General features: G+C 39.0%; 72 protein-coding genes and 2 other annotated features (1 of these 74 only partly in view). Of the genes, 70 read left to right on the top strand and 2 right to left on the bottom strand.

The features are described 5' to 3' along the window. The 68 genes from DN389_RS26855 to DN389_RS26520 form a co-directional block, all read left to right on the top strand. A protein-coding gene (locus tag DN389_RS26855) for a protein-arginine kinase McsB (RefSeq protein ID WP_000050829.1) crosses the window boundary here: on the top strand, positions 1-246 show its 3' portion. It extends 819 nt beyond the left edge of the window; only the last 246 of its 1,065 coding nucleotides appear in the window; its start codon lies off the left edge, out of view; the stop codon is at positions 244-246. 22 nt (positions 247-268) lie between these two features. After that, positions 269-2,704, top strand: coding sequence for an ATP-dependent protease ATP-binding subunit ClpC (gene clpC / locus DN389_RS26850; protein WP_000971181.1), 2,436 nt, complete (start codon positions 269-271; stop codon positions 2,702-2,704). 96 nt (positions 2,705-2,800) lie between these two features. Continuing rightward, a complete protein-coding gene (gene radA / locus DN389_RS26845; RefSeq protein WP_001085205.1) occupies positions 2,801-4,177 on the top strand; it encodes a DNA repair protein RadA in 1,377 nt (458 codons plus the stop codon). Positions 4,178-4,180: 3 nt separating this feature from the next. Continuing rightward, positions 4,181-5,254 carry a DNA integrity scanning diadenylate cyclase DisA gene (gene disA / locus DN389_RS26840; protein ID WP_000392165.1) on the top strand — a complete coding sequence of 358 codons (1,074 nt, stop codon included), beginning with the start codon at positions 4,181-4,183 and terminating at the stop codon, positions 5,252-5,254. 161 nt (positions 5,255-5,415) lie between these two features. After that, positions 5,416-6,519 (top strand): PIN/TRAM domain-containing protein, encoded by a 1,104-nt coding sequence (locus DN389_RS26835; protein ID WP_000919686.1) that lies wholly within the window; start codon positions 5,416-5,418, stop codon positions 6,517-6,519. A 16-nt stretch (positions 6,520-6,535) separates the two neighbouring features. Continuing rightward, positions 6,536-7,216, top strand: a complete 681-nt coding sequence (ispD, locus tag DN389_RS26830) for a 2-C-methyl-D-erythritol 4-phosphate cytidylyltransferase (protein WP_149237772.1) — start codon at positions 6,536-6,538, stop codon at positions 7,214-7,216. A gap of 115 nt (positions 7,217-7,331) precedes the next feature. Further along, positions 7,332-7,808, top strand: a complete 477-nt coding sequence (gene ispF / locus DN389_RS26825) for a 2-C-methyl-D-erythritol 2,4-cyclodiphosphate synthase (protein WP_000488386.1) — start codon at positions 7,332-7,334, stop codon at positions 7,806-7,808. Between the two features lie 89 nt (positions 7,809-7,897). Then, positions 7,898-9,355, top strand: a complete 1,458-nt coding sequence (gene gltX, locus DN389_RS26820) for a glutamate--tRNA ligase (protein WP_000415158.1) — start codon at positions 7,898-7,900, stop codon at positions 9,353-9,355. A gap of 47 nt (positions 9,356-9,402) precedes the next feature. Continuing rightward, positions 9,403-9,649: a binding site (T-box leader), on the top strand. A gap of 147 nt (positions 9,650-9,796) precedes the next feature. Then, positions 9,797-10,462: a serine O-acetyltransferase gene (gene cysE / locus DN389_RS26815; protein ID WP_000476500.1), complete on the top strand. Its 666-nt coding sequence runs from the start codon at positions 9,797-9,799 to the stop codon at positions 10,460-10,462. Continuing rightward, positions 10,443-11,840, top strand: a complete 1,398-nt coding sequence (gene cysS, locus DN389_RS26810) for a cysteine--tRNA ligase (RefSeq protein WP_098190939.1) — start codon at positions 10,443-10,445, stop codon at positions 11,838-11,840. The genes cysE and cysS overlap by 20 nt, the downstream gene beginning before the upstream one ends. Positions 11,841-11,842: 2 nt before the next feature. Continuing rightward, positions 11,843-12,250 carry a Mini-ribonuclease 3 gene (locus DN389_RS26805; protein ID WP_000564263.1) on the top strand — a complete coding sequence of 136 codons (408 nt, stop codon included), beginning with the start codon at positions 11,843-11,845 and terminating at the stop codon, positions 12,248-12,250. Then, entirely contained in the window at positions 12,247-12,990 is a 744-nt protein-coding gene (gene rlmB / locus DN389_RS26800) for a 23S rRNA (guanosine(2251)-2'-O)-methyltransferase RlmB (RefSeq protein WP_149237771.1), read from the top strand. The genes DN389_RS26805 and rlmB overlap by 4 nt, the downstream gene beginning before the upstream one ends. A 3-nt stretch (positions 12,991-12,993) precedes the next feature. After that, the gene (locus DN389_RS26795; protein ID WP_000997888.1) at positions 12,994-13,506 is read left to right on the top strand and encodes an NYN domain-containing protein; all 513 of its coding nucleotides are present in this window, start codon (positions 12,994-12,996) and stop codon (positions 13,504-13,506) included. Between the two features lie 67 nt (positions 13,507-13,573). Then, positions 13,574-14,233 carry an RNA polymerase factor sigma-70 gene (locus tag DN389_RS26790; protein ID WP_000387198.1) on the top strand — a complete coding sequence of 220 codons (660 nt, stop codon included), beginning with the start codon at positions 13,574-13,576 and terminating at the stop codon, positions 14,231-14,233. Between the two features lie 128 nt (positions 14,234-14,361). Further along, a complete protein-coding gene (gene rpmG / locus DN389_RS26785; protein WP_002070160.1) occupies positions 14,362-14,508 on the top strand; it encodes a 50S ribosomal protein L33 in 147 nt (48 codons plus the stop codon). Positions 14,509-14,540: 32 nt separating this feature from the next. After that, positions 14,541-14,720 carry a preprotein translocase subunit SecE gene (gene secE / locus DN389_RS26780; RefSeq protein WP_001241321.1) on the top strand — a complete coding sequence of 60 codons (180 nt, stop codon included), beginning with the start codon at positions 14,541-14,543 and terminating at the stop codon, positions 14,718-14,720. A gap of 131 nt (positions 14,721-14,851) precedes the next feature. Next, a complete protein-coding gene (nusG, locus tag DN389_RS26775) occupies positions 14,852-15,385 on the top strand; it encodes a transcription termination/antitermination protein NusG (RefSeq protein WP_000415794.1) in 534 nt (177 codons plus the stop codon). Positions 15,386-15,552: 167 nt separating this feature from the next. Then, positions 15,553-15,978, top strand: coding sequence for a 50S ribosomal protein L11 (rplK, locus tag DN389_RS26770; protein WP_001085872.1), 426 nt, complete (start codon positions 15,553-15,555; stop codon positions 15,976-15,978). Positions 15,979-16,154: 176 nt separating this feature from the next. Continuing rightward, entirely contained in the window at positions 16,155-16,847 is a 693-nt protein-coding gene (gene rplA / locus DN389_RS26765) for a 50S ribosomal protein L1 (RefSeq protein ID WP_002096939.1), read from the top strand. A 49-nt stretch (positions 16,848-16,896) separates the two neighbouring features. Next, positions 16,897-17,040 (top strand) — a sequence feature (ribosomal protein L10 leader region). A gap of 39 nt (positions 17,041-17,079) precedes the next feature. Beyond that, positions 17,080-17,580: a 50S ribosomal protein L10 gene (rplJ, locus tag DN389_RS26760; protein ID WP_098190937.1), complete on the top strand. Its 501-nt coding sequence runs from the start codon at positions 17,080-17,082 to the stop codon at positions 17,578-17,580. Positions 17,581-17,647: 67 nt separating this feature from the next. Further along, positions 17,648-18,007 (top strand): 50S ribosomal protein L7/L12, encoded by a 360-nt coding sequence (gene rplL / locus DN389_RS26755; RefSeq protein ID WP_000159737.1) that lies wholly within the window; start codon positions 17,648-17,650, stop codon positions 18,005-18,007. A 76-nt stretch (positions 18,008-18,083) separates the two neighbouring features. Beyond that, entirely contained in the window at positions 18,084-18,683 is a 600-nt protein-coding gene (locus tag DN389_RS26750; RefSeq protein ID WP_149237770.1) for a class I SAM-dependent methyltransferase, read from the top strand. A 291-nt stretch (positions 18,684-18,974) separates the two neighbouring features. Further along, a complete protein-coding gene (rpoB, locus tag DN389_RS26745) occupies positions 18,975-22,508 on the top strand; it encodes a DNA-directed RNA polymerase subunit beta (protein ID WP_000147550.1) in 3,534 nt (1,177 codons plus the stop codon). 37 nt (positions 22,509-22,545) lie between these two features. Further along, positions 22,546-26,157 (top strand): DNA-directed RNA polymerase subunit beta', encoded by a 3,612-nt coding sequence (rpoC, locus tag DN389_RS26740; RefSeq protein WP_000567950.1) that lies wholly within the window; start codon positions 22,546-22,548, stop codon positions 26,155-26,157. 113 nt (positions 26,158-26,270) lie between these two features. Then, on the top strand, positions 26,271-26,519 hold the full coding sequence (locus DN389_RS26735) for a 50S ribosomal protein L7ae-like protein (protein WP_000121828.1): 249 nt from the start codon (positions 26,271-26,273) through the stop codon (positions 26,517-26,519). 114 nt (positions 26,520-26,633) lie between these two features. Then, entirely contained in the window at positions 26,634-27,056 is a 423-nt protein-coding gene (rpsL, locus tag DN389_RS26730) for a 30S ribosomal protein S12 (protein ID WP_001142341.1), read from the top strand. A 29-nt stretch (positions 27,057-27,085) separates the two neighbouring features. Beyond that, the gene (gene rpsG / locus DN389_RS26725; RefSeq protein WP_001137489.1) at positions 27,086-27,556 is read left to right on the top strand and encodes a 30S ribosomal protein S7; all 471 of its coding nucleotides are present in this window, start codon (positions 27,086-27,088) and stop codon (positions 27,554-27,556) included. A gap of 208 nt (positions 27,557-27,764) precedes the next feature. Beyond that, positions 27,765-29,843: an elongation factor G gene (fusA, locus tag DN389_RS26720; RefSeq protein WP_000196382.1), complete on the top strand. Its 2,079-nt coding sequence runs from the start codon at positions 27,765-27,767 to the stop codon at positions 29,841-29,843. A 117-nt stretch (positions 29,844-29,960) separates the two neighbouring features. Then, complete coding sequence (gene tuf / locus DN389_RS26715) at positions 29,961-31,148, top strand: elongation factor Tu (protein ID WP_001029617.1); 1,188 nt, start codon at positions 29,961-29,963, stop codon at positions 31,146-31,148. Between the two features lie 399 nt (positions 31,149-31,547). Then, entirely contained in the window at positions 31,548-31,856 is a 309-nt protein-coding gene (gene rpsJ, locus DN389_RS26710) for a 30S ribosomal protein S10 (RefSeq protein WP_001040595.1), read from the top strand. Positions 31,857-31,890: 34 nt separating this feature from the next. After that, entirely contained in the window at positions 31,891-32,523 is a 633-nt protein-coding gene (gene rplC, locus DN389_RS26705) for a 50S ribosomal protein L3 (protein ID WP_000160209.1), read from the top strand. A gap of 25 nt (positions 32,524-32,548) precedes the next feature. Beyond that, positions 32,549-33,172: a 50S ribosomal protein L4 gene (gene rplD, locus DN389_RS26700; protein ID WP_001127258.1), complete on the top strand. Its 624-nt coding sequence runs from the start codon at positions 32,549-32,551 to the stop codon at positions 33,170-33,172. Further along, positions 33,172-33,462, top strand: coding sequence for a 50S ribosomal protein L23 (gene rplW / locus DN389_RS26695; RefSeq protein WP_001205558.1), 291 nt, complete (start codon positions 33,172-33,174; stop codon positions 33,460-33,462). Before rplD ends, rplW begins: the two co-directional genes overlap by 1 nt. Positions 33,463-33,490: 28 nt before the next feature. Continuing rightward, positions 33,491-34,321, top strand: coding sequence for a 50S ribosomal protein L2 (gene rplB, locus DN389_RS26690; RefSeq protein WP_000511583.1), 831 nt, complete (start codon positions 33,491-33,493; stop codon positions 34,319-34,321). A gap of 60 nt (positions 34,322-34,381) precedes the next feature. Further along, a complete protein-coding gene (gene rpsS / locus DN389_RS26685) occupies positions 34,382-34,660 on the top strand; it encodes a 30S ribosomal protein S19 (protein ID WP_000124454.1) in 279 nt (92 codons plus the stop codon). Positions 34,661-34,677: 17 nt separating this feature from the next. Beyond that, entirely contained in the window at positions 34,678-35,019 is a 342-nt protein-coding gene (gene rplV, locus DN389_RS26680) for a 50S ribosomal protein L22 (protein WP_001148024.1), read from the top strand. A gap of 3 nt (positions 35,020-35,022) precedes the next feature. Next, positions 35,023-35,682 carry a 30S ribosomal protein S3 gene (gene rpsC, locus DN389_RS26675; RefSeq protein WP_000529958.1) on the top strand — a complete coding sequence of 220 codons (660 nt, stop codon included), beginning with the start codon at positions 35,023-35,025 and terminating at the stop codon, positions 35,680-35,682. Position 35,683: 1 nt separating this feature from the next. After that, positions 35,684-36,118: a 50S ribosomal protein L16 gene (gene rplP / locus DN389_RS26670; RefSeq protein WP_000928969.1), complete on the top strand. Its 435-nt coding sequence runs from the start codon at positions 35,684-35,686 to the stop codon at positions 36,116-36,118. Further along, positions 36,108-36,308 (top strand): 50S ribosomal protein L29, encoded by a 201-nt coding sequence (gene rpmC, locus DN389_RS26665; protein WP_000855718.1) that lies wholly within the window; start codon positions 36,108-36,110, stop codon positions 36,306-36,308. The genes rplP and rpmC overlap by 11 nt, the downstream gene beginning before the upstream one ends. Before the next feature lie 20 nt (positions 36,309-36,328). Next, on the top strand, positions 36,329-36,592 hold the full coding sequence (gene rpsQ, locus DN389_RS26660) for a 30S ribosomal protein S17 (RefSeq protein WP_000004106.1): 264 nt from the start codon (positions 36,329-36,331) through the stop codon (positions 36,590-36,592). Between the two features lie 43 nt (positions 36,593-36,635). Next, positions 36,636-37,004, top strand: coding sequence for a 50S ribosomal protein L14 (gene rplN / locus DN389_RS26655; RefSeq protein WP_000615912.1), 369 nt, complete (start codon positions 36,636-36,638; stop codon positions 37,002-37,004). Between the two features lie 38 nt (positions 37,005-37,042). Further along, positions 37,043-37,354, top strand: a complete 312-nt coding sequence (gene rplX / locus DN389_RS26650) for a 50S ribosomal protein L24 (protein ID WP_000558201.1) — start codon at positions 37,043-37,045, stop codon at positions 37,352-37,354. A 26-nt stretch (positions 37,355-37,380) separates the two neighbouring features. Continuing rightward, on the top strand, positions 37,381-37,920 hold the full coding sequence (rplE, locus tag DN389_RS26645) for a 50S ribosomal protein L5 (RefSeq protein WP_001080829.1): 540 nt from the start codon (positions 37,381-37,383) through the stop codon (positions 37,918-37,920). A 33-nt stretch (positions 37,921-37,953) separates the two neighbouring features. Beyond that, entirely contained in the window at positions 37,954-38,139 is a 186-nt protein-coding gene (gene rpsN, locus DN389_RS26640; protein ID WP_001085700.1) for a 30S ribosomal protein S14, read from the top strand. Between the two features lie 29 nt (positions 38,140-38,168). After that, positions 38,169-38,567 carry a 30S ribosomal protein S8 gene (gene rpsH, locus DN389_RS26635; RefSeq protein WP_000245511.1) on the top strand — a complete coding sequence of 133 codons (399 nt, stop codon included), beginning with the start codon at positions 38,169-38,171 and terminating at the stop codon, positions 38,565-38,567. 32 nt (positions 38,568-38,599) lie between these two features. Further along, positions 38,600-39,139: a 50S ribosomal protein L6 gene (gene rplF, locus DN389_RS26630; RefSeq protein WP_000086550.1), complete on the top strand. Its 540-nt coding sequence runs from the start codon at positions 38,600-38,602 to the stop codon at positions 39,137-39,139. Between the two features lie 31 nt (positions 39,140-39,170). Next, the gene (gene rplR, locus DN389_RS26625) at positions 39,171-39,533 is read left to right on the top strand and encodes a 50S ribosomal protein L18 (RefSeq protein WP_000628818.1); all 363 of its coding nucleotides are present in this window, start codon (positions 39,171-39,173) and stop codon (positions 39,531-39,533) included. Positions 39,534-39,554: 21 nt separating this feature from the next. Further along, the gene (gene rpsE, locus DN389_RS26620; RefSeq protein WP_000554646.1) at positions 39,555-40,055 is read left to right on the top strand and encodes a 30S ribosomal protein S5; all 501 of its coding nucleotides are present in this window, start codon (positions 39,555-39,557) and stop codon (positions 40,053-40,055) included. A 13-nt stretch (positions 40,056-40,068) separates the two neighbouring features. Continuing rightward, entirely contained in the window at positions 40,069-40,251 is a 183-nt protein-coding gene (gene rpmD, locus DN389_RS26615; protein ID WP_001085232.1) for a 50S ribosomal protein L30, read from the top strand. Positions 40,252-40,284: 33 nt separating this feature from the next. Next, the gene (rplO, locus tag DN389_RS26610) at positions 40,285-40,725 is read left to right on the top strand and encodes a 50S ribosomal protein L15 (protein ID WP_000766083.1); all 441 of its coding nucleotides are present in this window, start codon (positions 40,285-40,287) and stop codon (positions 40,723-40,725) included. Next, positions 40,725-42,026 (top strand): preprotein translocase subunit SecY, encoded by a 1,302-nt coding sequence (gene secY / locus DN389_RS26605; RefSeq protein WP_000490119.1) that lies wholly within the window; start codon positions 40,725-40,727, stop codon positions 42,024-42,026. The genes rplO and secY overlap by 1 nt, the downstream gene beginning before the upstream one ends. A gap of 56 nt (positions 42,027-42,082) precedes the next feature. Further along, positions 42,083-42,733 (top strand): adenylate kinase, encoded by a 651-nt coding sequence (locus tag DN389_RS26600; RefSeq protein WP_001048998.1) that lies wholly within the window; start codon positions 42,083-42,085, stop codon positions 42,731-42,733. Further along, positions 42,733-43,479: a type I methionyl aminopeptidase gene (map, locus tag DN389_RS26595; protein WP_000582534.1), complete on the top strand. Its 747-nt coding sequence runs from the start codon at positions 42,733-42,735 to the stop codon at positions 43,477-43,479. Before DN389_RS26600 ends, map begins: the two co-directional genes overlap by 1 nt. A gap of 68 nt (positions 43,480-43,547) precedes the next feature. Then, positions 43,548-43,766 (top strand): translation initiation factor IF-1, encoded by a 219-nt coding sequence (infA, locus tag DN389_RS26590; RefSeq protein ID WP_001029884.1) that lies wholly within the window; start codon positions 43,548-43,550, stop codon positions 43,764-43,766. A gap of 35 nt (positions 43,767-43,801) precedes the next feature. Continuing rightward, on the top strand, positions 43,802-43,915 hold the full coding sequence (gene rpmJ, locus DN389_RS26585) for a 50S ribosomal protein L36 (protein ID WP_000868344.1): 114 nt from the start codon (positions 43,802-43,804) through the stop codon (positions 43,913-43,915). Between the two features lie 21 nt (positions 43,916-43,936). Beyond that, the gene (rpsM, locus tag DN389_RS26580) at positions 43,937-44,302 is read left to right on the top strand and encodes a 30S ribosomal protein S13 (RefSeq protein ID WP_000090790.1); all 366 of its coding nucleotides are present in this window, start codon (positions 43,937-43,939) and stop codon (positions 44,300-44,302) included. Positions 44,303-44,326: 24 nt separating this feature from the next. Beyond that, positions 44,327-44,716, top strand: a complete 390-nt coding sequence (gene rpsK, locus DN389_RS26575; RefSeq protein ID WP_000101797.1) for a 30S ribosomal protein S11 — start codon at positions 44,327-44,329, stop codon at positions 44,714-44,716. A 180-nt stretch (positions 44,717-44,896) separates the two neighbouring features. Beyond that, positions 44,897-45,841 carry a DNA-directed RNA polymerase subunit alpha gene (locus tag DN389_RS26570; protein WP_000569644.1) on the top strand — a complete coding sequence of 315 codons (945 nt, stop codon included), beginning with the start codon at positions 44,897-44,899 and terminating at the stop codon, positions 45,839-45,841. Between the two features lie 35 nt (positions 45,842-45,876). Further along, positions 45,877-46,239, top strand: coding sequence for a 50S ribosomal protein L17 (gene rplQ / locus DN389_RS26565; RefSeq protein ID WP_000331490.1), 363 nt, complete (start codon positions 45,877-45,879; stop codon positions 46,237-46,239). Positions 46,240-46,342: 103 nt separating this feature from the next. After that, a complete protein-coding gene (locus tag DN389_RS26560; RefSeq protein WP_137035281.1) occupies positions 46,343-47,185 on the top strand; it encodes an energy-coupling factor ABC transporter ATP-binding protein in 843 nt (280 codons plus the stop codon). Next, positions 47,161-48,042 carry an energy-coupling factor ABC transporter ATP-binding protein gene (locus tag DN389_RS26555; RefSeq protein WP_000406512.1) on the top strand — a complete coding sequence of 294 codons (882 nt, stop codon included), beginning with the start codon at positions 47,161-47,163 and terminating at the stop codon, positions 48,040-48,042. Before DN389_RS26560 ends, DN389_RS26555 begins: the two co-directional genes overlap by 25 nt. Next, entirely contained in the window at positions 48,030-48,824 is a 795-nt protein-coding gene (locus DN389_RS26550) for an energy-coupling factor transporter transmembrane component T family protein (RefSeq protein WP_001186519.1), read from the top strand. Before DN389_RS26555 ends, DN389_RS26550 begins: the two co-directional genes overlap by 13 nt. Positions 48,825-48,838: 14 nt before the next feature. Further along, positions 48,839-49,582 (top strand): tRNA pseudouridine(38-40) synthase TruA, encoded by a 744-nt coding sequence (gene truA / locus DN389_RS26545; protein WP_149237769.1) that lies wholly within the window; start codon positions 48,839-48,841, stop codon positions 49,580-49,582. Positions 49,583-49,734: 152 nt separating this feature from the next. Continuing rightward, on the top strand, positions 49,735-50,172 hold the full coding sequence (gene rplM, locus DN389_RS26540; protein WP_001260795.1) for a 50S ribosomal protein L13: 438 nt from the start codon (positions 49,735-49,737) through the stop codon (positions 50,170-50,172). A 21-nt stretch (positions 50,173-50,193) separates the two neighbouring features. Then, complete coding sequence (gene rpsI / locus DN389_RS26535) at positions 50,194-50,586, top strand: 30S ribosomal protein S9 (RefSeq protein ID WP_000079986.1); 393 nt, start codon at positions 50,194-50,196, stop codon at positions 50,584-50,586. A gap of 162 nt (positions 50,587-50,748) precedes the next feature. Next, positions 50,749-51,177, top strand: coding sequence for a YbaK family protein (locus DN389_RS26530; RefSeq protein ID WP_001101006.1), 429 nt, complete (start codon positions 50,749-50,751; stop codon positions 51,175-51,177). Between the two features lie 66 nt (positions 51,178-51,243). Then, on the top strand, positions 51,244-51,957 hold the full coding sequence (gene cwlD, locus DN389_RS26525) for an N-acetylmuramoyl-L-alanine amidase CwlD (RefSeq protein ID WP_149237768.1): 714 nt from the start codon (positions 51,244-51,246) through the stop codon (positions 51,955-51,957). 143 nt (positions 51,958-52,100) lie between these two features. After that, positions 52,101-53,168 carry an Mrp/NBP35 family ATP-binding protein gene (locus tag DN389_RS26520; protein ID WP_000256609.1) on the top strand — a complete coding sequence of 356 codons (1,068 nt, stop codon included), beginning with the start codon at positions 52,101-52,103 and terminating at the stop codon, positions 53,166-53,168. Positions 53,169-53,224: 56 nt separating this feature from the next. On the opposite strand, the gene gerD is transcribed toward DN389_RS26520, so the two are convergent. Then, a complete protein-coding gene (gene gerD, locus DN389_RS26515) occupies positions 53,225-53,842 on the bottom strand; it encodes a spore germination protein GerD (RefSeq protein WP_046953858.1) in 618 nt (205 codons plus the stop codon). 139 nt (positions 53,843-53,981) lie between these two features. On the opposite strand from gerD, the gene kbaA reads away from it, so the two are divergent. Further along, positions 53,982-54,593 carry a KinB signaling pathway activation protein KbaA gene (gene kbaA, locus DN389_RS26510; RefSeq protein WP_001088512.1) on the top strand — a complete coding sequence of 204 codons (612 nt, stop codon included), beginning with the start codon at positions 53,982-53,984 and terminating at the stop codon, positions 54,591-54,593. Positions 54,594-54,720: 127 nt separating this feature from the next. On the opposite strand, the gene pdaB is transcribed toward kbaA, so the two are convergent. After that, the gene (pdaB, locus tag DN389_RS26505; protein ID WP_000464699.1) at positions 54,721-55,485 is read right to left on the bottom strand and encodes a polysaccharide deacetylase family sporulation protein PdaB; all 765 of its coding nucleotides are present in this window, start codon (positions 55,483-55,485) and stop codon (positions 54,721-54,723) included. A gap of 170 nt (positions 55,486-55,655) precedes the next feature. Here pdaB and DN389_RS26500 point away from each other — a divergent pair, with 170 nt between their 5' ends. Beyond that, entirely contained in the window at positions 55,656-55,874 is a 219-nt protein-coding gene (locus DN389_RS26500) for a hypothetical protein (RefSeq protein WP_088121100.1), read from the top strand. Positions 55,875-56,022: the final 148 nt, after the last annotated feature.

Raw genomic sequence — 56,022 nt, 5'->3', positions numbered from 1 at the left:
TATGGCATACTAGCAAACAGTCGGTTAATTCAATCTGCAGAAGCGGCCACTTGCTTATCAGATGTACGACTTGGTATTGATTTAGGATATATAAAAGGTGTATCGAGAAATATTTTGACTGAGCTAATGGTTCTTACACAACCAGGCATTTTACAACAATATGCAGGCGGACCTTTAGGACCAGAAGAAAGAGATTATCGAAGAGCAACCTTAATCCGTGAGCGATTACGTATTGAAAAAAACTAAGCGCAAGTAGGAGGCGATTTCTATGATGTTTGGAAGATTTACAGAAAGAGCACAGAAAGTATTAGCTTTATCTCAAGAGGAAGCAATTCGTATTGGGCATAATAATATTGGAACAGAACACATTTTACTTGGGCTTGTACGCGAAGGGGAAGGAATTGCAGCAAAAGCGTTAATTGCTCTTGGGTTAAGTCCAGAGAAGGTTCAAAAAGAGGTAGAAGCGTTAATTGGACGCGGAACAGAAGCTTCTCAAACTGTACATTATACACCGCGTGCTAAAAAGGTTATTGAGTTGTCTATGGATGAAGCTCGTAAATTAGGTCATTCTTACGTTGGAACAGAACATATCTTACTTGGTTTAATCCGTGAAGGTGAAGGTGTAGCAGCACGTGTTTTAAATAACTTAGGCGTTAGCCTAAATAAGGCAAGACAACAAGTATTGCAACTTCTTGGAAGTAATGAAGCAAGTTCAGGTCACCAAGGTGGTTCTTCAACGAATGCAAATACACCGACACTGGATAGCTTAGCACGTGATTTAACAGTTGTTGCACGTGAAAATCGTCTAGATCCTGTTATCGGTCGTGGTAAAGAAATTCAACGTGTAATTGAAGTTTTAAGCCGTAGAACAAAAAACAATCCTGTATTAATTGGAGAACCTGGTGTAGGTAAAACGGCAATTGCAGAAGGATTAGCACAACAAATTGTAAATAATGAAGTTCCTGAAACATTAAGAGATAAGCGTGTTATGACACTAGATATGGGTACAGTTGTAGCTGGAACGAAATATCGTGGTGAATTTGAAGATCGTTTAAAGAAAGTTATGGATGAAATCCGTCAAGCTGGAAACATTATTCTATTTATTGATGAACTTCATACATTAATTGGTGCAGGTGGAGCAGAAGGTGCAATTGATGCATCGAACATTTTAAAACCATCTTTAGCACGCGGAGAGTTACAATGTATCGGGGCGACAACCTTAGATGAATATCGTAAATATATTGAAAAAGACGCGGCTTTAGAAAGACGTTTCCAACCAATTCACGTTGATGAGCCAAGTTTAGACGAATCAACTCAAATCTTGAAAGGTTTACGTGATCGTTACGAAGCGCATCACCGTGTATCTATTACAGATGATGCAATTGATGCAGCTGTAAAGCTTTCAGACCGCTATATTACAGATCGTTTCTTACCAGATAAAGCAATTGATTTAATTGATGAAGCTGCTTCAAAGGTTCGCTTACGCTCTTATACAACACCACCAAATCTAAAAGAGCTTGAAGTAAAACTTGAGGAAATTAGAAAAGAAAAAGATGCAGCTGTGCAAAGTCAAGAATTTGAAAAAGCTGCTTCCTTACGTGATATGGAACAACGCTTACGTGAAAAGTTAGAAGATACGAAGCGTCAATGGAAAGAGCAACAAGGAAAAGAAAACTCAGAAGTGACAGTAGAAGATATTGCAAATGTCGTTTCTACGTGGACTCGTATACCGGTTTCTAAACTTGCACAAACAGAGACTGATAAATTATTAAACTTAGAATCCATTCTTCACAACCGTGTTATTGGTCAAGATGAAGCGGTAGTAGCTGTAGCGAAAGCTGTTCGTCGTGCTAGAGCAGGATTGAAAGATCCGAAACGTCCGATTGGTTCATTTATTTTCTTAGGACCAACAGGTGTAGGTAAAACAGAACTAGCAAGAGCATTAGCAGAATCTATGTTCGGTGATGAGGATGCAATGATTCGCATCGATATGTCTGAGTACATGGAGAAGCATTCGACTTCTCGTTTAGTTGGATCTCCTCCAGGATATGTTGGATATGAAGAAGGTGGACAATTAACAGAAAAGGTTCGCCGTAAGCCATATTCAGTTGTCCTATTAGATGAAGTAGAGAAAGCTCATCCTGATGTGTTTAACATTTTACTACAAGTATTAGAAGATGGTCGCTTAACGGATTCTAAAGGGCGTACAGTTGATTTCCGTAATACAATTGTTATTATGACATCTAACGTTGGTGCAGATGCGTTAAAACGTAATAAACATCTTGGATTTAACGTACAAGATGAGAGCCGCGATTATTCAGATATGAAAGGTAAAGTAATGGATGAACTGAAAAAGGCATTTCGTCCAGAATTCTTAAACCGTATTGATGAAATTATCGTGTTCCATATGCTTGAGAAAAAACATATTCAAGAGATTGTAACACTTATGGTGAATCAGTTAGTGAAGCGCTTAAAAGAGCAAGAGATTGAATTGCATTTAACAGAAGGAGCGATTTCAGCCATTGCTGATAAAGGATTTGACCGAGAATATGGTGCTCGTCCGCTTCGTAGAGCAATTCAGAAACATGTAGAAGATAGACTATCGGAAGAACTTTTAAAAGGTGCTATTGAGAAAGGACAAAAAGTTATCTTTGATGTTGAAGGGGAATCATTTGTCATTCATAGCGCTGAAAAGGTAAAATAAGTATAGACAAACTAAGAGGGCTACGAGATAGCCCTCTTTCTTGTACGAGAAGGATAAACTGTTTATAGATGAAAGTGAAGTGAAATATAAAACGATATGGCTAAAAAGAAAACAAAATTCACATGTCAAGAGTGTGGTTATCAGTCACCAAAATATATGGGGAAATGCCCTGGTTGTGGTCAATGGAATACGCTTGTTGAAGAGATGGAACCGGTTGTATCATCAAGACGGCTTAATTATGCCAATGCAATTCAATCGGAAGTAACAAAACCAAGACGCCTAACAGAAGTAGAAACAAAATCTGAGGCACGTATTGAAACGAAATTCCAAGAGTTTAACCGTGTACTTGGTGGTGGGATTGTAGATGGATCCTTAGTACTTATTGGTGGAGACCCTGGGATTGGGAAATCAACATTGTTATTACAAATTTCATCGCAATTAGCAGATTCTTCATATGATGTACTATACATATCAGGTGAGGAGTCAGCAAAGCAGATTAAACTTCGTGCAGATCGTTTGCATGTAAAGGGTAGTAATCTATTTGTTGTAGCAGAAACTGATCTACAGCGAATTGCAGCGCACATTGAAGAGATGAATCCAGCTTTTGTTGTTATTGACTCTATTCAAACGATACATTTACCTGAAGTGACGTCAGCCCCAGGAAGTGTAGCGCAAGTACGTGAATGTACAGCGGAATTAATGAAACTTGCAAAAACGAAAGGAATTCCTATTTTTATCGTCGGACATGTAACAAAAGAAGGGGCAATTGCAGGACCTCGTATGTTAGAACATATGGTCGATGCAGTTCTTTACTTTGAAGGAGATCGTCATCATACATATCGTATCTTGCGAGCTGTGAAGAATCGTTTTGGTTCCACGAATGAAATGGGTATTTTTGAAATGAAAGAGCTTGGTCTTGCGGAAGTCTTAAACCCTTCTGAAATTTTTCTTGAGGAAAGACCCGTTGGAGTCGCAGGATCAACAGTAGTTGCCTCAATGGAAGGAACAAGACCGGTTTTAGTAGAAATACAAGCATTAATCTCCCCTACTAGTTTTGGAAACCCTCGAAGAATGGCGACGGGAATTGATCATAACCGTGTATCGCTTATTATGGCAGTGCTAGAAAAAAGAACAGGTTTATTATTGCAAAACCAAGACGCATATTTAAAAGTAGCAGGTGGTTTGAAGTTAGATGAACCAGCAATTGATTTAGCTGTGGCTTTAAGTATTGCTTCAAGTTTTAGAGATAAATCTACGACACCAACTGATGCAGTAATAGGAGAAGTAGGATTAACTGGAGAAATAAGAAGAGTATCAAGAATTGAACAACGTGTACAAGAAGCAGCTAAATTAGGATTTCAACGTGCTATTATTCCTAGAAAAAATTTGGGGGGATGGACAATTCCGGATGGGATTGAGGTAGTAGGTGTATCTAATTTAGGGGAAGCGCTTCGTTTGACATTAGGAGGCTAGGCTATGGAAGAAAACAAGCAACGTGTCAAAAGCATGATTAATATTTTACAGCTCGTGGCCCCAGGAACACCACTGCGCGAAGGGATAGATAACGTGCTTCGCGCACAAACAGGGGGACTAATTGTTCTTGGGTATAATGAACAAATTAAAAGTATTGTTGATGGGGGATTTCACATTAATTGTGCATTCTCTCCTGCTAGTTTATACGAATTAGCAAAAATGGATGGGGCACTTATTTTAAATGAAACTGGAAGTAAAATTTTAATTGCAAATGCACAGTTAGTTCCAGAGGCATCTATTGATTCTATTGAAACAGGTATGCGCCACCGGACGGCAGAGCGTGTAGCAAAGCAGACAGGTAGTCTTGTTGTGGCTATTTCACAAAGACGTAACGTAATTACACTATATCAAGGGAATTTACGTTATACACTAAAGGATATAGGTGTTATTTTAACAAAGGCAAACCAAGCTATTCAAACGTTAGAAAAATATAAGGCTGTATGGAATGATGGTATTACGAATTTGGGCATTCTAGAATTTGAAGAAGTCGTTACAATGTCCGAGGTGGTTCATGTGTTACATAGTGTTGAAATGGTACTGCGGATTAAAAATGAAATATTGAGCTATATTCATGAGCTAGGAACGGAAGGTAGGTTAATTCGTTTACAACTTACAGAACTACTAGCTGATTTAGAGGCAGAGGCAGCGTTATTAATTAAAGATTATTATCAAGAAAAAACACAAGACCATCATCAAATTTTGAAAAAGTTACAAGATCTTGCGAATACACAACTTCTAGAGGATAGCGATTTAGTTAAATTGCTTGGCTATCCAGGACAAATGAGTTTAGAAGAAAGTGTGACGCCGAGAGGATACCGAATCACAAGCAAAATTTCGCGCGTTCCGCCACTTATCATTGAAAATTTAATTAATCGATTTAAGACTTTGCAAGGTGTTTGTCGAGCAACTATTAATGAATTGGATGATGTGGAAGGAATTGGAGAAGTCAGGGCGAAGAAAATACGAGAAGGCCTAAAAAGAATCCAAGAGCATCTCTATATGAGTAGACACAATTAAGAATATTACATTGATTCCATAATATAACGACACTAGAACATTTTTGGTATATGATATGGTATATTGGTAAATAAAACTATTTATAAAAAAAACACGTCCGCTTTTGCATTCGGCGTTTTGATTAGCGAAACAATGGTTAATAATGAGTAGGAGGTGGTTCGATGTTAAAACGGATTGTACAGCTCTTCTTTCTAGTAATTGGCGGAGCGTTAGGGATTTACTTAATCCCAAAAGTTATTAATGTATTAGACATCGGTGCTGTTCCATTATTGGAAGGATCGTATGTTCGTGCAATTATTGGTGCAATTATTTTATTTTTAACAACATTTTGGCTTGTAGATTATATTGTTCAACTTATTAAGCATATTGAAGAGGCTCTTGTAAAGGCGCCTGTAGCGGATGTTTTATTTGGTACATTAGGGTTAATCTCTGGTCTTATTGTTGCATATTTAATTTTAATACCAATTCGTGAATTTACAATTCCAGTTATTAGCACAGTGTTGCAAGTGTTCTTTACTCTTTTACTTGGATATTTAGGATTCCAAGTAGGGTTTAAAAAGAGGAATGAATTGCTAGGATTATTTACATTACCACAACGTGGGAAGAAGAAAAATAATAATAGTGAGAATGAAGAAACTGAGGTAGAAGAATCTACAACTCATTGGAAAATTCTCGATACGAGTGTAATTATCGATGGGCGTATTGCTGATATTTGCCAAACAAAGTTTTTAGAAGGAACAATTGTGATTCCACAATTCGTGTTAGAAGAACTTCAGCACATTGCCGATTCTTCTGATGCTTTAAAGCGTAATCGTGGTCGCAGAGGATTAGATATTTTAAATCGTATTCAAAAAGAGATGCCGATTCCGGTAGAAATTTATGAAGGCGATTTCGATGATATTCAAGAAGTGGATAGCAAACTTGTAAAGTTGGCGAAAATCACTGGTGGAACGGTAGTAACGAATGATTTCAATTTAAACAAAGTTTCTGAATTACAAGGGGTAACGGTGTTAAATATTAACGATTTAGCTAATGCAATTAAACCTGTTGTACTCCCAGGTGAAGAACTGAGTGTTTATGTTGTCAAAGATGGAAAAGAACAAAATCAAGGTGTTGCATATTTAGATGATGGCACGATGATTGTAGTAGAAGATGGTCGAGAATATGTAGGTTCACAACTCAATGTGCTTGTTACTAGTGTGTTACAAACATCGGCTGGGCGTATGATTTTCGCTAAACGTAAATTATTAGAAAAAGCATTATAAGTAGAGGATTATTAATATGTATACATTAATTATTCCAGCAGCTGGTCAAGGTAAGCGGATGGGTGCTGGTAAAAATAAGTTGTTCTTACTTATTAATGGAGTACCGATTATTGTGCATACGTTACGTGCTTTTGAAAAAGATAAAGCGTGCAAAAGTATTATTATGGCAATTAACGAAGAAGAACGTCCGTATTTTGAAGAATTAATGCAGAAGTATCCAATTGAAAAGCCAGTACAATTTATTCAGGGCGGAGCCGAAAGACAAGATAGTGTATATAACGCCATTCAGCATACTAGAAATGTTGAGTATGTTCTTGTACATGACGGCGCGCGTCCATTTGTAACGAACAAAGTGATTCAAGATGTATTAACTGCAGCGGAAAAATATGGAGCTTCCATTTGTGCGGTACCAGTGAAGGATACAGTTAAGAAAGTAGAGCAGGGTATCGTTGTCGAAACGGTAGAAAGATCTCAGCTTAAAGCTGTACAAACACCACAAGGGTTCGTTGTTTCTCTTTTGTTAGAAGCTCATAGAAGTGCAAAACAGGGTTGTTTCCTTGGTACAGATGATGCAAGCCTCGTAGAACGTATCGGGAAGCAAGTAGGTGTAGTAGAGGGGAGTTACTATAATATTAAAGTGACGACTCCAGAGGATTTATTAATTGCTGAAAGTTTCCTTCATGTTCAAAAGAAATGAAAGTGATGATTATAGCGAAAAAAAGCTCGGCAACAGCCGGGCTTTTCTTTATAAGGATAGCGATATAATATAGAATTATAAAGCTCTGTAGTTTAGCTTAAGGAGGATGTAAAAAATGTTTCGAATTGGACAAGGTTTTGATGTGCATGAGTTTGCGGAAGGTAGACCGTTAATTATTGGTGGAATTACAATTCCTCATGAGAAAGGATTAATTGGTCATTCAGATGCAGACGTATTGTTACATACGATTGCAGATGCATGTTTAGGTGCAATTGCAGCTGGGGATATTGGAAAGCATTTCCCTGATACAGATCCTGCTTTTAAAGATGCTGATTCAGCTGTATTGCTGCAAAAGGTTTGGGAATTTGTACGTGAACAAGGTTACGAGTTAGGGAATCTAGATTGTACAATTATTGCTCAAAAGCCAAAGATGGCACCACATATTGAAAGTATGCGTAAACGTATTAGTGAACTATTAGAAACGTCTATTGACAATATCAATGTAAAAGCAACAACAACAGAAAAATTAGGATTTACAGGTAGAGAAGAAGGAATTGCTTCTCAAGCAGTTGTTTTATTACAGAAAAAATAATGGTTTTTAATTCGTAAGATGGATAATCACATTTTTTTGGTGTACAATTATAGAATGTGTTGACATTAAGAATGGAAGGTGTACCAATTATGGAAAAGCAAGTGAGAGTGCGCTATGCGCCAAGTCCAACAGGACACTTACATATCGGAAATGCGCGTACGGCATTATTTAATTATTTATTTGCTCGTCATCAAGATGGTAAGTTTATTATTCGTATTGAAGATACTGATGTGAAACGTAATGTTGCTGGTGGAGAAGAAAGCCAATTAAAATACTTGAAATGGCTCGGTATGGACTGGGATGAAGGTGTTGATGTTGGTGGTGAATTTGGACCATATCGTCAAACAGAGCGTTTAGATATTTATAAAAAATTATATGAAGATTTATTAGAACGCGGTTTAGCTTACAAATGTTATATGACAGAAGAAGAGCTAGAAGCAGAGCGTGAAGGACAAATCTCTCGTGGTGAAACACCGCGTTATGCTGGAAACCACCGTGATTTAACTGAGGAGCAAATGAAGGGATTTGAGGCTGAAGGCCGCATTCCGAGTATTCGTTTCCGTGTACCGGTTGATCGCGACTACACGTTTAAAGATATCGTAAAAGATGAAGTTGCATTCCATTCAAATGATTTCGGTGATTTCGTTATCGTGAAAAAAGATGGAATTCCAACTTATAACTTTGCGGTAGCAGTAGATGATCACTTAATGGAGATTACACATGTACTTCGTGGTGATGATCATATTTCAAATACGCCAAAACAAATGATGATTTACGAAGCTTTCGGTTGGGATATTCCGCAATTTGGTCATATGACTTTAATTGTAAACGAAAGCCGTAAAAAGTTAAGTAAGCGTGATGAATCTATTATTCAATTTATTGAGCAATATAAAGAGCTTGGATATCTTCCAGAAGCAATCTTTAACTTTATTGCACTATTAGGTTGGTCGCCAGTAGGAGAAGAGGAAATCTTCTCTCAAGATGAGTTTATCAAAATGTTCGATGCAGCTCGTTTATCAAAATCGCCTGCATTATTTGATTCTCAAAAACTAAAATGGATGAACAACCAATATATGAAAAAGCAAGACTTAGATATGGTGGTAGAGTTAAGTTTACCGCATCTAGTGAAAGCTGGACGTATAGGTGAAACTTTAAGTGAACAAGAACAAGCTTGGATTCGTGATGTAATTGCGTTATATCATGAACAAATGAGTTTTGGAGCTGAAATTGTAGAGCTTTCTGAAATGTTCTTCAAAGATCATGTTGATTATGAAGAAGAAGGACAAGAAGTATTAAAAGGTGAACAAGTACCAGAAGTACTTCGTGCATTTGCGGGTCAAGTAGAAGCCCTAGAAGCGATGGAACCAGCAGCAATTAAGGCGGCTATTAAAGCAGTGCAAAAGGAAACAGGTCATAAAGGTAAAAACTTATTTATGCCAATCCGTGTTGCAACTACTGGTCAAACACATGGCCCAGAGCTTCCTAATGCTATTGCACTTCTTGGAAAAGAAAAAGTTTTAAATCGTCTTCAAAAAGTAATTGGTTAACATTTTCTAGATTTAGAAATATAATAAGTATACTTAAAACCTAATAAGGAAAAGCGACGAGAAGGAGAAGTAGAAAATCAGGCTTTTTACAGAGAGAACCACCTTTAGGCTGGAAGTGGTTTATAAGCGGATTTTTGAAATGCCCCTTCGAGTCTTCTGCTGAACAGCGAATTGTTTTGTGAAACGTCTTAGGGCGTAAAGTAAGCAGAAGCGGTGTACACCGTTATCATAGATGAGTTTGAGGCTTTTTTTAGCCTAAACAGAGTGGAACCGCGCTTATAAGGCGTCTCTGTCAATATGACAGAGGCGTCTTTTTTTATACCGTAAAAGTGGATATGAGTATAAGTTTTATCCCTGTGTATAAAGATTTAGGGGGATAAGTAGGGAGTAAAGGGAGTTAGTTCACTCGAAAAAGCAGCCCATAAAGGGGAGGGAACATCGATGTTTAAGAGGCTTCGGGAAGATATTGAAGTCGTTTTTGAACAGGATCCAGCGGCAAGAAGTTATTTCGAAGTCATTTTGACTTACTCTGGATTACATGCAGTTTGGGCCCATCGAATTGCACATGCTTTTTATAAAAAGAATTTCTTCTTTATTGCACGTTGGATCTCACAAGTTAGTCGTTTCTTTACTGGTATTGAGATTCATCCAGGAGCAACAATTGGTCGTCGTTTTTTCATAGACCATGGAATGGGGGTTGTAATTGGAGAAACGTGCGAAATTGGTGATAATGTAACGATCTATCAAGGTGTTACATTAGGTGGTACGGGTAAAGAAAAGGGGAAGAGGCATCCTACAATTCAGGATAATGTACTAATTGCAACAGGTGCTAAAGTACTAGGTTCTATTACAGTTGGAGAGAATTCTAAAATTGGAGCAGGGTCTGTCGTATTAAAAGAAGTGCCTGCACATTCTACAGTTGTAGGTATACCTGGCCGAGTCGTTATTCAAAATGGAGTAAAGATCGGTCAAGAATTAAATCATTCTGACCTTCCAGACCCAATTTTTGATAAGTTAAAGGTCATGGAAGTAGAACTTGATAAATTGAAAAAACAACTTGAAGTAAAGGTAGAAAGGAAGGATAAAAATGACTATTCACATTTATAATACGTTAACGCGTCAAAAGGAAGAGTTTACTCCATTAGAAGAAAATAAGGTAAAGATGTATGTGTGTGGACCTACAGTTTATAACTATATTCACATTGGGAATGCAAGACCACCTATGGTATTTGATACGGTACGCCGTTATTTAGAATATAAAGGGTATGATGTGCAGTATGTATCTAACTTTACTGACGTAGATGATAAATTAATTAAAGCAGCAAATGAATTAGGTGAAGATGTGCCGACAATTGCTGACCGTTTCGTTGAAGCGTATTTTGAAGATGTAACGGCACTAGGTTGCAAACATGCAACAGTTCATCCGCGTGTAACGGAAAATATGGATATCATTATTGAGTTTATTCAAGAACTTGTGAATAAAGGATATGCATATGAATCAGAAGGTGATGTGTACTTTAAAACGAAGGAATTTGAAGGATACGGTAAATTATCGCATCAACCAATCGCCGACTTACGTCACGGTGCGCGCATTGAAGTAGGAGAAAAGAAACAAGACCCTCTTGATTTTGCTTTATGGAAAGCTGCGAAAGAAGGAGAAATCTTCTGGGAAAGCCCTTGGGGGAAAGGTCGTCCAGGCTGGCATATTGAATGCTCAGCAATGGCGCGTAAATACTTAGGAGATACAATCGATATTCATGCTGGTGGTCAAGACTTGGCATTTCCTCATCATGAGAATGAAATTGCGCAGTCTGAGGCATTAACAGGAAAAACATTTGCACGTTATTGGATGCACAATGGATATATTAATATTAATAATGAGAAGATGTCTAAGTCACTGGGGAACTTCATTTTAGTTCACGATATCATTAAACAATATGATCCACAGCTAATTAGATTCTTTATGCTATCGGTACATTACCGTCACCCAATTAATTTCAGTGAAGATTTACTACAAAGCACAAATAATGGACTGGAAAGAATTAAAACGGCTTACGGTAATTTAAAACACCGTATGGAAAGTAGTACTGATTTAACAGATCATAATGAGAAATGGTTAGCGGAACTGGAAAAATTCCAGACTGCATTTGAAGAAGCAATGAATGATGACTTCAACACTGCTAATGCAATCACTGAGTTATATAATGTAGCAAATCATGCAAATCAATATTTACTGGAAGAACATACGTCTACAGTTGTAATTGAAGCATACGTAAAACAACTTGAAACATTATTTGATATTTTAGGGTTAGAATTAGCGAAAGAAGAGTTGCTTGATGAAGAAATTGAGGTACTTATTCAAAAGCGCATTGAAGCTCGTAAAAATCGTGATTTTGCGTTATCGGATCAAATTCGCGATGATTTAAAAGACCGTAATATTATTTTAGAAGATACCGCTCAAGGTACAAGATGGAAAAGAGGATAAGAATGATTGATGCAAAGCAATTAAACAGCTTAGCGTTAGCATATATGGGTGATGCGGTATATGAACAATATATCCGCTATCACCTACTTCAAAAAGGGAAAGTTCGTCCGAATCAATTGCATCGATTAGGGACAAGCTTTGTTTCGGCAAAAGCACAGGCGAAAGTTGTTTATCATTTATTAGAGACAGCATTTTTAACAGAGGAAGAAGAGGCGGTACTAAGAAGAGGGCGTAATGCAAATTCAGGTACTGTCCCGAAAAATACTGATGTACAAACATATCGATATAGTACAGCCTTTGAAGCGCTAATTGGCTATCATCACTTATTAAATAATCGTGAAAGATTAGACGAAATTGTATATAAGGCAATTGCTGTTTTAGAAGAAAAGGAAGGGGGCACATCATCATGAGTAGTGAATATATTATCGGACGTAACCCTGTAATTGAAGCGTTACGCTCAGGAAGAGATATTAATAAAATTTGGATCGCGGAAGGTGCTGCCAAAGGACAGATACAAATTGTACTAGCACTAGCGAAAGAAAATAAGATTATTTTACAACATGCACCAAAGAAGAAGTTAGATCAATTAGTTGAGGGGAACCATCAAGGTGTAATTGCTCAAGTGGCTGCATATCAATATGCTGAGCTAGAAGATCTATTTAAAGTGGCAGAGAAGCGTAACGAAGATCCGTTCTTCTTAATTTTAGATGAAATTGAAGACCCGCATAACCTAGGTTCTATTATGCGTACTGCGGATGCAACAGGAGCTCATGGAATTATTATTCCGAAAAGAAGAGCTGTGGGACTTACTGCATCAGTTGCGAAAGCATCGACTGGAGCAATTGAATATATTCCTGTTGCACGTGTAACGAATTTATCTCGTACAATCGATGAATTAAAAGAACGTGGACTTTGGATTGCTGGTACAGATGCAAAAGGGAAAACGGATTACCGTAATTTAGATGGTAAAATGCCAATTGGATTAGTAATTGGAAGTGAAGGAAAAGGTATGAGTCGTATTATTGGTGAAAAATGTGATTTCTTAATGACTTTACCGATGGTCGGTAAAGTTACATCCTTAAATGCTTCAGTAGCCGCAAGTTTGTTAATGTATGAGGTATATCGTAAGCGTCACGAAATTGGTAAATAAAAAATGAACGATATTTTAATCGTTGACGGTTACAACATTATCGGAGCTTGGGGAGACTTGAAGAAACTACGGGATGTAGATTTGCAATCATCAAGAGATGCACTGATTGATAAGATGGCGGATTACCAAGGATACACAGGTACAAAGGTAATGATAGTTTTTGATGCTTATACAGTCCAAGGTATTGAAAAAAAGATGAAACAATCGCGTGTGGAAGTCATATTCACGAGGAAGAATCAAACTGCAGATGAAAAGATAGAGCAGCTTGCGATTGAGCTTAGAAATATAAATACGCAAATATATGTTGCGACTTCTGATTATACGGAACAATGGGTTATATTTGCGCAAGGTGCTCTTCGGAAATCTGCACGTGAATTGGAGTTGGAAGTACAAGCGATGGAGCAACAAGTAAGAAGGCGTACACAAGACACAAAAGAAAAGCAACCCGCCATGCGAAAGATATTTAGTAAAGATATTACAGAAAAATTAGAAAAATTAAGAAGAGGAGAGCGTTGAAGCATTGACGCTCTTTATCTTTTTACTGTATAATATTGCTAAATAAATAGCGGTCGGAGGGATCAAGGTGGAAGCAGGCTTCGTAAGTGTAGGCGACGTTACATTTCGTGATTTAGAGGATGAGGCAATCGTTGAGTTAGTTCGAAAAGGTAATACTGACGCTCTAGAATATTTGATTCACAAATATAAGAACTTTGTTCGCGCGAAATCAAGATCTTATTTCTTAGTGGGTGCCGATCGAGAAGATATTGTTCAAGAAGGTATGATTGGATTGTTTAAAGCGATTCGTGATTATAAAGAGGACAAGCTGTCTTCATTCAAAGCATTTGCTGAACTGTGTATCACTCGGCAAATTATTACCGCTATTAAAACAGCAACAAGGCAAAAACATATTCCGTTAAATTCATATGTGTCTTTAGATAAGCCGATTTATGATGAGGAATCTGATCGGACATTATTAGATGTTATTTCGGAAGCGAAGGTAACGGATCCTGAAGAAATGATTATAAGTCAGGAAGAATATACAGACATAGAATCTAAAATATCTGAATTATTAAGCGATTTAGAAAGAAAAGTGCTTTCTTTATATCTAGATGGTCGTTCTTATCAAGAGATTTCGGAACAGTTAAATAGACATGTGAAATCTATTGATAACGCTTTACAGAGGGTGAAGCGGAAATTGGAACGATATATGGAAATGAGAGAGAGTACCACTTTAAATTCATAACAAATGCTACAGGTGTAAAAAATCACCTGTTTTCTTTTTGTAGAGAGTGCAAAAGGCATGTCATTGACATTGTCTTTTGTTGTATGATACATTTTTAGGGACATAATGTTACAAGGTTGGTGTAACTAATGAGAAAAAAAGTTGTACTCTCATGTGAAGAGTGTAAAAATCGAAACTACTCTACGATGAAAGATACGAGCTCAGTAGAGCGACTTGAAATAAAGAAGTTTTGTAAAACATGCAATCAGCATACAGTTCACAAGGAAACAAAATAAATAATTGAAATAATACACTGGAGGTCCCGTAGATGCGTTTAACGAACTTTTTCGGCGATGTAGGTCGCGAAATGAAAAAAGTAAGTTGGCCTAAAAAAGATGAATTACTCCGTTCAACAGCGACTGTTATCGCTACAGTTGTCTTCTTTGCGATTTTCTTCGCAGTGGTTGATATGGGCATTTCTTCTTTAATTCGGTTAATTCTTGGTTAATTCTTGAATAAGAAGCACTTATCCATGATATAATGTTATTTATAAGAACTGTGTAAAAGCCCGGTGAACGGGTTTTTTCATTTGCGCAAAAAAATGTACGTCAGGGAGGGAAGGACGCTCGTCCTAAATGAATGGAAAAAAGTTGGTATGTTGTCCATACTTATTCTGGATATGAAAATAAAGTAAAAGCAAACCTAGAGAAACGTGTAGAATCAATGGGTATGCAAGATAAAATTTTCCGTGTTGTTGTCCCGGAAGAAGTAGAAGTAGAAATGAAAAACGGTAAAGAAAAATTAATGAAAAGAAAAGTGTTCCCAGGTTATGTATTAGTAGAGTTAATCATGACTGATGACTCTTGGTATGTTGTACGTAACACGCCAGGTGTAACTGGGTTCGTTGGTTCTTCTGGTTCTGGATCTAAACCATCACCTCTATTAGAAGAAGAAGTGGTTACCATTATGAAGCATATGGGAATGGACAACGAAGTGGTTGATTTCGACTTTGAACTTCATGAGACAGTGCGTGTAAATGAGGGGCCATTCGCAGATTATACAGGTGCTATTGAAGAAATTGATGTGGAGAAGAAAAAGGTTAGCGTGCTTGTGGACATGTTTGGTCGCGAGACTCCAGTTGAGCTTGACTTCCATCAAATTGAAAAATTATAAAATGAAACTTGAAATGAATTGTAAAAAGTGATAATATCTTTTAAGTCAGTACGTCTTCGTTATCGGAGACGTTTTTTGAAAGATTTTATCCTTACAGATAAAATATGACGTGGGAGGGCAAATCACTGTCCAATTGACCACATCACGGACTTAAGGAGGTGTGTCTCGTGGCTAAAAAGGTAATTAAAATGGTAAAGCTTCAAATTCCTGCAGGTAAAGCTAACCCAGCTCCGCCAGTTGGTCCAGCATTAGGACAAGCAGGTGTTAACATCATGGGCTTCTGTAAAGAGTTTAACGCTCGTACAGCTGATCAAGCTGGTCTTATCATCCCTGTTGAAATTACGGTATTTGAGGACCGTTCATTCACTTTCATTACTAAAACTCCTCCTGCTGCTGTTCTTCTTAAGAAAGTAGCTGGTATTGAGTCTGGTTCTGGTGAACCAAACCGTAATAAAGTGGCAACTGTTAAGCGTGATAAAGTACGCGAAATCGCTGAAACTAAAATGCCTGACCTAAACGCTGCTAGTGTAGAAGCTGCAATGCGTATGGTTGAAGGTACTGCACGCAGTATGGGCATCGTTATCGAAGACTAATTCGATTTGTTTTTAAAAAAGGTTGCGGGTCTGGAATTCCAATTCGCAACCTTTATTATCGTAAATGATTATCGTTTTTAAATAAATGGATGGCGCGCATCCTCAGGTTATACCTGAAAATAAGCGTAAACGTGGGAGGTTATTCCGCTAAAACCACATTCGAGGAGGAAATAAAAATGGCTAAAAGAGGTAAAAAGTACGTAGAAGCTGCAAAGCTTGTTGATCGTGCAACTGCTTACTCTGCAACAGAAGCAGTAGAATTAGTAAAGAAAACAAACACAGCTAAATTTGATGCGACTGTAGAAGTTGCATTCCGTTTAGGTGTTGACCCTAAGAAAGCTGACCAACAAATCCGTGGTGCAGTTGTTCTTCCACACGGTACTGGTAAAGTACAACGTGTATTAGTATTCGCTAAAGGTGAAAAGGCTAAAGAAGCTGAAGCTGCTGGAGCTGACTTCGTAGGCGATGCTGATTACATCGGTAAAATCCAACAAGGTTGGTTCGATTTCGATGTAGTAGTAGCAACTCCTGACATGATGGGTGAAGTTGGTAAACTTGGTCGCGTATTAGGACCTAAAGGTTTAATGCCAAACCCTAAAACTGGAACAGTTACTTTCGATGTAACTAAAGCTGTTAACGAAATCAAAGCTGGTAAAGTTGAATACCGCGTTGATAAAGCTGGTAACATCCACGTTCCAATCGGTAAAGTATCTTTCGAAGATGCTAAATTAGTAGAAAACTTCGGAACAATTGCTGACACTTTACAAAAAGTTAAGCCAGCTGCTGCAAAAGGTACTTACATGAAGAACGTAACAGTTGCTTCTACAATGGGACCTGGCGTACGTGTAGACGTTTCTACATTAGCGTAAAATTTGGAAGTTGACTTCATAAAGAAGTTTTTATATAATCATTTATGTTGTGAATTTAATTAGTGTACCGTAGACAGTAGGTGTCAATAGACTTAATTTCCTACCTAGGTGTTAATATACGAAACGGAAATTTTTTCTGTGACTATATGCCTCCATGTCTACAAGTTGGGCATGGAGGTTTTTAGTGCACTTTCGGTACATCTTCTATATAATCTACAGGAGGTGTAATAACATGAGCAAAGTAATCGAAACTAAACAACAAGTTGTAAATGAAATCGCGGACAAACTTCGCGGAAGTAAATCTACAATCGTTGTTGACTACCGTGGTTTAACAGTTTCTGAAGTAACAGAATTACGTAAAAACTTACGTGAAGCTGGCGTTGAGTTCAAAGTTTACAAAAACTCTTTAACTCGTCGTGCTGCAGAGTCTGCTGAAATGGCTGAGTTAAACGAATTCTTAACAGGACCAAACGCAATCGCGTTCAGTAACGAGGATGTAGTTGCTCCTGCGAAAGTATTAAACGACTTCGCTACAAAACATGAAGCTTTAGAAATTAAAGCTGGTGTAATCGAAGGTAAACTTGTAACACTTGATGAGGTTAAAGCTATCGCTACTCTTCCATCACGTGAAGGCTTACTTTCTATGCTTCTTAGCGTTCTTCAAGCTCCAATCCGTAACCTTGCACTTGCTACTAAAGCAGTTGCAGAACAAAAGGAAGAGCAAGGCGCTTAATTTTTTAAAAGATAATTACTTGTTATCTATAAAACAATACAAACCTATTTAAGGGAGGATATTTACAATGACTAAAGAACAAATCATTGAAGCAGTTAAATCTATGACTGTATTAGAACTTAACGACTTAGTAAAAGCTATCGAGGAAGAATTCGGCGTAACTGCTGCTGCTCCTGTAGCTGTAGCTGGTGGCGCTGGTGAAGCTGCTGCTGAGAAAACTGAATTTGACGTAGTACTTGCAAGTGCTGGCGCTCAAAAAATCAAAGTTATCAAAGCTGTACGTGAAATCACTGGTCTTGGCTTAAAAGAAGCTAAAGAATTAGTTGACAACACTCCAAAAGCAATCAAAGAAGGCGTTTCTAAAGAGGAAGCTGAAGAAATGAAAGCTAAACTTGAAGAAGTTGGCGCTGCTGTAGAAGTTAAGTAATTAACTTTTGATGCTTTAAAAAAAGCTCGCTCTCATGCGAGCTTTTTTTTTAACTGTAAAGAAAAGAGGTGGCCATATGGCAGACCATTATTTTTCTAACGACCCTTCTAGTAAAAGTGATCGTAAGCGATGGGAATTTACACTTCGTGGATCTCGATTTACTTTCTTATCTGACCGTGGGGTGTTCTCGAAAAACGAAGTGGACTTTGGTTCTCGTCTTTTAATTGAAGCGTTTCAAGTGCCAGATATTAAAGGTGATATATTAGACGTAGGTTGTGGATATGGACCAATTGGTTTATCGTTGGCGAAAGAGTTTCAAGACCGTAAAGTTCACATGGTGGATGTGAATGAAAGGGCGCTTGAGCTTGCGAAAGAAAACGCCGCTAACAATAGAATTGGAAATGTACACATTTTTCAAAGTAGCGTCTATGAAAATGTAGATGGTATGTATGCTGCTATTCTATCTAATCCTCCAATTCGTGCAGGTAAAGATATCGTGCGTGAGATTTTAGAAAAGGCTGTAGAGTATTTAGTTCCAGGTGGAGAGTTGTGGATTGTTATTCAAAAGAAGCAAGGTGCACCATCTGCGCTGAAGAAACTAGAGGAAGTATTTTCTGAAGTCGAAGTTGTAGAAAAGAAAAAAGGATATTATATCATAAAATCAAAAAAACGTTGACGGTTATTTTTGGCTATGTTAACATTATACAATGCCAATATATGATTTTCTGCGTTGAGAAAGATGTATATTTTTGTTTCTCTTGGAAAAGATAGTAAAATCAGCAGATTATGAAACAGAATGATGGTTTTCTTATAGAAGCCATTTTTCTTTTTTGAGCAGGTAGAAAGACTCAACGTATTTATCTTTAAGAGAAAAAAACTACGCTAATAGCAGTAGTTGTATTTATTTGTGATTTTGCACAAATTTTTTTGTGCATTTATAATACTCATGATTTGAGGGGTGAAGCAGTTGACAGGTCAACTAGTTCAATACGGACGCCACCGCCAACGAAGAAGTTATGCCCGTATTAGTGAAGTATTAGAGTTACCAAATCTTATCGAAATTCAAACCTCTTCTTATCAGTGGTTTCTTGATGAGGGTTTGCGAGAAATGTTCCAGGACATTTCTCCGATCGAAGACTTTACGGGAAATCTATCGCTTGAATTTATCGACTACAGCTTAGGTGAACCTAAATACTCTGTAGACGAATGCAAAGAGCGTGATGTGACGTATGCAGCACCACTTCGTGTAAAAGTGCGTCTAATCAACAAGGAAACTGGTGAAGTAAAAGAACAAGATGTGTTCATGGGAGATTTCCCACTCATGACAGAGACTGGAACATTCGTAATTAACGGTGCAGAACGTGTTATCGTTTCCCAGTTAGTTCGCTCTCCAAGCGTATACTATAGTGGCAAAGTGGATAAAAACGGAAAACGTGGTTTTACTGCTACTGTAATTCCAAACCGCGGAGCTTGGTTAGAGTATGAGACAGATGCTAAGGATGTTGTATATGTGCGTATTGACCGTACGCGTAAACTTCCTGTAACTGTTTTGTTACGCGCATTAGGGTTTGGCTCTGATCAAGAAATCACCGAGCTTTTAGGTGATAACGAATACTTAAGCAACACATTAGAAAAAGACAACACAGATAGCACAGAAAAAGCATTGCTTGAAATTTATGAGCGTCTACGTCCTGGTGAACCACCAACAGTAGAAAATGCTAAGAGCTTACTTGTGTCTCGTTTCTTCGATCCAAAGCGCTACGATTTAGCAAATGTAGGTCGCTATAAGATCAACAAGAAGTTACACATTAAAAACAGATTGTTTAATCAACGTTTAGCTGAAACATTAGTGGATCCAGAAACTGGTGAAATTTTAGCGGCGGAAGGAACAATCTTAGATCGTCGTACACTTGATCGCATTTTACCTTACTTAGAGAAAAACATTGGATTCAAAACAGCGAAACCAATGGGTGGAGTGGTAGAAGGCGATGTTGAGCTGCAATCTATTAAGATTTATGCTCCTGAGTCAGAAGGCGAACGCGTAATTAATGTAATTGGTAATGCAAATATTACTCGTGATGTAAAACACATCACACCAGGTGATATCCTTGCTTCTATCAGTTACTTCTTCAACCTACTATACAAAGTGGGGGATACAGATGATATCGACCATTTAGGAAACCGTCGTCTGCGTTCTGTTGGAGAACTATTACAAAATCAATTCCGTATCGGTCTTTCTCGTATGGAACGTGTTGTTCGTGAGAGAATGTCGATTCAAGATACAAATGCAATTACACCACAAGCGTTAATTAACATTCGCCCGGTTATTGCATCTATTAAAGAGTTCTTCGGAAGTTCTCAGTTATCTCAGTTCATGGATCAAACAAACCCATTAGCAGAGTTAACTCACAAACGAAGACTATCTGCATTAGGACCCGGTGGTTTAACGCGTGAGCGCGCAGGCTTTGAAGTACGTGACGTTCACTACTCTCACTATGGTCGTATGTGTCCGATTGAAACACCAGAGGGACCAAACATCGGTTTAATTAACTCATTATCATCGTTCGCGAAAGTAAATGAGTTTGGTTTCATTGAAACACCATACCGTCGTGTTGATCCAGAATCTGGTCTTGTAACAGGGCAGGTTGATTACTTAACAGCAGATGAAGAAGATAATTATGTTGTAGCCCAAGCGAATATGAAATTATCTGAAGAAGGAGAATTCCTTAGCGAAGATATCGTAGCTCGTTTCCGTGGTGAAAACATTGTCACAAATAAAGAACGCATCGACTACATGGATGTATCTCCAAAACAAGTAGTTTCGGCAGCGACAGCTTGTATTCCGTTCTTAGAAAACGATGACTCTAACCGCGCACTTATGGGAGCGAACATGCAACGTCAGGCGGTTCCGTTAATGAATCCGGAATCTCCGATTGTAGGTACAGGTATGGAGTACGTATCAGCAAAAGACTCAGGTGCTGCAGTAATCTGTAAACATCCTGGTGTTGTTGAACGCGTAGAAGCACGTGAAGTTTGGGTACGTCGCTATGTAGAAGTTGACGGTCAAACAGTAAAAGGCGACTTAGATCGCTACAAAATGCAAAAATTCATTCGTTCTAACCAAGGAACTTGCTACAACCAACGTCCAATCGTAAGTGTTGGAAATGAAGTTGTAAAAGGCGAGATTCTTGCGGATGGTCCTTCTATGGAATTAGGTGAACTAGCACTTGGACGTAACGTGCTTGTTGGCTTCATGACTTGGGACGGTTATAACTACGAGGATGCGATCATTATGAGTGAGCGCCTTGTAAAAGATGATGTGTACACTTCTATTCATATTGAAGAATATGAGTCAGAAGCTCGTGATACGAAGCTTGGACCAGAAGAAATTACACGTGACATTCCAAACGTTGGGGAAGATGCATTACGCAACCTTGACGAGCGCGGTATCATTCGCGTTGGTGCGGAAGTAAAAGATGGAGATTTACTTGTTGGTAAAGTAACACCTAAAGGTGTAACAGAATTAACAGCTGAAGAACGTCTATTACATGCTATCTTTGGAGAAAAAGCACGTGAAGTACGTGATACATCACTACGTGTACCACACGGTGGTGGCGGTATTATCTTAGATGTAAAAGTATTCAACCGTGAAGATGGCGATGAATTGCCACCAGGCGTGAATCAACTTGTACGTGCATATATCGTTCAAAAACGTAAAATCTCTGAAGGTGACAAGATGGCCGGACGTCACGGTAACAAAGGTGTTATCTCTCGTATTTTACCAGAAGAAGATATGCCTTACTTACCAGACGGTACGCCAATCGATATCATGTTAAACCCATTAGGGGTACCATCTCGTATGAATATCGGTCAGGTATTAGAGCTTCATCTTGGTATGGCAGCAAGATACCTTGGTATTCACATTGCAACACCAGTATTCGATGGTGCTCGTGAGGAAGATGTTTGGGGCACGATTGAAGAAGCTGGTATGGCAAATGACGCGAAAACAATCCTGTATGACGGACGTACTGGTGAACCATTCGATAACCGCGTATCTGTTGGTGTCATGTATATGATCAAACTTGCGCACATGGTTGACGATAAACTTCATGCTCGTTCTACTGGACCATACTCACTTGTAACGCAGCAGCCTCTTGGAGGTAAAGCTCAGTTCGGTGGACAGCGTTTCGGTGAGATGGAGGTTTGGGCACTTGAAGCTTACGGTGCTGCTTATACTCTTCAAGAAATCTTAACAGTGAAGTCTGATGATGTTGTTGGACGTGTTAAGACGTATGAAGCAATTGTTAAAGGCGAAAATGTTCCAGAACCAGGCGTTCCTGAATCATTCAAAGTATTGATTAAAGAGCTGCAAAGTTTAGGTATGGACGTTAAAATGATGTCTAGCGACGATAAAGAAATTGAAATGCGTGATACAGAAGATGACGATGATCATCAATCAGCAGATAAATTGAATGTCGAAGTTGAGACAACTAAAGAATAATTGGGATAACCTGTAGACTAAAAGGGAGGTAGGCCCCTTGATAGATGTAAATAACTTTGAATATATGAAGATTGGACTTGCTTCACCTGACAAGATTCGTTCTTGGTCATACGGTGAAGTTAAGAAACCAGAAACAATTAACTATCGTACGTTAAAGCCTGAAAAAGATGGCTTGTTCTGTGAGCGTATTTTCGGACCACAAAAGGACTGGGAATGTCATTGCGGAAAATACAAACGTGTACGTTATAAAGGTGTAGTTTGTGATCGATGTGGCGTTGAAGTAACGCGTGCAAAAGTTCGTCGTGAACGTATGGGTCATATCGAATTAGCTGCTCCTGTATCTCATATTTGGTATTTCAAAGGTATCCCGAGCCGCATGGGACTTGTCTTAGACATGTCCCCTCGCGCGCTTGAAGAAGTAATTTATTTCGCTTCTTATGTTGTAACAGAAAGTGGAGATACACCACTTGATAAGAAGCAATTACTTTCTGAAAAAGAATACCGTGCATATCGTGATCGATATGGTAGCACATTCCAAGCTGCTATGGGTGCGGAAGCGATTAAAAAGCTACTACAAGACATCGATTTAGATAAAGAAGTAGACTTCTTAAAAGAAGAATTAAAAACAGCGCAAGGACAACGCCGTACTCGTGCTATTAAACGTCTAGAAGTATTAGAAGCATTCCGTAACTCTGGAAATCACCCATCTTGGATGATCCTAGATGTTCTTCCAGTTATCCCACCAGAACTACGCCCAATGGTACAGTTGGATGGTGGACGTTTTGCTACTTCTGACTTAAACGACTTATACCGTCGTGTAATTAACCGTAATAATCGTTTAAAACGTCTATTGGACTTAGGTGCACCAAGCATCATCGTTCAAAACGAAAAACGTATGTTACAAGAAGCTGTAGACGCATTAATCGATAATGGTCGCCGTGGCCGTCCAGTTACTGGACCAGGTAACCGTCCATTAAAATCACTATCTCACATGCTTAAAGGTAAACAAGGACGTTTCCGTCAAAACTTATTAGGTAAACGTGTTGACTACTCTGGCCGTTCTGTAATCGTTGTAGGACCGAACTTAAAGATGTACCAATGTGGATTACCGAAAGAAATGGCGCTTGAATTGTTTAAGCCTTTCGTTATGAAAGAGTTAGTTGGAAAAGGTTTAGCACACAACATTAAGAGTGCTAAACGTAAAATTGAGCGTGTACAACCTGAAGTTTGGGACGTTTTAGAATCTGTGATCAAAGAGCATCCAGTACTTCTAAACCGCGCACCAACACTTCACCGTCTTGGTATCCAGGCGTTTGAACCTACATTAGTAGAAGGTCGCGCAATTCGTCTTCACCCACTTGTATGTACTGCATACAACGCGGACTTTGACGGTGACCAAATGGCAGTTCACGTACCGTTATCATCAGAGGCACAAGCAGAAGCTCGTATTCTTATGTTAGCGGCACAAAACATCTTGAATCCAAAAGACGGAAAACCAGTTGTTACTCCATCTCAGGATATGGTATTAGGTAACTACTACTTAACACTTGAGCGTGAAGGCGCAATCGGTGAAGGTATGGTCTTCAAAGATGCAAACGAAGCAATACTTGCATACCAAAATGGATATGTACATCTGCACACACGTGTTGCAGTTGCTGCAAGTTCGGTAAATAATGTAACGTTTACTGAAGAGCAAAAGAGTAAGCTTCTATTAACAACAGTTGGTAAATTAATATTTAACGAAATCTTACCAGAGTCGTTCCCTTATATTAATGAACCAACAAACTCAAACCTTGAAAAAGAAACACCAGCGGAATATTTCGTTGAAAAAGGTGCGAACATTAAAGAAATTATTGCTAGTCGCGAAGAAGTGGCGCCATTTAGCAAGAAGATCCTTGGTAACATCATTGCGGAAGTATTCAAACGTTTCCAAATTACGGAAACATCTCGCATGCTTGACCGCATGAAAAACTTAGGATTTAAGTACTCTACAAAAGCTGGTATTACAGTTGGGGTATCTGACATTCTTGTATTAGGCGAAAAAGATGAAATTCTCCATGAAGCACAAGCAAAAGTGGATAATGTAATTAAACAATTCCGTCGCGGTTTAATTACGGAAGAAGAACGTTACGATCGCGTTATCTCTATTTGGAGTAATGCAAAAGATGTTATCCAAGGAAAACTGATGAAATCCTTGAATAAACGCAACCCAATCTTCATGATGAGTGATTCCGGTGCCCGTGGTAACGCATCGAACTTTACTCAGCTTGCTGGTATGCGTGGTCTGATGGCCAATCCATCTGGTCGTATTATCGAACTTCCAATTAAATCAAGTTTCCGTGAAGGTTTAACAGTACTTGAGTACTTCATCTCTACGCATGGTGCGCGTAAAGGTCTTGCCGATACAGCACTTAAAACTGCCGATTCTGGTTACTTAACACGTCGTCTTGTAGACGTTGCACAAGATGTAATTGTCCGTGAAGATGATTGTGGAACAGATCGTGGTCTATTAATTGGTGCGATTAAAGAGGGTAATGAAGTAATTGAGTCATTATATGATCGTCTTGTTGGACGTTTTGCAAGAAAAACTGTAAAACATCCTGAAACAGGTGAAGTATTAGTTAGTGAAAACCAACTAATTACTGAAGATATCGCTCATATTGTTGAAAATTCGGGTGTTGAAACTGTAAACATTCGTTCAGCGTTCACGTGTAACACTCGCCATGGTGTATGTAAGAAGTGTTACGGTCGTAACTTAGCAACTGGTACAGACGTAGAAGTAGGAGAAGCGGTAGGTATTATCGCAGCTCAATCTATCGGTGAGCCAGGTACACAGTTAACGATGCGTACGTTCCATACAGGTGGGGTTGCCGGAGATGATATCACTCAAGGTTTACCTCGTATCCAAGAGATCTTCGAAGCTCGTAATCCGAAAGGTCAGGCAGTTATCAGTGAAATCGATGGTGTTATCGCAGCGATCAACGATGTTAAAGATCGCCAAGAAGTAGTTGTACAGGGTGAAGTTGAAGCTCGTACGTATGCTATTCCTTACGGTGCGCGTCTGAAAGTAACTCTAGGACAGCCAATTAGCCACGGTAAAGAGTTAACAGAAGGTTCTATTGATCCGAAAGAATTACTAAAAGTAACGGACATTACGGCGGTTCAAGAATACTTACTACGTGAAGTTCAAAAAGTATACCGTATGCAAGGGGTAGAAATTGGTGACAAACACGTAGAAGTAATGGTACGTCAAATGTTACGTAAAGTTCGTGTAAGTGATGCGGGTGAAACAGATGTATTACCAGGAACACTACTAGATATCCATCAGTTTACTGATGCGAATGCGAAGGTGTTACTGAAAGGTAAACAACCAGCAACGGCTAGACCTGTTCTACTTGGTATTACAAAAGCTTCACTTGAAACTGATTCATTCTTATCTGCAGCATCGTTCCAAGAAACGACACGTGTCTTAACTGATGCAGCGATTAAGGGTAAACGCGATGAGCTTCTAGGATTGAAAGAAAATGTTATTATCGGTAAACTTGTTCCTGCTGGAACAGGTATGAATCGTTATCGCAAAGTGGATCTTGTAAAAACAACACAAGGTGACATGAATGTAGAAAACGATGAAGTTTATGTGGAACAGTAAAATTTTCCGTCGTAAATTTTGTATAAAAACAGTTAATCCTAGTTGACATTGTATGAGTCAAAATGTTACTATAATCAAGGTTGCTCCTGAACGATGCTTTGGAGGATATTTATATGTCTTATCAAAAAGTGTCAAATGCTGAAAATGTAGTCGTTGGTCATAAACGCACATTGGAGGCAATCAAAAATGGTATAGTTAAAGAAGTTGTTATTGCGGAAGATGCTGATATGCGGTTAACCCATATGATTATTCGTACCGCCTTGCAACATAACATACCCATAACCAAAGTTGAATCAGTTCGTAAGCTTGGAAAAGTTTCGGGGATTCAAGTGGGAGCTTCAGCAATAGGAATAATAAGTTAAAACTGTTTTTGTGAGGAGAGAGCATTTGCTCTCCCTTGCAAAAACTTTGTTTTCAACTAATAATGAACCACCTGGATATGTGGTCATACAAACATGCGAAGGGAGGATAATCAAATGCCTACTATTAACCAATTAGTGAGAAATGGTCGTACTGATAAAGTATGGAAATCTAAATCACCTGCGTTAAACAAAGGGTTCAACTCTTTAAAGAAAAAATCAACTGATATCTCTGCACCTCAAAAACGTGGTGTATGTACTCGTGTTGGTACAATGACTCCAAAGAAACCTAACTCAGCGTTACGTAAATACGCTCGTGTACGTTTAACAAACGGTATCGAGGTTACAGCTTACATCCCAGGTATCGGTCATAACCTACAAGAGCATAGCGTAGTATTAATTCGCGGTGGTCGAGTAAAGGATTTACCAGGGGTACGTTACCACATCGTTCGTGGTGCGCTTGATACAGCTGGTGTTGACAAACGTATGCAAGGACGTTCTAAATATGGTACTAAGCGACCAAAACCTGCTAAAAAATAATAAACTTATAATGAAAGGAGGAACTCAATATGCCTCGTAAAGGACCTGTTGCGAAACGTGACGTGTTACCAGATCCAATGTACAAGTCTAAGCTAGTAACACGCCTTATCAACAAAATGATGGTTGACGGTAAAAAAGGTAAATCTCAAACAATTCTTTATAACGCTTTCGATATCGTTCGTGAACGTTCAGATAAAGACCCTATGGAAGTATTCGAGCAAGCTCTTAAGAACATCATGCCTGTTCTTGAAGTACGTGCTCGTCGTGTTGGTGGTGCTAACTACCAAGTTCCAGTTGAGGTTCGTCCAGAACGCCGTACAACTTTAGGTCTTCGCTGGTTAGTAAACTATGCTCGTCTTCGTGGTGAAAAAACTATGGAAGAGCGTCTAGCTTACGAAATCTTAGATGCAGCTAACAATGCTGGTGCATCTGTTAAGAAACGTGAAGACACTCATAAAATGGCAGAAGCTAACAAAGCATTTGCTCATTACCGTTGGTAGGATTCAACGTAAAATAAATGTAAGCATAAACCGCTTTATTTGTCGCTTATGGAAGTGTGGAGAGGGAGAATGCCTCTCCCTTTCGTTGGGCGCTCGTTTTACATAATGAGGGTACTGGACATACTGACATGTGTAACAATATAAAGTGGCTTTTTTGCTACTTAAAATAAAAAAATCCAATCCATATATGGAAGGAGCAAGACACCAAATGACAAGAGAGTTCTCTTTAGAAAACACTCGTAATATTGGTATCATGGCTCACATCGATGCTGGTAAAACAACAGCAACTGAGCGTATTCTGTATTATACAGGACGTATTCATAAAATCGGTGAAACTCATGAAGGTGCATCTCAGATGGACTGGATGGAGCAAGAGCAAGAGCGTGGTATCACAATTACTTCTGCTGCAACTACAGCTCAATGGAAAGGTCACCGTGTAAACATCATTGACACTCCAGGACACGTAGACTTCACAGTAGAAGTAGAACGTTCTTTACGCGTACTTGATGGTGCAGTAGCAGTACTTGATGCACAATCTGGTGTAGAACCACAAACAGAAACTGTTTGGCGTCAGGCTACTACTTACGGTGTACCTCGTATCGTATTCGTTAACAAAATGGATAAGATTGGTGCGGATTTCTTATACTCTGTAGGAACAATCCACGATCGTTTACAAGCAAACGCACACCCAATTCAGTTACCAATCGGTGCTGAAGATGAGTTCAATGGTATCATTGACCTTGTTGAAGAATGTGCTTACATGTACGGTAACGATTTAGGAACAGACATCGAGCGTGTTGAAATTCCTGAAGAGCACAAAGAATTAGCTGCAGAATACCGTGGAAAACTTATTGAAGCGGTAGCTGAGCTTGATGAAGAAATGATGATGAAGTACCTAGAAGGTGAAGAAATCACTGTAGAAGAGCTTAAAGCTGGTATCCGTAAGGCTACAACTTCTGTAGAATTCTTCCCAGTAATCTGTGGTTCTGCATTCAAAAATAAAGGTGTTCAAATTCTGTTAGACGCAGTTATCGATTACCTACCATCTCCATTAGACGTACCAGCTATTAAAGGTACTCTTCCGGATACAGAGGAAGAAATCGAACGTAAGTCTAGCGATGAAGAACCATTCGCAGCTTTAGCATTCAAAATCATGACTGACCCTTATGTTGGTAAGTTAACGTTCTTCCGTGTGTATTCTGGTGTGTTAAACTCTGGATCATACGTGAAAAACTCAACTAAAGGTAAGCGTGAGCGTGTGGGTCGTATCCTACAAATGCACGCTAACAGCCGTGAAGAGATTTCAACAGTTTACGCTGGTGATATCGCTGCTGCTGTAGGTTTAAAAGATACTACTACTGGTGATACTCTTTGTGATGAGAAGAGTCTTGTTATCCTTGAGTCTATGGAATTCCCAGAGCCAGTTATCTCTGTAGCTATCGAACCAAAATCTAAAGCTGACCAAGATAAAATGGGTACAGCATTATCTAAGCTTTCTGAAGAAGATCCAACATTCCGTGCTCACACTGACCAAGAAACTGGCCAAACAATCATCGCTGGTATGGGTGAACTTCACCTTGATATCATCGTTGACCGTATGCGCCGTGAATTCAAAGTGGAAGCAAACGTTGGTGCTCCTCAGGTAGCATACCGTGAGACTTTCCGCGCTGCTGCGAAAGTTGAAGGTAAGTTCGCTCGTCAATCTGGTGGTCGTGGACAATTCGGTCACGTTTGGATTGAGTTTGAACCTAATGAAGAAGGTAAAGGTTTTGAATTCCAAAACAAAATCGTCGGCGGTGTAGTTCCACGTGAATACATCCCAGCTGTTGGAGCGGGTCTTGAAGACTCACTTAAAAATGGTGTACTAGCTGGTTATCCACTAGTTGACATTAAAGCTGCGTTAGTTGACGGATCTTACCATGATGTCGATTCATCTGAGATGGCGTTCAAAATCGCTGCATCTATGGCACTTAAAGCTGCGGTTTCTAAATGTAGCCCAGTAATTCTTGAGCCAATGATGAAAGTTGAAGTTGTAATTCCTGAAGAGTACATGGGTGACATTATGGGCGACGTAACATCTCGTCGTGGACGTGTAGAAGGTATGGAAGCTCGCGGTAACGCACAAGTTGTTCGCGCTATGGTTCCACTTTCTGAAATGTTCGGTTATGCAACGGCATTACGTTCTAACACTCAAGGACGCGGAACATTCTCAATGACATTTGATCATTATGAAGAAGTACCGAAGTCTGTTTCTGAAGAAATTATTAAAAAAAATAAAGGCGAATAATTGATTTTTATCGATTGTTCAAGTATAACTACTTATGTAAGCTTAGAAAGTGGGACGTAAGTTTCACTTTCTAGTCTAAATATAAAATAACCTATATAAACTAAGGAGGAATTTAGAATGGCTAAAGCTAAATTCGAACGTTCTAAACCCCATGTTAACATCGGTACAATCGGCCACGTTGACCATGGTAAAACTACATTAACTGCTGCGATCACTACAGTTCTTGCAAAAGCTGGTGGTGCTGAAGCACGCGGATACGATCAAATCGACGCTGCTCCAGAAGAAAGAGAGCGCGGAATCACAATCTCAACTGCACACGTTGAGTACGAAACTGAAACTCGTCACTATGCACACGTTGACTGCCCAGGTCACGCTGACTATGTTAAAAACATGATCACTGGTGCTGCTCAAATGGACGGCGGTATCTTAGTAGTATCTGCTGCTGATGGCCCAATGCCTCAAACACGTGAGCACATCCTTCTTTCTCGTCAAGTAGGTGTTCCTTACATCGTTGTATTCTTAAACAAATGCGACATGGTAGACGACGAAGAATTATTAGAATTAGTAGAAATGGAAGTTCGCGACCTATTATCTGAATACGGATTCCCAGGCGACGACATTCCTGTAATCAAAGGTTCTGCTCTTAAAGCTCTTCAAGGAGAAGCTGATTGGGAAGCAAAAATCATTGAATTAATGACTGAAGTTGATGCTTACATCCCAACTCCAGAACGTGAAACTGACAAACCATTCTTAATGCCTATCGAGGATGTATTCTCTATCACAGGTCGTGGTACAGTTGCAACTGGTCGTGTAGAGCGCGGAATCGTTAAAGTTGGTGACGTAGTAGAAATCATCGGTCTTGCTGAAGAAAATGCTTCTACAACTGTAACTGGTGTAGAGATGTTCCGTAAACTTCTTGACCAAGCTCAAGCTGGAGACAACATCGGTGCTTTACTTCGTGGGGTTGCTCGTGAAGACATCCAACGTGGACAAGTTCTTGCTAAAACTGGCTCTGTAAAAGCTCACGCTAAATTCAAAGCTGAAGTTTTCGTATTATCTAAAGAAGAAGGTGGACGTCACACTCCATTCTTCGCTAACTACCGTCCTCAGTTCTACTTCCGTACAACTGACGTAACTGGTATCATCCAATTACCAGAAGGTACTGAAATGGTAATGCCTGGTGACAACATCGAAATGACTATCGAACTTATCGCTCCAATCGCTATCGAAGAGGGAACTAAATTCTCTATTCGTGAAGGTGGACGTACAGTAGGTTACGGTGTAGTTGCTACTATCGTTGAGTAATCTTAACTGATATAAAAAAACCAAGGGATTTTCCCTTGGTTTTTTTGTTTGTATTTATATAATGAATGAAATGATTTTTTTATATTTTGACGAGTTTCTTCTATAGTAATACAAAATCAATAAAACTAAAATCCAGAAACTGTAAAACGGATTCTATGAGATGAAAACTTGAAATTCTTTAAAGTGCCATGTATAATAGCAAAAGTAGAGAAAAGCAGATGCAAACAAAAAGATGCTTGCATCTAGACGAATAACATTGTATAATAGACAATGTTGGTCTTTGACTGCGATGAAGTGGAAGGTTGCTGACACACCCGGCCGCTTTGCCATGGCATGGTGTGGGGAAATTTCCATGGAGAAGGTCTATTTTAGAAATAGGCGAACGAAGGAGGGAAAATAATGGCAAAAGAAAAAATTCGTATCCGTTTAAAAGCTTATGATCACCGTATTCTTGATCAATCAGCTGAGAAAATTGTAGAAACAGCTAAGCGTTCTGGGGCAACAGTTTCTGGTCCGATCCCATTACCAACTGAGAAGACTATTTACACAATTCTTCGTGCTGTTCATAAGTACAAAGATTCTCGTGAGCAATTCGAAATGCGCACACACAAACGTTTAATCGATATCGTGAGTCCTACTCCACAAACAGTAGATTCATTAATGCGTTTAGACTTACCGTCTGGTGTAGATATCGAAATCAAACTATAATTCATATAACTTAAAAATGTAGGAGGTGTAACTCATGACCAAAGGAATCTTAGGAAGAAAGATCGGTATGACTCAAGTATTTGCTGAGAACGGTGAGTTAATCCCAGTAACAGTTATCGCTGCTAATCCAAACGTTGTTCTTCAAAAGAAAACAACTGAAACTGATGGCTACAATGCAATCCAGTTAGGATTTGAAGATAAACGTGAAAAGTTAACTAACAAACCTGAACAAGGCCACACTGCTAAAGCATCTACAACTCCTAAGCGCTTCATTCGCGAAATCCGCGATGCAGACGTGGACGGATTAGAGGTTGGTCAAGAGGTAAAAGTTGAAGTTTTCGCTGCAGGTGAAATCGTTGACGTAACAGGAATTTCTAAAGGTAAAGGTTTCCAAGGTGTTATCAAACGCCACGGACAATCTCGCGGACCTATGTCTCATGGTTCTCGCTATCACCGTCGTCCAGGTTCAATGGGCCCAGTTGCTCCGAACCGTGTATTCAAAGGCAAAAAACTTGCTGGACGTATGGGTGGAGACCAAGTTACTATCCAAAACTTAGAAATCGTTCAAGTTGACACTGAGCGCAACTTATTACTAGTAAAAGGTAACGTTCCAGGTGCTAAGAAATCTCTTGTAGTTGTTCAAGGCGCTGTGAAGGTTAGCAAATAATTCACAATAGGAAGGAGGAATTCCAATGCCAAAAGTTACTGTATATAACCAAACTGGTTCACAGGTTGGTGAAATCGAATTAGCTGAAGCTATTTTCGGTATCGAACCAAATGAAGCTGTACTTTTCGAAGCTGTAATGATGCAACGTGCATCTTTACGTCAAGGTACACACAAAGTAAAAACTCGTTCTGAAGTTCGTGGTGGTGGTCGTAAACCATGGCGTCAAAAAGGAACTGGACGTGCTCGTCAAGGGTCTATCCGCTCTCCTCAATGGCGTGGTGGTGGTACGGTATTCGGACCTACACCAAGAAGCTATGCGTACAAACTTCCTAAGAAGGTTCGTCGTTTAGCAATCAAATCTGCATTAGCTACTAAAGTAGTTGAGAACAACATTGTAGTTCTTGAAGACCTAGTGTTAAATGCACCAAAAACAAAAGACATGCTAGCAGTACTTAAAGGATTAACTGTTGAGAAGAAAGCTCTTATCGTAACTGCTGATGCAAACGAATCTGTAGAGTTATCTGCTCGCAATATCCCTGGAGTAACAGTAATCACTGCTGATGGCGTAAACGTTTTAGACGTGCTTCATCATGATAAGCTAATCATGACAAAAGCGGCAGTGGAAAAAGTAGAGGAGGTGCTTGCATAATGAGAGATCCTCGTGATATCATTAAGCGCCCAGTTATCACTGAACGTTCTATGGAAATGATGGCTGAAAAAAAATACACGTTCGATGTGGACGTTAAATCTAATAAAACAGAAGTTAAAGATGCTCTTGAAGCGATCTTTGGTGTTAAAGTAGAAAAAGTGAACATCATGAACTACAAGCCGAAAGCAAAACGCGTTGGTCGTCACGCTGGTTTTACTAGCCGTCGTCGTAAAGCAATCGTTAAGCTAACTGCTGACAGCAAAGAAATCGAAATCTTCCAAGGTGTTTAATTCTTACTAAAGAAGGAGGGAAATTGAGATGGGAATTAAAAAGTATAATCCAACTACTAACGGTCGTCGTAATATGACTACGAATGATTTCGCTGAAATCACGACTGACAGACCAGAAAAGTCATTACTTGCTCCTTTAAGCAAGAAGGCTGGTCGTAATAACCAAGGTAAAATTACTGTACGTCATCAAGGTGGCGGACATAAGCGTCAATACCGTATCATCGACTTTAAGCGTAACAAAGATGGAATTCCAGGACGCGTTGCTACGATCGAATACGATCCAAACCGCTCTGCGAATATCGCATTAATTAACTACGTTGACGGTGAAAAACGTTACATTCTTGCTCCTAAATCTTTAGAAGTAGGTATGGAAGTTATGTCTGGCCCAGAAGCTGACATCAAAATCGGTAACGCATTACCATTAATCAACATTCCAGTAGGTACTGTTGTTCATAATATCGAGCTTAAGCCTGGTCGTGGCGGACAATTAGTTCGTTCTGCTGGTACTTCTGCTCAAGTACTTGGTAAAGAAGGTAAATACGTACTTGTACGTTTAACTTCTGGTGAAGTACGTCTTGTATTATCTGCTTGTCGCGCTTCAATCGGTCAAGTAGGTAACGAACAGCACGAACTTATCAAAATCGGTAAAGCAGGTCGCTCTCGCTGGTTAGGTAAACGCCCAACAGTTCGTGGTTCTGTAATGAACCCGGTTGATCACCCACACGGTGGTGGTGAAGGACGTTCTCCAATCGGACGTAAGTCTCCAATGTCTCCATGGGGTAAACCAACTCTTGGATTCAAGACTCGTAAGAAAAACAAAGCGTCTGACAAATTCATCGTTCGTCGTCGTAAAAAATAATGGGATTGTAGTACGGTTCATTTCTAGAACCGTACGCCAATCACGAAGGGAGGCACCAAAATGGCTCGTAGCTTAAAAAAAGGACCATTTGTCGATGATCACTTAATGAGCAAAATGGAAAAATTAGTTGCATCTGAGCAAAAACAAGTTGTTAAAACTTGGTCTCGCCGTTCAACAATCTTCCCTCAGTTCATCGGACACACAATCGCTGTATATGATGGTCGTAAACACGTACCTGTGTACATCACTGAGGATATGGTTGGCCATAAGTTAGGTGAATTCGCACCAACTCGTACGTATAAAGGTCACCTTGCTGACGATAAGAAAACTAGAAGATAATGAGAGGAGGCACTTCAATGCAAGCTAAAGCAGTAGCGAGAACAGTTCGTATTGCTCCTCGTAAAGTTCGTTTAGTAGTAGACTTAATCCGAGGTAAGCAAGTGGGTGAAGCGATTGCTATCCTTAACCACACACCAAAAACTGCTTCTCCAGTTGTAGAGAAAGTTTTAAAATCTGCAATCGCAAATGCAGAGCACAATTATGAGATGGATATTAACAACCTAGTTGTTGAAAAAGTTTTCGTTGACGAAGGTCCAACGTTGAAACGTTTCCGTCCACGTGCAATGGGTCGTGCAAGCCAAATTAACAAACGCACAAGCCACATTACAGTTGTGGTATCAGAAAAGAAGGAGGGATAATCGATGGGTCAAAAGGTTAATCCAATTGGTCTTCGTGTCGGCGTTATCCGTGACTGGGAATCTCGTTGGTTCGCAGAGAAAGATTATGCTACATTACTACATGAAGACATCAAAATCCGTGAGTACATTACTGTACGCTTAAAAGATTCTGCTGTTGCTAAAGTAGAAATCGAACGTGCAGCAAATCGTGTAAATGTTACAATTCACACTGCAAAACCTGGTATGGTAATTGGTAAAGGTGGTACTGAAGTTGAAGCACTTCGTAAAGCTCTTAACCAATTAACAGGCAAGCGTGTACACATCAACATTTTAGAAGTTAAGAGAGCTGATCTTAACGCTAAATTAGTAGGCGAAAACATCGCTCGTCAATTAGAAAACCGTGTATCATTCCGTCGTGCACAAAAGCAAGTTATTCAACGTGCTATGCGTGCAGGTGCTAAAGGTATTAAAACACAGGTTTCTGGTCGTCTTGGCGGAGCTGATATCGCTCGTGCAGAATCTTACAGTGAAGGAACTGTTCCACTTCATACACTTCGCGCTGATATTGACTATGCAGCAGTTGAAGCTGATACAACATACGGTAAATTAGGCGTAAAAGTATGGATCTACCGTGGAGAAGTCCTTCCTACAAAAAAGAAAGCTTCTGAGGAAGGAGGAAAATAATATGTTAATGCCAAAACGCGTAAAATATCGTAGAGAGCATCGTGGTAAAATGCGTGGTCGTGCAAAAGGTGGAACTGAAATTGCTTTCGGTGAATTCGGTTTACAAGCACAAGCTGCTTCATGGATTACAAACCGTCAAATCGAAGCTGCTCGTCGTGCAATGACTCGTTACATGAAACGTGGCGGTAAAGTATGGATTAAAATTTTCCCTTCTAAACCTTACACTGCAAAACCTCTAGAAGTACGTATGGGTTCCGGTAAAGGGGCACCAGAAGGCTGGGTAGCAGTAGTAAAACCTGGGAAAATTATGTTCGAAATCGCGGGTGTATCTGAAGAGGTAGCACGCGAAGCATTACGTCTTGCAGCTCACAAGTTACCTGTGAAATGTAAATTCGTAAAACGTGAAGAAAATGGTGGTGAATCTAATGAAAACTAATGATATTCGTGAATTAACCACTGCCGAAATCGAAACAAAAGTTAAAGCTTTAAAGGAAGAATTGTTCAATCTTCGCTTCCAACTTGCTACAGGACAATTAGAGAATCCAACTCGCATTCGTGAAGTGCGTAAAGCAATTGCTCGTATGAAAACTGTAGTTCGTGAAAGAGAGATCGGAATTAATCGATAAATTGAGGGGAGGTTTGCATAGTGAGCGAACGTAACCAACGCAAAGTTTATACTGGTCGTGTTGTGTCTGACAAAATGGACAAAACGATTACAGTTTTAGTTGAAACTTACAAAACTCATTCCTTGTACGGAAAACGTGTTAAGTATTCTAAGAAGTACAAAGCCCATGATGAGCAAAACCAAGCGAAACTTGGCGATATCGTTAAAATCATGGAAACTCGCCCGCTTTCTGCTACTAAGCGTTTCCGTTTAGTTGAAATCGTTGAAGAAGCGGTTATTATCTAAATAGACGAATCGGAATTTTTAGTCCGAAGGGAGGTTTCATAACATGATCCAACAAGAATCTCGTTTGAAAGTTGCTGACAACTCTGGTGCACGTGAACTTTTAACAATTAAAGTATTAGGCGGCTCTGGTCGTAAATATGCTAACATTGGTGACATTATCGTTGCTACGGTAAAACAAGCAACACCAGGTGGCGTTGTTAAAAAAGGTGACGTTGTTAAAGCAGTAGTGGTACGTACGAAGAGCGGAGCTCGTCGTCCGGACGGTTCTTATATCAAATTTGATGAAAACGCAGCGGTTATCATCAAAGACGATAAGAGCCCACGTGGTACTCGTATCTTCGGACCAGTAGCTCGTGAATTACGTGATAGCAACTTCATGAAGATCGTTTCTTTAGCTCCAGAAGTTCTATAATTTAAGGTATTGCCTTGCTAAGGAGGTGCAGAATTAAGATGCATGTAAAAAAAGGTGATAAAGTACAGGTAATCACTGGAAAAGACAAAGGAAAACAAGGCGTTATCCTTGTGGCTTTCCCAAAGCAAAACCGTGTTATCGTTGAGGGTGTTAACATCGTTAAAAAACACTCTAAGCCATCTCAATTAAATCCACAAGGTGGAATTATTACTAAAGAAGCACCTATTCACGTTTCTAACGTTATGGTTTTAGATCCGAAAACAGGTGAACCTACTCGCGTAGGCTTCAAAGTAGAAGATGGTAAAAAAGTTCGTATTGCAAAAAAATCTGGTGAATTATTAGATAAATAATTTTCTTAAGAAAGGAGGTCACTTCATTGAATCGCCTTAAAGAGAAGTTCCAAAAGGAAATTACTCCTGCTCTAGTGAGCAAGTTTAACTATAAATCTGTGATGGAAGTACCGAAAATCGAAAAGATCGTAATCAACACTGGTGTTGGTGACGCGGTATCTAACTCAAAAGCTTTAGACAATGCAGTAGAAGAATTAACACAAATCGCAGGTCAAAAACCTGTTGTAACTCGTGCTAAAAAATCAATCGCTGGTTTCCGTCTTCGTGAAGGTATGCCAATCGGTGCGAAAGTAACTTTACGCGGCGAGCAAATGTATGAGTTCTTCGACAAATTAGTATCAGTTTCTTTACCACGTGTACGTGATTTCCGTGGTGTTTCTAAGAAATCATTCGATGGTCGTGGGAACTACACATTAGGTGTTAAAGAGCAACTTATCTTCCCTGAGATTGATTATGATAAAGTAAGCAAAGTCCGCGGTATGGACATCGTAATCGTTACTACAGCGAAAACTGATGAAGAAGCTCGTGAACTTTTAACACAATTCGGTATGCCATTCCAAAAATAATGGAAACCAACGCTAAGTAGAGGAGGCGAAAACGTGGCTAAAAAATCTATGATAGCGAAACAAAAGCGTACTCCTAAGTTTAAAGTACAAGAGTATACACGTTGCGAACGCTGCGGTCGTCCGCATTCTGTATACCGCAAATTTAAGCTTTGCCGTATTTGTTTCCGTGAACTTGCATATAAAGGTCAAATTCCTGGTGTTAAAAAAGCTAGTTGGTAAAACCCACAAATGGGAAGGAGGTAAAACACATGGTGATGACAGATCCAATTGCAGACATGCTTACTCGCATCCGTAATGCGAACATGGTACGTCATGAGAAATTAGAGGTTCCTGCTTCTAAAATCAAAAAAGAGATCGCTGAACTTTTAAAACGTGAAGGTTTCATTCGTGATGTAGAATACATCGAGGATAACAAACAAGGTATCCTTCGTATTTTCCTGAAATATGGTGCAAACAATGAACGTGTAATCACTGGATTAAAACGTATCAGTAAACCTGGCTTACGCGTTTACGCTAAAGCTGATGAAGTACCACGTGTACTTAACGGATTAGGTATCGCTCTTGTTTCTACATCTAAGGGAGTAATGACAGACAAAGACGCTCGTCAATTACAAACTGGTGGAGAAGTAGTAGCATACGTTTGGTAATATATATTTAAAACGAACGGAGGTGTGACCACATGTCTCGTATTGGTAAAAAGATTCTTGAAATCCCTGCAGGTGTTACTATTACAATTGCAGAAGACAATACTGTAGCAGTAAAAGGCCCTAAAGGTGAATTAACTCGTAAATTCAATGCTGATATGTCTATCAAAATTGAAGAAAATACACTAACAGTTGAGCGTCCATCTGAACAGAAGGAACACCGTGCATTACACGGTACAACTCGTGCTTTAATCGGAAACATGGTTGAAGGTGTAACTACAGGTTTCGCACGCGGACTTGAATTAGTCGGTGTTGGTTACCGTGCTCAAAAACAAGGAGATAAACTTGTATTAAGCGTAGGTTATTCTCATCCAGTAGAAATGACTCCGGAAGCAGGTCTTGAAGTTGAAGTACCTGTACCAACTAAAATCGTAATCAAAGGTATCGACAAGCAACGTGTTGGCGAATTTGCTGCTAACATCCGTGCTGTACGTGCTCCTGAGCCTTATAAAGGTAAAGGTATTCGTTACGAAGGCGAAGTTGTTCGTCGTAAAGAAGGTAAAACTGCTAAGTAAACCCGTTAGGTGAGAGAAAGGAGTGACAAGAATGATCACTAAAGCTGATAAAAATGCGACTCGTAAGAAAAGACATGCACGTGTACGTGCTAAACTTACTGGTACTGCAGAACGTCCACGTTTAAACGTGTTCCGTTCTAACCAACATATTTACGCTCAAGTTATTGATGATGTAAATGGTGTAACGTTAGTAAGTGCATCTACTCTTGATAAAGACCTTGCTCTTAACGGTACTAGCAATACTGAAGCTGCTACGAAAGTAGGAGAATCAGTTGCTAAGCGTGCTGTAGAGAAAGGCGTTAAAGAAGTAGTATTCGATCGCGGTGGTTACTTATACCATGGCCGTGTTAAAGCTCTAGCTGAGGCTGCTCGTGAGGCTGGATTACAATTTTAATGGTCAAAGGAGGGAAAATTGATGCATCGCATTGACCCAAGTAAATTAGAACTTGAAGAACGTGTAGTTACGATAAATCGTGTCGCGAAAGTTGTTAAGGGTGGTCGTCGTTTCCGCTTTGCTGCACTAGTTGTAGTTGGCGATAAAAACGGTCATGTTGGATTCGGTACTGGTAAAGCACAAGAGGTACCAGACGCAATCCGCAAAGCTATCGAAGACGCTAAGAAAAACTTAATCGCTGTACCATTAGTTGGTACAACAATTCCACACACAATCAACGGTCATTTTGGAGCTGGTGAAGTATTCTTAAAACCTGCTGCTGAAGGTACTGGTGTTATTGCTGGTGGACCTGTTCGTGCGGTACTTGAATTAGCTGGTGTACAAGATATTCTTTCGAAATCTCTTGGTTCTAACACACCAATCAACATGATTCGCGCTACTGTGAACGGATTAAGCGAACTTAAGCGCGCTGAAGATGTTGCAAAATTACGCGGTAAATCTGTAGAAGAGCTACTAGGTTAAGGAGGGAAAACAAATGGCGAAAAAGTTAGAAATTACCCTCACTCGTAGTGTAATTGGTCGTCCACAAGATCAACGTGCGACGGTAGAAGCTTTAGGTCTTAAAAAGTTGAATTCAACTGTAGTTAAGGAAGAAACTCCTGCTATTCTTGGTATGATCAACAAAGTTTCTCACCTTATAACTGTAACAGAAGCTTAAGGATAACTCATTAATATAAGGAGGTGCCTGGGAATGAAACTTCATGAATTAAAACCTGCAGAAGGTTCTCGTAAAGTACGTAACCGTGTCGGTCGTGGTATCGGTTCTGGTAACGGTAAAACTGCTGGTAAAGGTCATAAAGGACAAAACGCACGTTCTGGTGGCGGTGTTCGTCTTGGCTTCGAAGGTGGTCAAACTCCATTATTCCGTCGTTTACCAAAACGCGGCTTCACAAACATTAACCGTAAAGAGTTTACTATTGTAAACTTATCAACGTTAAATCGTTTTGAAGATGGTACAGAAGTAACACCTGAATTATTGCTGGAAACTGGCGTTATCAGCAAGTTAAACGACGGTGTTAAAATTCTTGCAAGCGGCGCAGTAGAGAAAAAATTAACTGTTAAAGCGCACAAGTTCTCTTCAAGTGCTAAAGAAGCAATTGAAGCAGCTGGCGGATCAGTTGAGGTGATCTAATGTTTCGTACAATCTCCAACTTTATGCGCGTTGCTGAGATAAGACGTAAAATATTATTCACTTTAGCGATGTTAATCGTATTCAGAATTGGCACGTTTATCCCAGTGCCATTTACAAATGGAGACGTACTGAAAGCACAAGATCAATTAAATGCCTTAGGTATCCTAAATACATTTGGCGGTGGCGCCTTGAAAAACTTCTCCATCTTCGCGATGGGAATCATGCCGTATATTACAGCATCCATCATCGTGCAATTATTGCAGATGGATGTTGTTCCTAAATTTTCGGAATGGTCGAAGCAAGGTGAAATGGGCCGTCGTAAACTAACGCAATTCACGCGTTACTTTACAATTGTTCTTGCGTTTATTCAGGGGTTTGGTATGTCAATTGGTTTTAACGGTATGGTAGGTGGGCAATTAATTTTGAATCCTGGTTGGAGCACTTATTTATACATTGCTACGGTACTGACTGCTGGTACTGCATTTTTAATGTGGTTAGGTGAACAGATTACAGCTAAAGGTGTAGGTAATGGTATTTCCATCCTTATCTTTGGCGGTATTGCCGCAGCGATCCCAAGTGTTATATCTCAAGTGTATCAACAACAGTTTCAAAATATCGGAGATCAATTGTTCATGAGTATCGTTAAAGTTGCATTGATCTTACTAGCTGTGCTAGCGGTTATTGTTGGTGTTATTTTCATTCAACAGGCTGTTAGAAAGATCCCAATTCAATATGCGAAGCGTGTAACAGGAGGGAATGGGAATCATGCTGGAGCACAAAACACACATTTACCCCTTAAGGTAAATAGTGCGGGTGTTATTCCAGTCATTTTTGCTGTTTCATTCTTAATTACGCCTCCAACTATTGCACAGTTCTTCCCGAATCATGATGTATCGCAGTGGATCATTGCAAACTTTAACTATTCTCACCCAGTGGGAATGATCATATATGTTGCGCTCATTGTAGCCTTCACATATTTCTATGCGTTTGTTCAGGTTAATCCAGAGCAAATGTCAGAGAATCTAAACAAACAAGGTGGATATGTTCCAGGTATTCGTCCGGGTAAGAATACGGAACAATATCTAACAAAAATCTTGTATCGTTTGACCTTTGTAGGATCAATTTTCCTAGCAGCGATTGCAATCTTACCAGTTATCTTTACGAAATTGGGAAATCTTCCTCCATCTGCACAGATTGGTGGAACCAGTATGTTAATCGTTGTCGGCGTTGCTTTAGAAACAATGAAGCAGCTAGAAAGTCAACTGGTAAAACGCCATTACAAAGGGTTTATCAAGCAATGAGTAAGTGGGAAGAATTGTCTTCCCTACATGCTCATGTACTCTGAGGGGGAACAAGGATGAACTTAATTTTAATGGGGCTTCCTGGTGCTGGTAAAGGTACACAAGCCGAACAGATTGTTGCCAAGTATAACATCCCTCACATTTCAACAGGAGATATGTTTCGTGCAGCTATGAAGGCTGAAACTGAAATGGGTCTACAAGCAAAATCTTTTATTGATAAAGGTGCACTTGTTCCAGATGAAGTTACAATCGGAATCGTTCGTGAACGTTTAAGTCAAGAAGACTGCGTAAGAGGTTTCTTACTAGACGGTTTCCCACGAACTGTTGCACAAGCATCAGCTCTTGAAGAGATTATGAAAGATCTTGGTAAAAAAATCGACTATGTTTTAAACATTAATGTGGATTCAGGGTTGTTATTAACACGCCTTACAGGCCGTCGCATTTGTAAAGAGTGCGGTGCGACTTACCACTTAGAATTCAATCCACCAGCAAAAGCTGATGTGTGCGATAAATGTGGTGGCGAATTATATCAACGCTCTGATGACAATGAAGAAACTGTGGCAAATCGTTTAGATGTAAATATTAAGCAAACAAAACCTTTGCTTGATTTCTACGAGGAGCTTGGTTACTTACAAAGCATTAATGGTGAGCAAGATATCAATAAAGTATTTGCTGATATCGATGTTCTCATCGGAGGCTTAGCGTAATGATCATCTGCAAAACTCCTCGCGAGATAGAAATCATGCGAGAAGCTGGCAGGATCGTTGCTTTAACTCATCAAGAGTTGAAACAGCATATTACTCCAGGAATTACAACGAAAGAGCTCGATCAAATAGCGGAAAAGACGATTCAAAAATATGGTGCTACGCCATCTTTTAAAGGATACAACGGATTTCCGGGGAGCATATGTGCTTCTGTAAATGAAGAGCTTGTACACGGAATTCCAGGGAAGCGCAAGCTCGAAGAGGGCGATATCATCAGTATCGATATTGGTGCGAAATACAATGGGTACCATGGGGATTCTGCATGGACGTATCCAGTTGGAAACATTTCTGAATCTGTTCAAAAGCTACTTGATGTCACAGAAAAATCGTTGTATCTTGGTCTAGAACAAGTAAAACCAGGCGAAAGATTATCAAATATCTCACATGCGGTTCAAACCCATGCTGAAGAGAATGGGTTCTCGATCGTTAGGGAGTATGTTGGTCACGGAATCGGGCAAGACTTACATGAGGACCCTCAAATCCCGCACTATGGTCCACCAAATAGAGGCCCTAGATTAAAGCCGGGAATGGTCATCTGTGTTGAGCCGATGGTGAATCAAGGAAGACGATATGTAAAAACACTATCTGATGACTGGACAGTGGTAACGGTAGATGGTAAATGGTGTGCACACTTTGAGCACACGATTGCTCTTACAGAAGCAGGATACGAAATCCTTACCACTTTATAAGTAGCTGGCTCTCCGGGATTTCAGAGCAGTGTAAAATGTTACTGATTTGAAGAAGGGAGAACTATTGAATGGCTAAAGATGATGTAATTGAAGTCGAAGGTACCGTTCTTGAAACGTTGCCAAATGCTATGTTCAAAGTAGAATTAGAGAATGGGCATGTCGTATTGGCTCACGTTTCTGGTAAAATCCGTATGAACTTCATTCGTATTTTACCAGGAGACAAAGTTACGGTAGAATTATCTCCGTACGATTTAAATCGTGGTCGTATTACGTACCGTTTTAAATAATATAGCACTCCGTAATCTTTAAGGAGGTTCGAGACATGAAAGTAAGACCGTCAGTTAAACCAATCTGCGAAAAATGTAAAGTTATTCGTAGACGTGGAAAAGTAATGGTTATTTGTGAAAACCCTAAACATAAACAAAAACAAGGTTAATCAGAAGGAGGTGCATTCAGAATGGCACGTATCGCAGGTGTAGATATTCCTCGAGACAAACGCGTTGTTATTTCTTTAACTTACGTATTCGGCATTGGTCGCACAACTGCTGAAAAAATTCTAACTGAAGCTGGTATTTCTTCAGAAACACGAGTTCGTGATTTAACGGAAGACGAACTAGGACGTATCCGTGATATCATCGATCGTATTAAAGTTGAGGGAGACCTTCGTCGTGAAGTATCTCTTAACATTAAACGTCTAATGGAGATCGGTTCTTACCGTGGTCTTCGTCACCGTCGTGGTTTACCAGTTCGTGGTCAAAACTCTAAAAACAATGCTCGTACACGTAAAGGTCCACGTCGTACAGTAGCAAATAAAAAGAAATAATAAGTAAAGGAGGTTGAACTAACAATGGCACGTAAAACAAACACTCGTAAAAAACGTGTGAAAAAGAATATTGAAGCTGGTATAGCTCATATTCGTTCTACTTTCAACAACACAATCGTAACACTTACAGATACTCATGGTAACGCACTTTCTTGGTCTAGTGCTGGTGCACTTGGTTTCCGTGGATCTCGTAAGTCTACTCCATTCGCTGCGCAAATGGCTGCTGAAGCTGCTGCTAAAGTTGCAATGGAGCACGGTTTAAAAACTTTAGAGGTTACTGTTAAAGGTCCTGGTGCTGGTCGTGAAGCTGCAATTCGTGCTCTTCAAGCTGCAGGTCTAGAAGTAACAGCAATTAGAGATGTTACTCCAGTTCCTCATAATGGATGTCGTCCACCAAAACGTCGTCGTGTGTAATTTTTCTGTATAGAATTTTCCCTTTTGTCTATAATGGATATGATGCATTATCGAGAAATTTCGTACAGAAACATCGCTTGTTGTGCACAATCGGGAACTGCCTAAGGGGGACTTTCGGTTAGACAGGGGGTATCCCTTTGTTTAACCGGGGTTTCGACGTTTTGAAGGAGGGTTTAGTTAATGATTGAAATCGAAAAGCCGAAAATCGAAACGGTTGAACTTAACGAAGATGCTAAATATGGTAAATTCGTAATTGAACCGCTTGAGCGTGGATATGGTACTACTTTGGGTAACTCCTTACGTCGTATTCTTTTATCCTCACTCCCTGGTGCCGCTGTTACTGCTATCCAAATCGATGGCGTATTACATGAATTTTCAACAGTTGAGGGCGTAGTAGAAGACGTTACGACGATCATCTTAAACTTGAAAAAGTTAGCTCTTAAAATCTACTCTGAAGAAGAGAAGACGTTGGAAATTGATGTGCAGGGCGAAGGTATTGTCACAGCTGCTGATATTACTCACGATAGTGATGTAGAAATCTTAAATCCAGATTTACACATTGCAACGTTAGCAAAAAATGCGCATTTCCGCATGCGTTTAACTGCAAAGCGTGGCCGTGGGTATACGCCAGCTGATGCAAATAAAAGCGAAGATCAACCAATAGGAGTAATTCCTATTGATTCTATTTATACTCCAGTATCACGTGTGACTTACCAAGTGGAAAAGACACGTGTCGGACAAGTGGCTAATTATGATAAGCTTACGCTTGATGTATGGACGGATGGAAGCATCGGGCCAAAAGAAGCTATCTCTTTAGGTGCCAAAATCTTAACTGAGCATTTAAATATCTTTGTTGGTTTAACTGATGAAGCACAAAATGCTGAGATTATGGTCGAGAAGGAAGAAGATCAAAAAGAGAAAGTTCTTGAGATGACTATCGAAGAACTAGATCTTTCTGTTCGTTCTTATAATTGCCTAAAACGTGCAGGAATTAATACTGTACAAGAGCTTGCGAACAAAACAGAAGAAGATATGATGAAAGTTCGTAACTTAGGACGTAAATCCTTAGAAGAAGTTAAACATAAGCTTGAGGAATTAGGTTTAGGTTTACGTAAAGACGACTGAGGATTTAAACCCATCAACAAAGGAGGGAACTACGAATGGCATACAGAAAATTAGGCCGTACAAGTGCGCAACGTAAAGCTATGTTACGTGATTTAGCTACTGATTTAATTATCAACGAGCGCATCCAAACGACAGAAACTCGTGCAAAAGAACTTCGTTCTGTAGTGGAAAAAATGATCACTTTAGGTAAACGCGGAGATCTTCACGCTCGTCGTCAAGCAGCAGCTTTCATTCGCAATGAAGTAGCTAACGCTGAGACTGGTCAAGATGCACTTCAAAAATTATTCGCTGATGTAGCTCCACGCTATGCTGAGCGCCAAGGCGGATACACTCGTATTGCAAAAATTGGTCCACGTCGCGGAGACGCAGCACCAATGGTAATTATCGAGTTAGTATAATGATAATTAAAAGGGCAGGACAGTTCTTTTCAAGAAACTGGTCATGGCCCTTTTTTTTAAATATAAAAATAGGCTAACTTGGCGAAGGAAAGGGTGCCTTGTATTGAAAAAAGAGAAACTTCGGACAGAAAATATATCATTTCAATATCCTGGGGCAGCCACTTATGCATTAAAAGATGTTTCATTTGCCTTGTATGAGGGAGAATGGGTATCTGTTATTGGACAAAACGGTTCAGGGAAGTCTACACTTGCAAAATTATTGAATGGTTTGTTTTTGCCGGAAGCAGGGACTATTACAGTAAATGATACAATGGTTTTATCAGAGGAAACGGTATGGGATGTTCGAAAACAAATTGGGATGGTATTTCAAAATCCAGACAATCAATTTGTTGGAACGACAGTGCAAGACGACGTTGTTTTTGGCTTAGAGAATATCGGAATGCCAAGAGAGCAAATGGTAGAAAGATTAAATCAGGCTCTCAAACTTGTCCGTATGGAAGATTTTCTTAATGATGAACCTCATTCGTTATCTGGTGGGCAAAAGCAGCGAGTGGCAATAGCAGGCGTTTTAGCACTTCAGCCATCTATTTTGATATTAGATGAAGCAACGTCAATGTTAGATCCTCAAGGGAGACGTGAAGTAGTAGAAACGGTTAGACAACTTGTTAATCAAAAAGGTATTACCGTGTTATCAATTACGCACGATTTAGAAGAAGCGGCACAATCAGATCGTGTCATTATTTTAAATAAGGGAGAAATATTAGAGGAAGGGACTCCAAAGCAAATCTTCAAGTCCTCTCATATGCTCCAAGAAATTGGATTAGATGTACCATTTTCAGTGAAAATAGCAGAATTATTAAAAAGAAATGAAATTCTCTTGCAAAATACGCATCTTACAATGGAAAGCTTGGTGAACGAACTTTGGAGATTACATTCCAAAAAGTAGAACATCGTTATCAATATAAAACTCCATTTGAAAGACGCGCACTTTATGATGTAGACGTGTCGTTTCCAAGTGGGGGCTATTATGCCATTATCGGTCATACTGGTTCAGGTAAGTCGACGATGATTCAACATTTAAATGGTTTATTGCAGCCGACGAATGGCACAGTTCAAATTGGTGAACATTTCATTTCGGCAGGAAAGAAAGAAAAAAAGCTAAAGCCACTACGTAAAAAGGTAGGGGTTGTCTTTCAATTCCCAGAACATCAGTTGTTTGAAGAGACTGTGGAGAAGGATATTTGTTTCGGCCCTACTAATTTTGGGATATCTGTAGAAGAAGCGAAGCAAAAGGCAAGAGAGGCAATTGAACTTGTAGGGTTAGAGCCAGAACTGTTAACACGTTCACCGTTTGAGTTAAGTGGTGGGCAAATGAGGCGTGTTGCGATAGCGGGTGTATTGGCGATGGAACCCGAAGTGCTTGTATTAGATGAACCTACAGCAGGACTAGATCCAAAAGGGCAGAATGAACTTATGGAGATGTTTTATAAGCTGCATAAGGAAAAAGGTCTTACAGTTATCCTAGTAACACATAATATGGAGGATGCTGCTAAGTATGCGGAGCAGATTGTAGTCATGCATAAAGGAACGGTCTTTTTGCAAGGAAGTGCAGAGGAAGTATTTTCACATGCTGATGAACTAGAGAAAATTGGCGTGGATCTTCCTATGTCTTTAAAGTATAAACGTGCAATTGAAGAGAAGTTTGGCATTTCAATCCCAAAGGCTACCTTATCTTTAGAGGATCTTACTCATGAAGTTGTGCAGGTGTTACGAAAAGGTGGTCATGAATCATGCAGCAGTTGATTATTGGAAGATATATTCCAGGGAAGTCTCTTATTCATCAACTTGATCCACGTACGAAGCTGCTGATTGTCTTTTTATATGTATTTGTTGTTTTCTTAGCAAATAATGCGATTTCATATGGATTTTTATTTTTATATGCACTCATTGCTTTATTTTTTGCAAAAGTGCCGATTCGTTATGTACTTTCGGGCTTAAAACCAATTCTATGGATTTTTCTTTTTACATTTTTCCTGCATATTTTTACAAATAAAGAAGGGGAAGTACTATTCCAGCTTGGTTGGTTTTCGATACATGAAAAAGGATTAGAGCAAGGGATATACATTTCTATACGATTCTTCGTTATTATTTTAATGACGACATTATTAACGTTAACGACGACACCTATTGAGATTACAGATGGTTTGGAGACGTTATTAAAGCCGTTGAAACGTATAAAAGTTCCTGTTCATGAAATCGCATTAATGATGTCAATTTCTCTTCGTTTTATTCCGACATTAATGGATGAAACAAGTAAAATAATGAAGGCACAAGCTTCACGTGGTATTGATTTCGCAGGAGGACCGATAAAAGATAGGATAAAAGCTATTATCTCACTACTCGTTCCTCTATTTATCAGTGCTTTTAAGCGTGCTGAGGACTTAGCAATTGCTATGGAAGCACGTGGGTATCAAAATGGCGAAGGACGTACTAAATTTAGGCAACTACGCTGGAAAACAAGCGATACAGTAACGATTATAAGCTTACTTTGTTTAGCTTGTATTTTGGCATGGGTGCGATCGTAATGGAGAATAGAGAAATGGATAGAATAAAATGTACGGTTGCATATGATGGCATGCATTTTTGTGGTTATCAAATTCAGCCGCAGCATCGTACTGTTCAACAAGAGATTGAGAAAGCTTTGCAGAAATTGCATAAAGGAGAACTTGTTCGTGTTCAGGCATCGGGCAGAACGGATTCTACTGTTCACGCTAAAGGACAAGTCATACACTTTGATACACCGTTGTCTCTTGAAGAGTGGCAATGGAGTAATGCATTAAACACAATGTTGCCAGATGATATTGTTATCAGACAGGTAGAGAAAAAAACAGAAGAATTTCATGCGCGTTACTGTGTCGAGAGAAAAGAATATCGTTATCGTGTATTATTATCAAAGACTGCGGATGTATTCCGTAGAAATTACGTATATCAATATCCATATCCGCTCGAAATAAGCTCTATAAGAAAAGCGATTCCTTATTTTATAGGAACGCATGATTTCACTTCTTTTTGTTCGGCAAAAACTGACAAAAAAGATAAAGTGCGAACGATTTATGAAATTGAGTTAATTGAGCAAGGCGATGAATTAATTTTTCGTTTTGTAGGTAATGGATTTTTATATAATATGGTCAGAATTATTGTTGGTACGTTACTTAGCGTAGGGCAAGGAAAGCTTGATCCTGATAGCATTCCAGAGATTTTAGCGAAACAAAATCGTCAGTTTGCTGGAAAGATGGCCCCAGGTCATGGACTTTACTTATGGCAGGTAAACTATAACAACTAATCCTGGTGTAACATTTGCTTGACATTAGAAACTCAAAAGTATATCATAACATATGGTATTGTTTCTAAAACCACGATTAGCCCCGGAAGGAAATCGTGTTTAAGATAAACAATAGATTTTTTCTATGGAAAAGATAACGAGGAGGGAAACACATGCGTACGACTTTTATGGCAAAAGCTAACGAAGTTGAGCGTAAATGGTATGTGGTTGATGCTGAAGGTCAAACTTTAGGTCGCCTATCTACTGAAGTAGCATCTATTTTACGCGGTAAAAACAAACCTACATTTACACCACACGTTGACACGGGTGATCATGTAATTATTATTAACGCTGAAAAAATTCATTTAACAGGTAATAAATTAAACGATAAAATTTACTACCGTCACACTAACCACCCAGGTGGACTTAAACAAAGAACAGCTCTAGAAATGCGTACAAACTACCCTGTACAAATGTTAGAGCTTGCAATTAAAGGGATGCTTCCAAAAGGACGTTTAGGACGTCAAGTATCTAAGAAATTAAACGTGTATGCTGGAGCAGAGCATCCACACCAAGCACAAAAACCAGAAGTTTACGAACTTCGCGGATAATCAATTAAAGGAGGGCTTACTTTGGCACAGGTTCAATACTATGGCACTGGACGTCGTAAGAGTTCAGTAGCGCGCGTACGCCTAGTTCCAGGCGAAGGACGCGTTATCATTAACGGTCGTGATTTTGAAAACTATATCCCATTTGCTGCATTACGTGAAGTAGTGAAACAACCTCTAGTTGCAACAGAAACTTTAGGTAACTACGATGTACTTGTAAACGTAAATGGTGGTGGATACACTGGTCAAGCTGGTGCTATTCGTCACGGTATTTCTCGCGCTTTATTAAAAGCTGATCCAGAATACCGTCTAACACTAAAACGTGCAGGTCTATTAACTCGTGACGCACGTATGAAAGAGCGTAAAAAATACGGTCTTAAAGGCGCACGTCGTGCACCTCAGTTCTCAAAACGTTAATTTTTGCGAACTACAAACCCCAACCATTTTGGTTGGGGTTTTTTTATGTTTCATTCCTCTTTTGTAATTTTTGTAGTTTGGAATATTTTAGTGCTATTCTCTCGCGTATGCTTCTTCTTTAGAAGTTTAGACTAATACGTATTAGGGAGGTTTATAAGTACTATGAATGTCATTGTCAGCTTACAAGAAAAACAAAAAGAAAAGCAGTTGAAATATGAACGGAAGATGCTGCGAGAATTATCATTAAAAACATTACGTTCAAATATTAGGGATGCCTTTCAGATGCAGGAACTTCATCGTCAGTATGAAGATTACTGTATTGAATTAGGGATAGAATCGTATTTATTAGGAGCGAGATACAGTAAGTTTGGTTATTATGGTGAATCATTCTTTGATGTGAAATATAGAGCCTTAGAAGAAGAGCAACAATTAACGGAAACACTATTCCAATTTTTAACGAGCATGACTATGCGGGAAATTAAGTTACAAGATGAGGAATTACTTTTTGAATCCTGCCAGCAGTTTATCGGCTTATGGTGGCAGGAAGGATATGAAAAAGGTGAAAGAAGATATCGATTAAAGCTTCATTAAGACAAGCATAAACTTTCCTCTTGTCCCATATAAGTAATTAGAGGGACTAGCTGGAGGAGGAAAGGTATGAAGAGAATTCGAATTATCTCTTTTGCACTCGCTGCGGTTGTTTTGTTTTTTTTAGTCAAACAAGAATTTCAAATTACAAAATCGTGGCGAGCTTGGAATTTACCCTTATCAGGGAAAGTGATTGTATTGGATGCTGGGCATGGTGGGCCAGACGGAGGGGCTGTTGGTGGAAAAGATATTATAGAAAAAGATATTACGCTTGAAATTACAAAGAAGGTACAAGATTATTTACAAGAACAAGGTGCACTAGTTATTTTAACACGTGAGGGAGATTATGATTTAGCTCAGAAAGATACAAAATCATATAGTAGACGTAAAGCAGAGGATCTAAAAAAGCGTGTAGAGATTATTAATAAGCCTGATGTAGACTTTTTTGCGAGTATTCATTTAAATGCTTTAACTAGTAGTGGATCGAAAGGCGCACAAACGTTCTACTATCGTTCTTCGGTTGAAAATGAACGTGCTGCGAAATTTATACAAGCTGAATTGAGAACGAGTTTAGAGAATACGAATCGTTCTGCTAAAACAATTTCTCATGTGTATTTATTGAAGTATACGAAAACACCAGGTGCTCTAATTGAAGCTGGCTTTTTATCGAATGTAAACGAAAGGTATATGTTAAATTCGGAGAAATATCAGCAAAAGGTAGCGGCTGCAGTATATCGTGGTATATTACGTTATTTCACGGAAAAAGGGAATCCTCCAGAATAAGGAGGATTTTTTGAGTTTCTCCCGTTAACGAAGTTTTCCGAAAATATGTTATACTGGAAATGTAAACGCATTTATTTCAAAAATAAAGAGAGATAAATTTAATTAACATTACGTTATTTTTCATACAGGGGGCTGGGCTAACTATGGTAACGAAAGAGCAAGTAGTGGAAGCGTTAGAAGGGATTGTAGATCCGTTTTTACATAAAACGTTAAAAGAAACAGGTGCAATTAAAGAGGTAACAGTTAAGCCTGAGAAGGAACATGTAAGTGTTAAAATTGCAATTGTAAAAACCGGTACAGCGGAACAAATGCAATTGCAATCTGGAATTGTAAAATTAGTAAAAGAACTAGGAGCAGCAACAGTAGGGCTTCGCTTTGCAGAATTTACAGAAGAGGAATTAGCTCAGTTTGCACCGGAACAGGAAGAAGAGCAAACTGAATCTTTATTGTCACCAAATTCAAAAACAACATTTTTAGCAGTGGCGAGTGGAAAAGGTGGAGTCGGAAAATCAACAGTTTCTGTTAACCTTGCTATTGCTTTAGCTCGTCTAGGTAAAAAGGTTGGTATCATTGATGCTGATATTTATGGTTTTAGCGTACCGGATATGATGGGGATAGAAAAACGTCCTGTTGTAAGAGGGGATAGAATCATTCCAGTGGAGCGTCTAGGTGTAAAGGTAATTTCAATGGGATTCTTTGTAGAAGATAATGCACCGGTTATTTGGAGAGGCCCTATGCTTGGGAAAATGTTAAATCACTTCTTTACAGAAGTAGAGTGGGGCGATTTAGACTATTTAGTTTTAGATTTACCACCGGGTACAGGTGATGTTGCGCTAGACTTACACTCAATGTTGCCAGCTTGTAAAGAGATTATTGTAACAACGCCACATCCAACAGCGGCATTTGTGGCAGCGCGTGCTGGAGCCATGGCTTTACGTACAGAACATAGTATTCTTGGTGTTGTTGAAAATATGGCGTATTTTGAAAGTAAAACAACTGGTGAAAAAGAATATGTGTTTGGAAGAGGTGGAGGAGATAAATTAGCTACAGAACTTCAAACAGAAGTACTTGGCCGAATCCCGCTTCAACAACCTGATTGGAATAAAGATGACTTTGCGCCTTCAGTATATGAAGATACACATACGACAGGTCTTATTTATCGTACGATAGCTGAGACAGTAATTGATAAAATAGCTGTCGCGCAAAAATAAAATAATAATGAGTGGACGATACATATATTGTCCACTCATTATTATAATTATTATTTTTACTGTTGCTCCTTTTTACCGTCTTGGGAACCACCTTCACCGCCTGCTTCTTTTTTATCAGATCCACTTTTTTCGGCCTTTTGTACACCTTTACTAATAATATCAATCATCTTAGCTTGGAAGAGTGGGCTTTCGGCAGTTTCGGTTAGTACTTGTTGTAAATATTGGCGGTATTCTTTGCTCTTCATTGTTTGTAACATCATTTTTTCTACTTCAGGGTTTTTCATAATTTCTATAACGCCTGCTTGGTATTCAGGGTCTTTTAGTAATGTTTTCATTAAGGTTGTTTGTTCTTTTCCCATACTTTTAGCGAATTTCGATGAGAACTCAGGGTCTTTAAAGAGCTTTTCCCAGAATTGTTGCCCTTTGTCGGATACCATTGCATCTTCAATCGTTTTCTTTACTACTGTTTCATCTAGTATGAGTGCTTGTTTCATTTTTTCATCAGTTAACACATCTTGAATGGCTTTCTTACCTTGATCGGTTTTTAAAATATCAACAATCATTTTCTTCGTTTGATCGTAATCAAGTTCGGACTTTGCTTCTTTTCCTTGTGCACATGCTACAAGTACAAGAAATAGAAAAGAAGAAGTCAAAATGAGCAGCATCCGTTTCATAAGTTGGAACTCCTTTCAACACAGTTCTCTCTTTTTAATATAAATATCTTTAAGGAATTTATACATGAACATGGCTAGCTTTTTGAAATTGTCATTGATACAATTTAATTAGAAATATAAGGATAATGGGGGATGTGTTGTGAATAGCCGCAAGTGGGTACGACTGTTTTTTACGACGTTGTTTCTTGGTGGGATTAGCACGGTCATTATTGGATTTGTTTTGGAGTGGGACAAGTACGTTAAATTTTTTCAAAATTTCGACGGAAAGGAGATTTTAGCAGTTTCCTTCTGGTTGATGGGTGTAGGATTTATTTTTAGTGTTATAAGTCAAATGGGGTTCTTTGCCTATTTAACAATCCATCGTTTTGGACTGGGGATGTTTAGGTCACCTTCTTTATGGAATGCAGTCCAGCTCTTCTTTATTGCATTCGTTTTATTTGATTTCGTGTATTTAAGATCCATATTGATTGCAAATGGGGAAGTTTCGTTAGGGAATAACATACTTGTTGCAGGTGTATTATTTATGTTTGGGGCGATTGTTGCTTACATAAAAAGTAAAGAAACGAATAGAAAGGCATTTGTGCCCGCTTTGTTCTTTATGGTTGTTGTAACAATTCTTGAGTGGGTGCCAGCGCTTCGTATTAATGACACAGATTGGTTGTATTTAATGGTGATACCACTTTTATTATGTAATGCATATCAGTTACTTATATTACATCGTTTAATTGGAAAGGCGAGTAAGTCGGCTTAAGTAAGAGAAATTTTTGAGTTTTTATGCAGGGTGGTTGTACGAATATAAATATCGGGATGAAAAAAGCTCTACTACCTTAATGATAGGTAGTAGAGCTTTTTATGTGTGAAGGCACGAGGGAAAAGAATTACCTTACATCTTTACTTTTTGTACTTGTGTTAGAAATAAGTTGTGATACCGATATTTGCTCATATCCGTCACTCTTTAATTTTTGCAGAAGCAGTGGTAAAGCTTTATTTGTTTGAAGGGCAGAATCGGATGCATGTAATAAGACGATATCTCCACCTTTTAAATTAGTAGAGACATTGGAAACGATATTGTTTACACCTGGGTTTTTCCAGTCGTTTGAGTTATTACTCCAATGGACGATGGTGTATCCGAGTGATTCTGCTATTTTAAGTGTTGCTTTGTTAAAGTCTCCACTAGGTGGACGTAATAGTTTGACTTGTTTCACACCAAGTTTTGTAAAAACATCTTGTGCTCGTAAAAGATCTCTTCGTATTTCATTTGCCTCTAGAGAAGTGTAGGACGTGTAATTATAGCCCATACTACCGATTTCATGTCCATCTTTTATGATGCGTTCAACAACATCAGGGTGTCTTTCTGCCCATGCAGCAGAAACGAAGAAGGTTGCATTCTTAATGTCTCTTTCTTTAAGTGTGTCAAGGATTGGAATTGCTTTTTTGTCTCCCCAACTAATATCAAACGTGAATGCAACTTGTTTTTTAGAGGTGTCTCCTTTGTAAATAACTTTAGGTCCTGTCGCAGTTGAAAAAGCAGATTCATGTGAATATGTTTTCAAAAAGAGAAGCCATGCTGTAAATAAGGAAAGTATCACTATTAAGCTAATGTGTTTAAAAGCTCGTTTACTCGTAATAAAAAAGAAAAACATAATATTACGCCCCTTTGTCCAATCCTTTTCAGTTACATATATGCTTTAAATATTAAAAAGAGAACAAAGGATTAATATCGTAAGCAGTGGATATAATGAATGATAGGATTTTGATAAGTGAAAATGAGCGTAACGTTTATTGCTTTGTAAGAAATGATTGAGGTGATGATTTGCTTGGGTTTATGTTAACAAAAGAAGAGAAAAAAGAAATGGAATACATATTGAAGAGAGAGTTAGAAGAACTGTTATTTGATTTTCAAGATGAACGTATTCATGACGTTGTAAAAAAGGCGATGGAAGAAAGATATAAAATCATTTTTTGTTTGTTTCGAAGAGTCGCTAATGCAGAAGAGTGTATGCGTTATGTAAGGAAAAGAATTTTTTATTAAAAAGTGTTGACGTTAATGGTTATTATATGATAAATTAATAACCGTCGCTGATGCGGAAACGCAGAAGACGATAAAAAAGAAATTTAAAAAACTTAGTTGACATTGAAAAATGAAGATGTTAACATAAGGAAGTCGCAAATGAGCGACC

The organism is Bacillus sp. AY3-1 (assembly GCF_008368785.1).
In the GTDB taxonomy this organism is placed as follows: Bacteria; Bacillota; Bacilli; order Bacillales; family Bacillaceae_G; genus Bacillus_A; species Bacillus_A wiedmannii.
The sequence above is the reverse complement of the archived record's forward strand: the minus strand, read 5'-3'. Positions and strand labels throughout refer to the sequence as shown.

What these genes read in the sequence shown, in the direction of transcription:
- clpC (WP_000971181.1), top strand. Translation starts at nt 269, where the DNA reads ATGATGTTTGGAAGATTTACAGAAAGAGCACAGAAAGTATTAGCTTTA.
- radA (WP_001085205.1), top strand. Translation starts at nt 2,801, where the DNA reads ATGGCTAAAAAGAAAACAAAATTCACATGTCAAGAGTGTGGTTATCAG.
- disA (WP_000392165.1), top strand. Translation starts at nt 4,181, where the DNA reads ATGGAAGAAAACAAGCAACGTGTCAAAAGCATGATTAATATTTTACAG.
- DN389_RS26835 (WP_000919686.1), top strand. Translation starts at nt 5,416, where the DNA reads ATGTTAAAACGGATTGTACAGCTCTTCTTTCTAGTAATTGGCGGAGCG.
- ispD (WP_149237772.1), top strand. Translation starts at nt 6,536, where the DNA reads ATGTATACATTAATTATTCCAGCAGCTGGTCAAGGTAAGCGGATGGGT.
- ispF (WP_000488386.1), top strand. Translation starts at nt 7,332, where the DNA reads ATGTTTCGAATTGGACAAGGTTTTGATGTGCATGAGTTTGCGGAAGGT.
- gltX (WP_000415158.1), top strand. Translation starts at nt 7,898, where the DNA reads ATGGAAAAGCAAGTGAGAGTGCGCTATGCGCCAAGTCCAACAGGACAC.
- cysE (WP_000476500.1), top strand. Translation starts at nt 9,797, where the DNA reads ATGTTTAAGAGGCTTCGGGAAGATATTGAAGTCGTTTTTGAACAGGAT.
- cysS (WP_098190939.1), top strand. Translation starts at nt 10,443, where the DNA reads ATGACTATTCACATTTATAATACGTTAACGCGTCAAAAGGAAGAGTTT.
- DN389_RS26805 (WP_000564263.1), top strand. Translation starts at nt 11,843, where the DNA reads ATGATTGATGCAAAGCAATTAAACAGCTTAGCGTTAGCATATATGGGT.
- rlmB (WP_149237771.1), top strand. Translation starts at nt 12,247, where the DNA reads ATGAGTAGTGAATATATTATCGGACGTAACCCTGTAATTGAAGCGTTA.
- DN389_RS26795 (WP_000997888.1), top strand. Translation starts at nt 12,994, where the DNA reads ATGAACGATATTTTAATCGTTGACGGTTACAACATTATCGGAGCTTGG.
- rpmG (WP_002070160.1), top strand. Translation starts at nt 14,362, where the DNA reads ATGAGAAAAAAAGTTGTACTCTCATGTGAAGAGTGTAAAAATCGAAAC.
- secE (WP_001241321.1), top strand. Translation starts at nt 14,541, where the DNA reads ATGCGTTTAACGAACTTTTTCGGCGATGTAGGTCGCGAAATGAAAAAA.
- nusG (WP_000415794.1), top strand. Translation starts at nt 14,852, where the DNA reads ATGGAAAAAAGTTGGTATGTTGTCCATACTTATTCTGGATATGAAAAT.
- rplA (WP_002096939.1), top strand. Translation starts at nt 16,155, where the DNA reads ATGGCTAAAAGAGGTAAAAAGTACGTAGAAGCTGCAAAGCTTGTTGAT.
- rplJ (WP_098190937.1), top strand. Translation starts at nt 17,080, where the DNA reads ATGAGCAAAGTAATCGAAACTAAACAACAAGTTGTAAATGAAATCGCG.
- rplL (WP_000159737.1), top strand. Translation starts at nt 17,648, where the DNA reads ATGACTAAAGAACAAATCATTGAAGCAGTTAAATCTATGACTGTATTA.
- DN389_RS26750 (WP_149237770.1), top strand. Translation starts at nt 18,084, where the DNA reads ATGGCAGACCATTATTTTTCTAACGACCCTTCTAGTAAAAGTGATCGT.
- DN389_RS26735 (WP_000121828.1), top strand. Translation starts at nt 26,271, where the DNA reads ATGTCTTATCAAAAAGTGTCAAATGCTGAAAATGTAGTCGTTGGTCAT.
- rpsL (WP_001142341.1), top strand. Translation starts at nt 26,634, where the DNA reads ATGCCTACTATTAACCAATTAGTGAGAAATGGTCGTACTGATAAAGTA.
- rpsG (WP_001137489.1), top strand. Translation starts at nt 27,086, where the DNA reads ATGCCTCGTAAAGGACCTGTTGCGAAACGTGACGTGTTACCAGATCCA.
- fusA (WP_000196382.1), top strand. Translation starts at nt 27,765, where the DNA reads ATGACAAGAGAGTTCTCTTTAGAAAACACTCGTAATATTGGTATCATG.
- tuf (WP_001029617.1), top strand. Translation starts at nt 29,961, where the DNA reads ATGGCTAAAGCTAAATTCGAACGTTCTAAACCCCATGTTAACATCGGT.
- rpsJ (WP_001040595.1), top strand. Translation starts at nt 31,548, where the DNA reads ATGGCAAAAGAAAAAATTCGTATCCGTTTAAAAGCTTATGATCACCGT.
- rplC (WP_000160209.1), top strand. Translation starts at nt 31,891, where the DNA reads ATGACCAAAGGAATCTTAGGAAGAAAGATCGGTATGACTCAAGTATTT.
- rplD (WP_001127258.1), top strand. Translation starts at nt 32,549, where the DNA reads ATGCCAAAAGTTACTGTATATAACCAAACTGGTTCACAGGTTGGTGAA.
- rplW (WP_001205558.1), top strand. Translation starts at nt 33,172, where the DNA reads ATGAGAGATCCTCGTGATATCATTAAGCGCCCAGTTATCACTGAACGT.
- rplB (WP_000511583.1), top strand. Translation starts at nt 33,491, where the DNA reads ATGGGAATTAAAAAGTATAATCCAACTACTAACGGTCGTCGTAATATG.
- rpsS (WP_000124454.1), top strand. Translation starts at nt 34,382, where the DNA reads ATGGCTCGTAGCTTAAAAAAAGGACCATTTGTCGATGATCACTTAATG.
- rplV (WP_001148024.1), top strand. Translation starts at nt 34,678, where the DNA reads ATGCAAGCTAAAGCAGTAGCGAGAACAGTTCGTATTGCTCCTCGTAAA.
- rpsC (WP_000529958.1), top strand. Translation starts at nt 35,023, where the DNA reads ATGGGTCAAAAGGTTAATCCAATTGGTCTTCGTGTCGGCGTTATCCGT.
- rplP (WP_000928969.1), top strand. Translation starts at nt 35,684, where the DNA reads ATGTTAATGCCAAAACGCGTAAAATATCGTAGAGAGCATCGTGGTAAA.
- rpmC (WP_000855718.1), top strand. Translation starts at nt 36,108, where the DNA reads ATGAAAACTAATGATATTCGTGAATTAACCACTGCCGAAATCGAAACA.
- rplN (WP_000615912.1), top strand. Translation starts at nt 36,636, where the DNA reads ATGATCCAACAAGAATCTCGTTTGAAAGTTGCTGACAACTCTGGTGCA.
- rplX (WP_000558201.1), top strand. Translation starts at nt 37,043, where the DNA reads ATGCATGTAAAAAAAGGTGATAAAGTACAGGTAATCACTGGAAAAGAC.
- rpsH (WP_000245511.1), top strand. Translation starts at nt 38,169, where the DNA reads ATGGTGATGACAGATCCAATTGCAGACATGCTTACTCGCATCCGTAAT.
- rplF (WP_000086550.1), top strand. Translation starts at nt 38,600, where the DNA reads ATGTCTCGTATTGGTAAAAAGATTCTTGAAATCCCTGCAGGTGTTACT.
- rplR (WP_000628818.1), top strand. Translation starts at nt 39,171, where the DNA reads ATGATCACTAAAGCTGATAAAAATGCGACTCGTAAGAAAAGACATGCA.
- rpsE (WP_000554646.1), top strand. Translation starts at nt 39,555, where the DNA reads ATGCATCGCATTGACCCAAGTAAATTAGAACTTGAAGAACGTGTAGTT.
- rpmD (WP_001085232.1), top strand. Translation starts at nt 40,069, where the DNA reads ATGGCGAAAAAGTTAGAAATTACCCTCACTCGTAGTGTAATTGGTCGT.
- rplO (WP_000766083.1), top strand. Translation starts at nt 40,285, where the DNA reads ATGAAACTTCATGAATTAAAACCTGCAGAAGGTTCTCGTAAAGTACGT.
- secY (WP_000490119.1), top strand. Translation starts at nt 40,725, where the DNA reads ATGTTTCGTACAATCTCCAACTTTATGCGCGTTGCTGAGATAAGACGT.
- DN389_RS26600 (WP_001048998.1), top strand. Translation starts at nt 42,083, where the DNA reads ATGAACTTAATTTTAATGGGGCTTCCTGGTGCTGGTAAAGGTACACAA.
- map (WP_000582534.1), top strand. Translation starts at nt 42,733, where the DNA reads ATGATCATCTGCAAAACTCCTCGCGAGATAGAAATCATGCGAGAAGCT.
- infA (WP_001029884.1), top strand. Translation starts at nt 43,548, where the DNA reads ATGGCTAAAGATGATGTAATTGAAGTCGAAGGTACCGTTCTTGAAACG.
- rpmJ (WP_000868344.1), top strand. Translation starts at nt 43,802, where the DNA reads ATGAAAGTAAGACCGTCAGTTAAACCAATCTGCGAAAAATGTAAAGTT.
- rpsM (WP_000090790.1), top strand. Translation starts at nt 43,937, where the DNA reads ATGGCACGTATCGCAGGTGTAGATATTCCTCGAGACAAACGCGTTGTT.
- rpsK (WP_000101797.1), top strand. Translation starts at nt 44,327, where the DNA reads ATGGCACGTAAAACAAACACTCGTAAAAAACGTGTGAAAAAGAATATT.
- DN389_RS26570 (WP_000569644.1), top strand. Translation starts at nt 44,897, where the DNA reads ATGATTGAAATCGAAAAGCCGAAAATCGAAACGGTTGAACTTAACGAA.
- rplQ (WP_000331490.1), top strand. Translation starts at nt 45,877, where the DNA reads ATGGCATACAGAAAATTAGGCCGTACAAGTGCGCAACGTAAAGCTATG.
- DN389_RS26550 (WP_001186519.1), top strand. Translation starts at nt 48,030, where the DNA reads ATGCAGCAGTTGATTATTGGAAGATATATTCCAGGGAAGTCTCTTATT.
- truA (WP_149237769.1), top strand. Translation starts at nt 48,839, where the DNA reads ATGGATAGAATAAAATGTACGGTTGCATATGATGGCATGCATTTTTGT.
- rplM (WP_001260795.1), top strand. Translation starts at nt 49,735, where the DNA reads ATGCGTACGACTTTTATGGCAAAAGCTAACGAAGTTGAGCGTAAATGG.
- DN389_RS26530 (WP_001101006.1), top strand. Translation starts at nt 50,749, where the DNA reads ATGAATGTCATTGTCAGCTTACAAGAAAAACAAAAAGAAAAGCAGTTG.
- cwlD (WP_149237768.1), top strand. Translation starts at nt 51,244, where the DNA reads ATGAAGAGAATTCGAATTATCTCTTTTGCACTCGCTGCGGTTGTTTTG.
- DN389_RS26520 (WP_000256609.1), top strand. Translation starts at nt 52,101, where the DNA reads ATGGTAACGAAAGAGCAAGTAGTGGAAGCGTTAGAAGGGATTGTAGAT.
- gerD (WP_046953858.1), bottom strand. Translation starts at nt 53,842, where the DNA reads ATGAAACGGATGCTGCTCATTTTGACTTCTTCTTTTCTATTTCTTGTA.
- pdaB (WP_000464699.1), bottom strand. Translation starts at nt 55,485, where the DNA reads ATGTTTTTCTTTTTTATTACGAGTAAACGAGCTTTTAAACACATTAGC.